The following is a 56006-nucleotide window of genomic DNA, read 5'->3' on the forward strand; positions in this document are numbered from 1 at the left end:
TGGCCGCGACCGCCCCGCACCGCTCGTGCCCGAGCAGTCGTACCAAGAGTGCCTTTCATGGAGCTTCTGTTCACGACAAGCATGGGAGTCATTACACTCCGTCGCTCCACCAGGCCGGCCGTCTACTGCACCAGTCCGTGCTGCTTGGCGTAGGCGTTCGCCACGTCCTCGGGGTCCTTCTTGTCCTTGTCGACCTGCCGGTTCAGCTCGGTGAGCTGGGCGGTGGTCAGCAGATTGCCCAGCCTGGCGAGGGCCTTGCGGACGGTGTCATCGGCCTTGCGGTCGGCGATGAGCGGGACGATGTGCTGGCTGGGGATCAGGTACGCGGGGTCGGTGAGCACCACCCAGTCGTTGGCCTTGATGTCGGTGTCGGTGGTGAACAGGTTCGCCACGTCCACGTCGCCCTTCTTCAACGCGCCCTTGACCAGTGGCCCGTCGGAGTCGAGCGACTTGAACTCCTTGAACTCCACGCCGTACACGTCCTTCAGGCCGACCGCGCCGACCTGGCGCTTCTTCACCTCGGGCGCGGCGCCGATGACCAGCTTGCCGTTCTGCTTCTTCAGGTCGGCGAGGGACGCCAGCCCGTACTTCTTCGCCGTCTCCCGTGTGACGACGAAGGCGTCCGAGTCCTCCGCCATGCCGTACGGCAGCACCTGCAGGCCGGACGGCATGGCGAGGGTGAGGGCGTTCTGCATCTCGCCCGACTCGGCGGCGGTGGCCTTCGGGGCGAGGTAGTTGAGGAGGGCGCCCTGGTACTCGGGCAGCAGGTCGATGTCGCCGCCCCTGAGGGCCGGGATGACGATCTCGCGGGTGCCGAGGTTGGGGCGGACGGTCACCTTCACCCCGGCGCCCTTCAGAGCGGCGGCGTAGAGGTAGCCGAGCACCTGGTTCTCGGTGAAGTTGGCCGTGCCGATGGTGACTCCGCCCTTGCTGGAGCCACCACCGCCGGCGTTCGAGCCCTGGCCGTTGAGGGAGGTGATGCCGCCCGCGCAGGCGGAGAGGGCGGGGACGGAGGCGACCGCGAGCAGGCCGCCGAGGGCAGTACGTCGGTTCATGTCAGGGGGTTCCCTACGCGGTGCGGTGGCGGAAGAGGAAGCGCTGGAGGGTGGCCAGGGCCACGTCCAGGACGACGGCGACGACGGCGACCAGCACCGCGCCGCCGAGCACCTGGACCAGGTCGCGCTGGGCGAGGCCGTCGAAGACGTAGCGGCCCAGGCCGCCGAAGGAGACGTACGCGGCGATGGTCGCGGTGGCGACGACCTGGATCAGGGCAAGGCGCAGGCCCGTCATGATCAGTGGCAGCGCGAGCGGCAGCTCGACCTGGAACAGGACCTGGTGGCCGCGCATGCCCTGGCCGCGCGCCGCGTCCTTCACGTCCGGGTCGACGGCCGTCATGCCGGCGTAGGTGTTGGTGACGATCGCAGGGACGGCGAGGGCGACCAGGGCGACGTAGACGGGCAGCATCGACAGGCCGCCGGCCAGGAAGACCAGCACGACCAGGCCGACGGTCGGCAGCGCGCGGCCGAAGGAGGCGAGGTTGATCGCGAGGAACGCGCCCTTGCCGGTGTGGCCGATCAGCAGCCCGAGCGGGAGGCCGATGGCGGCGGCGATGAGGGTGGCCAGCAGGGAGTACTGGAGGTGTTCGGCGAGGCGGTGCGCGATGCCGTCGGGGCCGGTCCACTGGGAGCCGCTGACCAGCCACGTCCCGAGGTTCTTGAGCAGTTCGTACATCAGGATCGCCTCCTGGCCCAGGGGGTGAGGGCGTACTGGACGGCGACCAGCACCGCGTCCGCGACGACGGCGAGGAGCAGGGTGAGGACCACTCCGGCGATCACCGGGGTCGGGAAGTTGCGCTGGAAGCCGTCGGTGAAGAGCTGGCCGAGGCCGCCGTCGCCGATGTAGGTGGCGACGGAGACGAGGGAGATCGACATGACGGTGGCGATGCGGACGCCGGCGAAGATCACGGGGAGCGCGAGGGGGAACTCGACGGTGAGGAGCGTGCGCAGCGGGCGCGTGCCCATCGCCTTCGCGGCCTCCTTCACCTTCACGGGGACCGAGTCCAGGCCCTCGACGGTGTTCCGCACCAGGACGACCAGGGTGTAGACGGTCAGGCCGGTCACGGTGGTGGTACGGGTGAGGCCGCTGACCGGCAGCAGCAGGACGAAGATCGCGATCGACGGGATCGTGAACAGGACGTTGGAGATGCCGAGCAGCACGCCGCGCAGCCGGGGGAGGCGGTGGGCGACCACGGCCAGCGGGAGCGAGATCAGCAGGCCGAGGGCGACGGCCGTGAGGGCGGCCTGGAGGTGGGAGAGCGTCAGGGTGGTGAGGTCGTCGGTGTGCGCGGATATCCAGGACCAGTCGATCGTCATGCGGCCACCCGCACTTCCGCGTGGGCGCGCCCGGCGTGTTCGTGGATGTCGTTGCGGGAGGAGACACCGGTGAGGACGCCGTCGGCGTCGACGCGGGCGATCAGGCCGGTGGGGGAGGCGACCGACTCGTTGAGGGCGGACAGGAGGGAGTCGGTGTCCGTCAGCGGGCGTACGGGGATCTCGGCGTCCTCGGCAGCCCAGTGGAGGGGCTTGCGCTGTGCGTCGAGGACGAGGGTCCAGGTGCCGCCCTCGGGGGCCGGTCCCTGCGGGACGTCGGCGAGGGTCTTCAGGGACAGCAGCTTCAGGCCGCGCTCGGCGCCGAGGAAGCCGGCCACGAACTCGTCGGCCGGGCGGGCCAGGAGTTCGGCGGGCGGGGCGCACTGGATGAGATGGCCGCCCGTGCGGAACACCGCGATCTGGTCGCCGAGCCGCACCGCCTCGTCGATGTCGTGCGTGACGAACACGATGGTCTTGCTCAACTCGGCTTGGAGCCTGAGCAGTTCGTCCTGGAGCTGGGTGCGGACGACCGGGTCGACCGCGCCGAACGGCTCGTCCATGAGCAGCACGGGCGGGTCGGCGGCGAGCGCGCGGGCGACGCCGACGCGCTGTTGCTGGCCGCCGGAGAGCTGGTGCGGGTAACGCTTGCCGGTCTCGGGGGCCAGCCCGACGGTCTCCAGCAGTTCGGCTGCGCGGGCGCGGGCCTTCCTGCGGTTCCAGCCGAGCAGGAGCGGGACGGTGGCGATGTTGTCGAGCACCGTGCGGTGCGGGAAGAGGCCGGCCTGCTGGATGACGTAGCCGATGGAGCGGCGCAGTTCGGCCGCGGCCTGCCGGGTGACGTCCTTGCCGCCGACGCGGATGGTGCCCGAGGTCGGTTCGACCATCCGGTTGATCATCCGAAGAGTGGTGGTCTTGCCACAACCGGAGGATCCGACCAGGACGGTGATACCGCCTTCCGGCATCTCCAGGTTGAGGTCGTGGACAGCTGTGGTGCCGTTGGGAAAGCGCTTGTGGACCGCGTCGAACTGGATCATGAGATGTCCCTTGCCCGGCTGTATAACGTCATGCAGAGTTCTTGGTGTGTGAATAGCTTGTCAACGGGTCGGCGTTAATCCCGTGTAACGGATGACCGAAAGGCAAGATCCGATGTCCGGGTTGAGGGGAGTTTGGGTGTGATGTCGTCTCGCATCGTGGACGGGTCGCAGTCCGTGCCGACCGTGGTGCCGTCCGCGCGATCCGCGAGCGTGGTCCTCGACGGGTCCGGCCTCGGCGTCGAGGACGTCGTACGGCTCGCAGACGGCGCCGCGCACCCGGTCCCCGAGGCCGACGCGATGCGGCGCGCGGAGCACACCTGGAACGCCGCCCGGCAGATCGCCGCCACCGGACGGGTCTACGGCCGCTCCACCGGCGTCGGCGCCAACCGGAACGAGGACGTGCCCACCGAGGCCGCCGCCGATCACGGTCTGCGCCTGCTGCGCAGCCACGCCGGCGCCATCGGCGCGGAACTGCCCGCCCGGCAGGTGCGCGCCGCCCTCGCCATCCGTGCCAACCAACTGCTGGCCGGCGGCGCCGGGTTGCGGCCGAGCGTGATCACCGCCCTGTGCGAGGCGCTGGAGACCGGCGCCCATCCGGTCGTCAACGAGTTCGGCTCCGTCGGCACCGGCGACATAGCCTCCCTCGCCCAGGTCGGCCTCGCGCTCGCCGGCGAGCACCCGTGGCGCGGCACCGGCGCCCCCGAGCCGCAGCCCCTCGACAACAACGACGCCCTCGCCCTGATCAGCAGCAACGCCCTCACCCTCGGCCAGTCCGCACTCGCGCTGCACGAACTGCGCGGGCTGATCGGCGCCACCCAGGTCGTCGCGGCGCTGTCCCTGCTCGCCGTCGACGGCTCCCACGAGGCGTACGCCGCCCCCGTGCACGCCGCCCGCCCGCACCGGGGCAGCGCCGAGGTGGCCCGGCGGATGCGGGAGCTGATCGGCGCCGCCGACCGGCCCACCCCGCCGCTCGGCCGGATCCAGGACCCGTACGGCTTCCGGTGCCTGCCCCAGATCCACGGCCCCGCGCACGACGCGGCCGACGCCCTGGAGCAGATCCTGGCGGTGGAGATGAACGCGGCCGCCGAGAACCCGCTCATCGCCCCCGAGGACCTCGCCGCCTACCACCACGGCGGCTTCTACGCCGCCCAGCTCGCCCTGGCCCTCGACCACTTCAGGCTCGCCCTCATGCAGGTGGCCCGGCTGTCGACGTCCCGTCTGTCCACGCTCAACGAGCCCGCCTTCACCCGGCTGCGGCCCTTCCTCGCCGACCACGAGCCGGCCTCCTCCGGCGTGATGATCCTGGAGTACGCGGCCGGCGCCGCCCTCGGCGAGCTGCGGGCCTTCTCCGCGCCCGCCTCGCTCGGCCACGCTGTACTCTCCCGGGGCGTCGAGGAACAGGCGAGCTTCGCCTCGCTCGCCGCGCGGCAGACCCTGCGCGCGTGCGGTGCGTACCGCCTGGTGGCCGGCTGCGAACTCGTCGCCGCCGTCCGCGCGCTGCGCCAGCGCGACCTGCGGCCCGACCCGGGGCTGCCGGCCGGCCGGGCCTTCGCGCTCGCCGAGTCGGTCCTCGACCCCGACCCGGCCGACCGGCCGCTCACGGACGACGTGACCGAGGCGGCCGCACTGCTCGACCGGTTCACGGACATCTGGAGGGGGAGCGCGTCATGAGTGTGGACAGGGTTACCGGTGTGGACGCCGCGGAAGGCGCCGCGTCCGGTGGTGTGACCGACAGCCCCGCGGGCCGCTTGCAGGCGCTCTTCGAGGGGCACCGGCTCACGCCGACCCAGCGCCGGATCGCGCACAGCATGGTCCGGCGGGCCGCCGACGTGCCCTTCCTGTCCAGCGTGGAGCTGGCCGAGCTGGCCGGGGTCAGCCAGCCGTCCGTCACCCGCTTCGCCGTCGCCCTCGGCTTCGACGGCTATCCGGCGCTGCGCAGGCATCTGCGCGAGGTCGTCCCCGTCGAACCGGCCGCAGAGGCGGGCGCCTTCAACGAGTACCAGCAGGCCGTCGAGGCCGAGATCGAGAACCTGAGGCACCTCGCCGCACTCCTCGCCGACCCGCGCCCGGTGCAGCGGGCCGGCCGGATCCTGGCCGCCTCCCGCCCGCTGCCGGTGCTCGGCCTGAGGGCCGCCGCCTCCCAGGCGTACGGCTTCTCGTACTTCGCCGCCAAGGTCCACCCGGACGTCCGGCTGCTCAACGAGGGCGGCACGATGATCCAGGACCGCATCGACGCGGCCGTCCGCGCGGGCGCCTCGGCCCTGCTGTGCTTCGCGCTGCCCCGGCACCCCCGCGAGGTCGTGGACACCCTCGCCTACGCCAAGGACGTCGGCCTGACGACGGTCACGGTCGCCGACTCGGCGTTCGCACCGGTCGCCAAGCACTCCGACCTGCTGCTGCCCGCCGCCGTCGGCACCGGCCTCGCCTTCGACACCGCCTGCGCCCCGATGCTGCTCGGCCGGGTCCTGCTGGAGGCCCTCTGCGACGACCTGCCCGACGCCCAGGCCCGCCTGGAGGAGTTCGACACGAAGGCGGCGGCGCGCGGGCTGTTCGTGGATTGACCTGCTTGCGGGGACGCTCTCAGACGCGTCTCACGTTCGGCCACTAACGTCCCCACGAGGTGTTGTGGACACGTGACACGGGAGGCTGGCGTGGCGCGCGGAGGGCAGGGGCTGGCGCGGGTGGCCGTCGTCGTACGGGCCGGGGCCGCACCGCTGTGGTGGTCCGGGGTGGTCGCGGCCGGGATCGGGGTGCTGCCGCCCGGGGTGACCGGCCGCCGGATCGGGGTGCCGGCCGGTGCCGCGCTGTTCCTCGTCGCCGCGGCCGTCGTACCGCTGGCGCGGCGCAAGCGGTACGACGCCCTCGTCCGCGGGGCGGCCCGCGCGGGCAAGTACGACGTGCTGCAGGACCGGGCGGTGACCGTGCGCAACTGGCGCCGGGGCCACCGCTGGTGGCTGCTCCTGGGCTTCGCCGTGGCCCTCGGCTCCGCCTTCGCCGTACCCGCCGCCGGCGGCCTGCTGCTCGCCGGGCTCGGCACCGGGCTGCGGCTGAAGGCGGCCTGGATCGGACGGCGCGAGCGGGCGGAGCAGACGCTGCTGTGGGTGCGCGTCGACCGGCTCGGCCGGCGCGGCGGCCGCCCCGTGGGCAAGGCCGTGAAGAGCCTGCGCGGTACGGGCATCGCGGCCGGCGACGCGGCCCCGGGCGGGTCCCGCCGCCGCACCGCGGCACTGGTGTAGGCCGACTTTCTAGAGGCCGGTGAGCGCGTCCGTGTGCGCTCCGCCGGACTCCGCCACCACCTCCGCGACGGTCTGCGGCTCCCGTACGACCGCGAAGGCGATGCCTCCCGCACCGTCCGGCGCGAAGCCGTAGATGCCCGGCCGGGCGAGGGAGTTGTAGGCGTAGTGGTGGGCGAAGTAGTACGCGCCCGTGTCCAGCGCCGCCGCGTAGTCGCCCTGCTCCAGCGCGGGCAGTGTGCGCCCCTCGGCGAGCAGGTCGCCCGAGAAGCAGGCCGGACCGGCCACGTCCTGCACCACCTCCGGCCCCTGCTTGGGGCGCCCCTTGGCGTCGTACGCGGCGATCCGCAGCGGCCAGGACTCGGGCACGTACACCGTGCGCGTCGCCACCTGCACGCCCGCGTGCGTCACCGCGATCCGCCGCCCACCCGCGCTCTTGGCGTACTCCACCCGCGCCACCACCGTTCCGTGCCGGGCCATGAGCGAGCGCCCGAACTCGGTCACCAGCCCGTACCGCCCGTCGAACAGCCCGGGCACCTGCGCGGCCAGCACGCGCGCGTACTGCGTGTACGTCGGCGCCGCCACCTCCGAGGCGAAGTCCACCGACAGCCCGCCGCCGATGTCGAGCGTGTCGATCTGCCGCCGCCCGGCACGCGCGTTGATCTCCTCCGCGAGCGCGTACGTCTCCGCCACGCCCCGCGCCAGCAGCGGCAGCGGAATGCCCTGCGAGCCGGTGTGCGCGTGCAGCCGGGTCAGCCACGGCCGCTCCAGGAACGCCTGTACGACCCACTCGCGCGCCCCCTCGTCGCGCAGCGCCACCCCGAACTTCGAGGTCGCCGTCGCTGTGGAGGTGGCCCCGATCGCCCCGCCGCCGATCTGCGGGTTGACCCTGAGGCCCAGCGGGGAGCGGGTGGCTGCCCGGCTGACCAGGGCGTCCAGCCGGTCCAGCTCCTGGGGGTTGTCGGCGTTCACGGCGATGCCCAGCGCCAGCGCCTCGCGCAGCTCGGCCGGGGTCTTCGCGGGCGCGTCCAGCACCGTCCGCTCCACCGGCACTCCGGCCGCCCGCGCCAGCGCCAGCTCGCCCGGGCTCGCCACCTCCGCGCCGAGGCCCGCCTCGTGCAGCAGCCGCAGCACCGGCACCAGCGGGGTGGCCTTCACCGCGAAGGCGTGCAGCACCGGCGTGCCGTGCGGTACGACCGCGTCGAACGCCGCCCGCAGGGCCGCCGCCGACCGCCGGATCCCGGTCACGTCCAGCAGCCCCACCACGGCCGCGTCCGGCCCGAGCAGCCCCTGCTCCACGGCGGCACGCACCGCCTCGTCCCGCCGGGCGGCGCGCTCCTGGGCCTCGGTCCGGATGTCCCGCTCCACTGCGTCTCCCCTCGTGTCCGCCTCCCGTCCCCATCCAGCCAAACACCGGCGGCGCGCGAACGGGGTCGCCCAGATGTATTGACTAGTTCTATTCAGAACGACAGGATGTGAATAGAGGTAGCAACAGGAGGAGGCAGACGATGTCGGGACCCCGCCCCGTACGAGCACCGCGCGGCACGGAACTGAGTGCCCTGGGATGGCAGCAGGAAGCCGCCCTGCGGATGCTCCAGAACAACCTCGACCCCGAGGTCGCCGAGCACCCCGACAAGCTCGTCGTCTACGGCGGCACCGGCAAGGCCGCCCGTGACTGGCGCTCCTTCGACGCCATGGTCCGCACGCTGAAGACCCTCAAGCAGGACGAGACCATGCTGGTCCAGTCCGGCCGCCCGGTCGGCGTCATGCAGACCCACGAGTGGGCCCCGCGTGTCCTCATCGCCAACTCCAACCTGGTCGGCGACTGGGCCAACTGGGAGGAGTTCCGCCGTCTGGAGGCCCTCGGCCTGACCATGTACGGCCAGATGACTGCCGGCTCCTGGATCTACATCGGCACCCAGGGCATCCTCCAGGGCACCTACGAGACCTTCGCCGCCGTCGCCGCGAAGAAGTTCAACGGCACCCTGGCCGGCACCATCACCCTCACCGCCGGCCTCGGCGGCATGGGCGGCGCCCAGCCGCTCGCCGTGACGATGAACGACGGCGTCGCGATCTGTATCGACTGCGACCCGCGCGCCATCGAGCGCCGCATCGAGCACCGGTACCTCGACGTGAAGGCCGACAGCCTGGACCACGCGCTCCAGCTGGCCGTCGAGGCCCGTGACCAGCGCAAGCCGCTCTCCATCGGTGTCCTCGGCAACGCGGCCGAGCTGGTCCCGCAGCTGCTCGCGATGAACGCCCCCATCGACATCGTCACCGACCAGACCTCCGCCCACGACCCGCTGTCGTACCTGCCGGTCGGCGTGGCCTTCGAGGACATGGCCGACGCCGCCGCCAAGGACCCGGCCGGCTTCACCACGCGTGCGCGTGAGTCCATGGCGCAGCACGTCGAGGCCATGGTCGGCTTCATGGACGCCGGCGCCGAGGTCTTCGACTACGGCAACTCCATCCGCGGCGAGGCCCAACTGACGGGCTACGACCGGGCGTTCGCCTTTCCGGGCTTCGTCCCCGCGTACATCCGCCCGCTCTTCTGCGAGGGCAAGGGCCCGTTCCGCTGGGCCGCCCTGTCCGGTGACCCCGCCGACATCGCCAAGACCGACAAGGCGATCCTGGAGCTGTTCCCCGAGAACGAGTCCCTGGCTCGCTGGATGAAGATGGCCGGTGAGCGCGTCCACTTCCAGGGCCTGCCCGCGCGTATCTGCTGGCTCGGCTACGGCGAGCGCGACAAGGCAGGCGAGCGCTTCAACGACATGGTCGCCTCCGGTGAGCTGGCCGCTCCGCTGGCGATCGGCCGTGACCACCTCGACTGCGGCTCCGTCGCCTCCCCGTACCGCGAGACCGAGGCCATGCTCGACGGCTCCGACGCGATCGCCGACTGGCCGCTGCTGAACGCCATGGTCAACGTGGCTTCCGGTGCCTCGTGGGTGTCCATCCACCACGGTGGCGGTGTGGGCATGGGGCGGTCCATCCACGCCGGGCAGGTGACGGTGGCCGACGGCACGAAGCTGGGTGGCGAGAAGATCCGGCGCGTTCTCACCAACGACCCCGGTATGGGCGTCATCCGGCACGTGGACGCCGGGTACGACATCGCGGAGTCCGTCGCTCAGGAGCGCGGGGTGCGGGTGCCGATGCGTGAGGGTGACGAGGCGTGACCGTCGGTGCCCCACAGCCTGGAGCGACTTCCGCCACCGGCTCACCCTCCTTCCAGGAGATGTGGCGAGAGCTGCTCCCCATCGGGCGGCACGCCGACTCCAAGGGGTACCGGCGTTACGCCTGGACCGGGGCCGATGTCGAGTGCCGGGCCTGGTTCAGGGAGCAGGCCGAGGGGCGCGGGCTGTCGTACGAGGTGGACCGGAACGGGAACCAGTGGGCCTGGCTCGGGGATCCGGCCGCCGGGGACGCCGTCGTCACCGGGTCGCATCTGGACTCGGTGCCGGACGGCGGGGCCTTCGACGGGCCCCTCGGGGTCGTGTCCTCCTTCGCCGCTCTCGATGAACTGCGCGGCAGGGGCGTGCGGTTCGGCAGGCCCCTGGCCATCGTCAACTTCGGTGACGAGGAAGGGGCCCGCTTCGGGCTCGCCTGTGTCGGGTCCCGGCTCACCGCCGGGCAGCTGACCGTCGAGCAGGCCCACAAGCTGACCGACGGGGAGGGCGTCACGCTCCCGCGGGCCATGGAGGCCGCCGGGTACGACCCCGAGGCCATCGGGGCCGACCCCGAGCGGCTGGCCCGGATCGGTGCCTTCGTGGAGCTGCACGTCGAGCAGGGCCGCGCGCTGGACCTGTCCGGCGACCGGGTCGGCATCGCCAGCGCCATCTGGCCGCACGGGCGCTGGCGGTTCGACTTCCGGGGCGAGGCGAACCACGCCGGCACCACCCGGCTGGTGGACCGGCGCGACCCGATGCTGTCGTACGCCGAGACCGTGCTCGCCGCCCGCCGTGAGGCACAACTCGCCGGTGCCGTCGCCACGTTCGGTAAGATCTCCGTCGAGCCCAACGGGGTCAACGCGATCCCCTCCCTCGTGCGCGGCTGGCTGGACTCCCGCGCCGCCGACCAGGACACCCTGGACACGGTGGTCGGCGGCATCGAGAAGGCCGCCCGGGAGTACGCGGACGCCCACGGCATCGACCTGGACGTCGTACGGGAGTCCTTCACCCCCGTCGTCGAGTTCGACCACGCCCTGCGCGACGAACTCGGCCGCATCCTGGGCAAGGACACCGGCCTGACCGTGCCCGTCCTCGGGACCGGGGCCGGACACGACGCCGGAATCCTCTCCGGGAGCATCCCGACCGCCATGCTGTTCGTACGCAACCCCACCGGTGTCTCGCACTCCCCGGCCGAGTTCGCCGCCGAGGACGACTGCCTGGCCGGGGTGCGCGCGCTCGCCGACGTACTGGAAGGGCTGGCCTGCAGGTGACCAAGGCGACCTACTGGTTGGAACACGCCTGGCTCGGCACCACCGTCGAGCCGGGCGTGGCCCTGGACGTGCGGGGCGGGCGGATCAGCGCCGTCCGCACCGGCGTCCCCACCCCGCCGCCCGGCGCCGAGGTGCTGCGCGGGCTCACCCTCCCGGGCCTGGCGAACGCCCACAGCCACGCCTTCCACCGGGCGCTGCGCGGCACGGTCCAGGTCGGCAGCGGCACCTTCTGGACCTGGCGCGAGGTGATGTACTCCGTCGCCGACCAGCTGACCCCGGAGACCTACCACGCCCTGGCCCGCGCGGTGTACGCCGAGATGGCCCTCGCCGGCATCACGGCCGTCGGCGAGTTCCACTACGTGCACCACGCGCCCGGCGGCACCCCCTACGCCGACCCCAACGCCATGGGCGAGGCGCTGATCGACGCGGCCGCCGAAGCCGGTATCCGCATCACCCTCCTCGACACCTGTTACCTGTCCTCCGCCATCTTGAACAAGCACAGTGGCGAGGCCCCCAACGCTCACCAGCTGCGGTTCTCCGATGGCAGCGCGGAGGCGTGGGCCGCACGCTGTGCAGTTCTCAAGGAGCGGGATCACGCGCGGATCGGGGCGGCGATTCACTCCGTACGGGCCGTGCCCGCCGGTCAGTTGGCGACCGTGGCGCAGTGGGCCGAGGAGCGGCGGGCCCCGCTGCATGTGCACCTGTCGGAGCAGACCGCCGAGAACGACGCCTGCCAGGCCGCCCACGGCTGCACGCCCACCCGGCTGCTCGCCGACCACGGTGTCCTAGGGCCGCGCACCACCGGGGTGCACAACACCCATCTCACCGACGAGGACATCGCCCTGCTCGGCGGCTCGGGCACCGGCACCTGCATGTGCCCGACGACCGAGCGGGACCTGGCCGACGGCATCGGTCCCGCCGTCGCCCTCCAGCAGCAGGGCTCCCCGCTCTCCCTGGGCTCCGACAGCCACGCCGTCATCGACCTGCTCGAAGAGGCGCGCGCGATGGAGCTGAACGAGCGGCTGCGCACCCGCACCCGGGGCCACTGGACGGCGAACGCCCTGCTGCGGGCCGCGACCGCCGACGGCCACGCCGCGCTCGGCTGGGACGAGGCCGGCACCCTCGAGGCGGGCGCCCTCGCCGACTTCACGACGATCGCCCTCGACTCGGTCAGGACAGCGGGCCCGCTGCCCCGGCTGGGCGCCGAGACGGCCGTATTCGCGGCGAGCGCGGCGGACGTACGGCATACGGTCGTGGGCGGCCGGCACGTCGTACGCGACGGGGCGCACACCCTCGTACCGGACGTGCCGCAAGCCCTCGCGCGGGCGGTCGAAGCCCTCCGCGCCTGACGACCACCCACAAGGACACCATGAGCAGCAGCACCGTCATCACCAACATCGCCACGCTGGTCACCAACGATCCCTCCCTCGGCGACGGCTCCCCTCTCGGTCTGATCCAGGACGCGGCCGTCGTCATCGACGGCGACCGTGTCGTATGGACCGGTGAGTCAAGCAAAGCACCCACCACTGACAATCGGGTCGACGCGGGCGGCCGGGCGGTGCTGCCGGGCTTCGTGGACTCGCACTCGCACCTGGTCTTCGCGGGCGACCGCACACAGGAGTTCAACGCCCGCATGTCCGGCCGCTCCTACACGGCGGGCGGCATCCGCACCACGGTCGCGGCCACCCGGGCGGCCACCGACGCGGAACTGGAGCGGAACCTCACCCACTACCTGGCCGAGGCCCTGCGCCAGGGCACCACCACCTTCGAGACGAAGTCGGGCTACGGCCTCACGGTCGAGGACGAGTCCCGCGCCCTGCGCATCGCCGCACGGCACACCGACGAGGTGACGTACCTCGGCGCGCACATCGTCTCCCCCGACTACGCCGACGACCCGGCGGCCTATGTCGCCCTGGTCACCGGCGAGATGCTGGACGCCTGCGCGCCGCACGCCCGCTGGATCGACGTGTTCTGCGAGAAGGGCGCCTTCGACGGCGACCAGGCGAGGGCGATCCTCACGGCGGGCAGGGCGAAGGGACTGCACCCCCGCATCCACGCCAACCAGCTCTCCTACGGCCCAGGCGTCCAGCTCGCCGTAGAACTCGACGCGGCCAGCGCCGACCACTGCACCCATCTCACGGACGCGGACGTGGACGCCCTCGCGCACAGCGACACGGTGGCCACGCTCCTCCCCGGCGCGGAATTCTCCACGCGCGCGGAATGGCCCGACGCCCGCCGGCTGCTGGACGCGGGCGTGACGGTCGCCCTGTCCACGGACTGCAACCCCGGCTCGTCCTTCACCTCTTCCGTCCCCTTCTGTATCGCCCTGGCCGTCCGCGACATGCGGATGACCCCCGACGAGGCGGTCTGGTCGGCCACGGCCGGCGGCGCCGCCGCCCTCCGCCGCACCGACATCGGCCACCTCACCCCGGGCGCCTACGCCGACCTGACCCTCCTCGACGCCCCCAGCCACGTCCACCTCGCCTACCGGCCGGGGGTACCGCTGGTGAGCGGGGTGTGGCGGCGGGGGGTGCGGGTGGTCTGACCAGAGTCCCCGGCGGCTCGACCGGCCACGGGGACACGCTGTCTGCGCGGCCGCGGCGGAGGGGCAGGTGCTGACCTCGACACCCGAGGCCTGTGACGGTACGGGTGTCTGGGCCGTGGACGTGGGCAAGCCCTGACGATTCGGCGGTCAGTTCGCTCCCGCCCGCCACCGCTGCTCCCGGCCGCTGTCCAGGGGCTCCAGGGACACGCCGTATCTGCCGGCCGGGGTCACCGCGGTCTCGATGGCGATGTTCGGGCGGATCGTGCCGTCGGGGTCGACGGTGAAGCGGAGGTTCTCGCCGTTGTCGCCGTAGACCGAGCCGCAGCCCCAGATGCCCACGCCCCGGTAGGTCGAGCCCCGGCTGTCCAGGCAGAAGGAGTCGTCGGCCGCCGAGCGGATGACGCCCAGGAAGGTGTCCACGCGCCAGCGCTGGGTCGGGGAGTCGGAGCAGGGGGCCGTGACGACGTCGTTGCCCTGTGACAGATCGCCGTCGCGGATGTCCAGGCAGCGGCCCGTGGCCACGTTCACCACCTGGGCGAAGGACGCTCCCGGGGGTGTCGGCGAGGGCGACGGCGACGGCGTGGGCGTGGTGGTGGGTCCGGGGCGGGGCGGCGCGGGGTGCGGTGGGCTCGGGCGGGGTGAAGTCCGGGTGGGAGTCGGGGAGTCGGGGGAGGGCGACGGAGTCGGGGTCACCGAGATCGTTGCCGTCACCGTCACCGGGGGTGGCGCCGGTGTCGCTGCCGTCGGTTCCTCGTGTCTCGTGTGGTCCGGGGCGAGGAGGAAGAGCAGGAGCGGGGTCAGGGCCACGCCCAGGGCCGCCGATGCCAGCAGGATGCGGCGGCTCGGTGGCCGGGTCGCAGGTGTGGCAGGGGGGTTGGGGGTGGGGGCCTCGGTGTGCAGGTACGCCGGGCCGTTCCACGGCAGCAGGCCCTCGGCCAGAGTCTGCCGGGGTGCGTCCCGCAGGGCGCGCAGGTCCTCGAACGCGGCCGTGCAGTGCGGGCAGTGCGCCATGTGGGCGTCCAGGTCGACGCTGTGGCGCGGGCCGTCCGGTCGTACCGCCTCCTCGATCAGCCGGCGGAAGTCGGCGCAGCGCGGGTCGTCGGAGGCGGCCAGGCGGTGGCGCAGGCAGGCCTGGGACAGGGCCGTGAGGGCCTGTGGGGTGCCGTACGCCACGTCGGTGCGGGTCAGGCCGAGGAAGGCGGCGGTGCGTTCCTGCGGCTCCTGCTCCAGCACGCCGTACCAGATCAGGCCCTGGGTGCGGGAGGGCAGGGAGCGGAACGCCGGGAGGAGGGGCGGGGTGGGGCCTTCGGGCCGACCCGACGTGTTCAGGACGAGGAGCAGGCCGGGGTCGACGCCCGCGGAGCGCTCGTCGCGGGCCCAGGACGTGGCCAGGGCGGCGGTCAGCAGCAGGAGGCGGTGGCGCAGCGGCACCGCCGGGTCGACACCGCGGGCCGTCTCGCGGGCAGCCGTGGTGAAGGTCTCGACGGCCAGCCGCCGGGCGGCGGACTCGCCGGCGGCGCACAGCCGGGCGTAGGCCAGGACTGCCGGGTGGTGCCGCCGGCGCAGCTCCTGGAGCGCCGGGTACGCCGTGAGGGTGGGGGAGCGGAGGAGTTCCGTGAGGCGGGAGTCCGGGGCGTCCTCGTGCACCCCGGCGACCTCATCCGCCTCGGCATCGCGTGTCCCGGCCTCGTCCGCTCCGGCTCCGTCCACGCCGTCCCCCTGAGCCATCGCCCAGCCCCCTCCTCTGACATACCAGCCGGTTTGGTGGGGGCCATGGTGGTGGAGGGGGACGCGCGGGAAAAGAGGTTTCCGCGGGTAACCAGATAACGGTTGGGGCCCGGCGTCGTGGGCGTCACTCCTCCAGCATCAGCCCCCTGCGCAAGCGCATCAGCGTCCGCGACAGCAACCGGGACACGTGCATCTGGGAGATGCCGAGTTCGTCGCCGATCTCCGACTGGGTCATGTTGGCCACGAACCGCAGGGAGAGGATCTTGCGGTCCCGGGGCGTGAGGTCGGCGATCAGCGGCTTGAGGGACTCCACGTACTCGATGCCCTCCAGCCCGTGGTCCTCGTACCCGATCCGGTCGGCCAGCGCGCCCTCGGTCTCGTCCTCCTCGGGCTGGGCGTCCAGCGAGGAGGCGGTGTAGGCGTTCGAGGCGGCCATGCCCTCGACGACCTCGTCCTCGCTCAGGCCGAGCCGCTCGGCCAGTTCCCCGACCGTGGGGGAGCGGTCCAGCTGCTGGGCCAGGTCGTCCCCGGCCTTGGCCAGGTCCAGCCGCAGTTCCTGCAGCCTGCGCGGTACCCGTACGGACCAGGACGTGTCGCGGAAGAACCGCTTGATCTCGCCGATGATCGTCGGCATCGCGAAGGTGGGGAACTCCACCCCGCGCGCGAGCTCGAAGCGGTCGATCGCCTTGATCAGGCCGATCGTGCCGACCTGGATGATGTCCTCCATCGGCTCGCTGCGGGAGCGGAAGCGCGAGGCGGAGAACTTGACGAGCGCGAGGTTCAGCTCGACGAGGGTGTTGCGGACGTACGAGTACTCGTACGTCCCTTCCTCCAGCGTCGCGAGGCGCTCGAAGAGGGTCTTGGACAGGGCCCGCGCGTCCACCGGGCCGATCTGGTCGTACGGGGGGATCTCCGGGAGTCCCTCGAAGGCGTCGAGGGGTTCGATGGCATGATCCAGCTGTTCCGGTGGGGGTGTCGACGTCGCGTTCTGGGTATGCGATGCGTCGAGCCGGGGTGACATGGGTGTCCTCCATCGTTCTCGGCATATGGCTGCCGAAGCCGGTGCGTGCACTGCGGTGTGCGGCGCCTCCAAAGCCGACGTGGGCCCGTCGTGGCCCGGGTGGGGTTTGTGTCCTTACTAGCCCTACCGGCTTTCCGTGACCGATCGCAAGTGCGTTCTGTGCAGGTATGTCAGATTATGTGAGGTTGTTCGGGTGTCGGAGTGTGCATGGAAGGCGTAATGTTCGAGGGCATCAGCAGCCACGACCTCGGGAGAGAGATCGGCATGGACCACGGGACGGTCGGCAGCGCACAGTCGGGCCGGCTTCTGGTGGAGGTGCGGGAAGAGGGCTCCAGCGCCGTCGTACAGCCGGCGGGTGAGCTCGATCACCACACCGCCGATCTGCTGCGCGAGCCCCTCGACGACCTTCTGGCCAAGGGCTTCTCGCGTCTCGTCGTGGACTGCACGCGCCTGGAGTTCTGCGACTCCACGGGTCTGAACGTCCTGCTCGGCGCCCGGCTGAAGGCGGAGGCCGCCGGTGGCGGGGTCCATCTGGCGGGGATGAGGCCGGTGGTGGCCCGGGTGTTCGAGATCACGGGGGCCGAGGCGGTCTTCACCGTGCACGACTCCGTGGCGGCGGCCCTGGCGCCCGGCGCCGACTGAGCCCGCCGCCCTCACTCTCCCGCCTCCCTTCCATCCCGTCCTTTCTGCCCTCCTCGCGTGCCGTACCGCCGGGGGTGCCCGCTTCCGGTATGCCGGGACCGGGGCCGAAATCCGGGGGTGTCCCGCCGGATCGGCAGGGGCAGGAGAGGGCTGGGGGAAGGCGGCAGGAGGCGCAGGAAGGGGCAGAAGACAGCAGGAGTAGGCAGGTGGAGACCGGTCGGTGCCGACCGGTGCCGGCCTTTGGAACGTGAACTGGTGGATCGGTGAGGTGAAGCGCTGATGAGCACCACCCGGCCTTGCTCGCCGGGCGACCGCGGCCCGGAGTCCAGCGGCGCTTCCGGGGCGTCCGAGGAGGATGCGCCGACCGCGGGCGTACCCACGGGAGCAGCCACGCCGGCCGTGTCCGCGGGGGCGGACGGTACGCAGGACACCGGCGGACGGCGAATGCGCAGGCTCCGTCTGGAAGGGGAGAGCGGGGTCGTCCCGCTCGCCCGCGACTTCACGCGCCAGGCGCTGTACGCATGGGGCTGGATGCCCGCCGCCACCGCCGACCAGCGGGCGGCCGCCGAGGACGTGCTGCTCGTCGTCTCCGAACTGGTCACCAACGCCTGCCTGCACGCCGAGGGCCCCGAGGAACTCGTCCTCGCCTGCGACGACAAGGTGATCCGGCTCGAGGTCTCCGACCGCGGCACCGGTCAGCCGGCCCCGCGCACCCCGCACCGCGCGGGCCGCCCCGGCGGACACGGCATGTTCATCGTGCAGCGGCTGTGCCTGGACTGGGGCGTCGTCCGGAGTCCGGGGCGGCCGGGCAAGACGGTGTGGGCGGAGCTCAGCGCTCCGCTGTAGGGGCCGGTTTCGAGCGCCGTAGGGCTCCCGTGGTGCGTCAGGCGCGCCCGTTCGGGGTGCCGCCATCGTCACAGATCCTCCGCGTACCTTGTCTTCCCTCCTTACGACCCCAGGCGTACCTTGACGGCCAAATCTGATGTTCCGTCAGGAATGGATGGGGTGGACCGACCGTGTCGTACCCGAAACGAACCGCCGCGCTCGCGTCCGCCGCCGCCCTGGCCGGCTCCGCGGTGCTGCTGGCGGCGCCGGCGGCCCATGCCGATGTCGTCGACGTCAACTACCGCTGTCAGACGCCGATCGGGGTCAAGAGCGCCGTCTCGCCCATCGACATCAAGGGCGTCAGGAGCGGCAGCGGCTACAAGATCACCATGTCCTGGCAGAAGGGCGTCTCCTCCAGCCCGGTCGAGCTGGGCAAGGGGGCGATGAGCCCGAGCGCCACCATCGCACTGGGCGGCGCGGACAGCGGCACGCTCCCGGTCAGCGGTCCCCCCAACGCGGCCGCGATCCCCGCCAACACCCCCATCAAGATCAGTGACCTGAGCGGGACGTACACACCGAAGAAGACCGGCAAGGTCACCTTCACGCCGGGCACGCTCATCATCAAGGCGCTCGGTACGACGACGACGTGCACGCCGGCCAACTCGCCCCAGCCGGCGCTGACCCTGGACGTGACGGCGGCCGGCGGTTCGACCTCGTCCTCCGGAGGTTCGTCGTCCTCGTCCGGCGGCACCTCCTCCGGGACGCTCCCGCAGACCGGCCCCGAGGACTCCGCGGTCGCCCTCGGCACGCTCGGCGCCACGGTGTTCCTCGCCGGCGCGGCGGGCACCCTGTGGCTGACCCGGCGTGGCCAGTCCGTACGCCGCTGACCCCTGGCCACCGCTGGAGCCGCCCATGCAGCCCATGCCGTCCGCCGTCCTGTGCCTGCTGTCCGCCGTGCTGTCCGTCGCCCTGGGCACCGCGCCCCGCGCCGCCGCGGCGGACACCGGCTGGTCCGTCGCGCCCGCGGGCGGCGGCCGGCCGTCCTTCTACGCCGAGGGCCCGCCCGGTACGGTCCTGCAGGACACGCTGGCCGTCACCAACTCCGGCCGCGCGCCGCTCGTCGTACGGCTGTCCGGCGCCACCGGCCTGCGGACCGTCTTCGCCGCACCCTCACTCCGCGTCCCCGCCCGCACCCGAGCCGAAGTGCCCTTCACGGTCACCGTGCCGGCCGGGGCCGCGCCCGGCGTCCGCTCCGGCGCCGTCGTCGTACGGGACGCCAAGGGGCGTACGGCGACCGTGCCGGTCCGGGTCCGCGTAGGCGGTCCGGCGCTGGCCGCGCTGACCGTCGAGCACCTCGCCGTACATGCCGACAGCATCACGTACGACCTGGTCAACCGCGGTACCACCGTCCTCGTACCGCGCCTCGCGGTGCGCGCGGACGGAGTGCTCGGCCGGGTCCTGGACCGCGCCCCGCGCACCCTCCCGGTCCAGCTGCGCCCCGGCGCGCGCGTGCGGCTCACCGAGCCCTGGCGCGACCGGCCCGCTCTGGACGCCGTCGACGTACGCCTGACGGTCACGGCATCCGGTGGAGCGCACGACACGGCGACCGCGTCGGCCCGGTTCGTGCCGTGGGTGTCGGTGGCGGAGGCGGGCGGCGCGGCGCTGGCGGCGGCGGGCGCGGTGCTCGCCGTACGCCGCCGACGGGGTCGTACCCCAGTCGACGCGCCCGCCGAACTCCCCTGTATCGGCGCCGAGTTGACGGAAGGCGCGGTGAAGTGAGCGGAAACGTGAGGCTTCTGCGGCTGTCCGTCTGCGCGACCGTGCTCGCGCTGCTCCTGCTCCCCCTCGCCCTCCCCGCGCCGGCGAACGCGGCGGACGGCCCCTCGGTGAAACTGTCCGCGGCCCAGGCCGGCACCGGCGGCTCGATCACCGTCAGCGGGACCGGCTGGCGGCCGCGCACGCTGCTGATGCTGCTGGTGTGTGGTCGGGCCACACCCTCCCGGGGTGTGATCGGCGGCACCAACTCCTGTGCCAACGGCGACGGCCGGGCCGTGACCACCGACGCCCAGGGCGGCTTCAGCAGGAAACTCCCGGTCGCCGAACCGCCCGTGCCCTGCCCCTGCGTGGTGCACGTGGCCACCGTCACCGGGGCCCAGGCGGAGGCGGACGCGGTCCTGGAAGTCGCCGGGCATCCGGTCGCCCCGCTGCCCGCCGAGCAGTCCGGCGGGCGCCTCGCGATCCTGTCCGACACCCGGCTGACCGGGTCGAGCGGGCTGCTGACCTGGTTCGGGGCGCCGCCGAGCCGCAGCCTGGCCTTCACGATCGGCAACGCCGGCACGAGCACGATCAAGGACCCGGTGTTCCAGGTCGGCTCCGCGCACGGCGTCTTCGCCCCGCAGTGGGACGACCGGCAGTGGCACGGCACCCTGGCGCCCGGCGGGAAGGCGCAGGTCGAGCTGCCTGTCGAGCTGTCGGCCGGGGCCCACGGGGACTACACCGTGTCCCTGAAGTACGACGGCAGGGTGCTCGCCGAGCAGCCGTGGGGCGTGGGCCGGCCCTGGGGCGTCACCCTGTTCTGGGTCCTGCTCTGCCTGGTGGTCCCGGCCGCACTGTTCCGCATCGGCATGGCCGCGGTGGACCGGGTCCGCCCGCGCCGCCCGGGTGGCGCCCACCGCACCCGCACTGTGCCCCGGCTGCCCCGCCCCCGCAGCCGCACCCCGGAACCGCCCCCCTCGACCCCGACCCTGCCGTGGTTCTCCCCGGACTCCGTCCCGGGCGACCCGGCCGGCCGGCTCTCCGCACCGCACACCGACAGCCCGACGAGTCCCACGACTCCCACCACGAAAGGACCGACGTGAGCATCCGAAGGAGAGGTACGGCCGCGGGCGCCGCGCTGGCGCTGAGCGGTGCGGGCGTCCTGCTGGGCCTCGCCGCGACCCCCGCGCAGGCGGCCGAGGTGTCGTACGCCACCCACTGTGTGCCGCCCGCGGGGATCAGCCCCGTCGACGGCACCACGAAGGTCGAGATCACCGCGCCGGCCACGGCGAAGGTCGGCGACACGGTGGACGTCGTGTGGAAGTTCGTCCAGGCCGCGTCCAAGAATCCGAACATCATCGACCTGCCCGCGAACTCGGTCCAGCCGTCCGGGGTGCTGAAGGCGGCCGGCGCGCAGACCGCCGACATCGCGGTGCAGGGGGCCCGGCAGAACCCGGCGATCCCCAAGGGCGGCGACATGGTGCTGTCCGACATGAAGGGCAGCCTGAAGCTGACGACGGCCGGCGAGGTGACGCTGACGCCGGACGCGTACACGGTCAACGCGATGTCGACCGACACCAAGTGCACACCGAAGGAGACCGTCCAGAAGGCGGCGACGATCCAGGTGACGGGCGGTGGCGGGACGCCCAGCACGCCTCCCACCCGGTCGACGACCCCGACGCAGTCGAGCACGCCCACCGCCACGTCCAGCGGCGGCAGTGGCCAGACCGACTTCACCGGCAAGGAGGTGCAGATCCCGTACGCCTGCAAGACCCCGATCGGCGACAAGAACGCGACCTCGCCGGTGCAGATCAACGCCAAGAAGAACGGCGGGAACTTCGATCTCACCGTGCAGTTCAAGAAGTCCGTGATGGACAGCCCCGCCGACATCCCGGCGAACTCCGTGAAGCCGTCCATGGAGGTGGTGCTGGGCGGCGCCGACAAGGGCACGGTGCATGTGGAGGGGCCGACCAACGCCCAGCCCATCAAGTCCGGCGACCCGATCACCATCCCGGACCTCACCGGCACCTACAAGCCCGGCGCGAGCGGCTCCTCGACGCTGTCCCCGGGCGTCCTGACGGTCAAGGCGCTCGGTACGACCACGACGTGCACGCCGACCAGGACCGAGGTCTCGCTCACCCTGGACACCAGCAAGCAGGAGGGCGGCGCGTCCGGTGGTACGTCGACGTCCGGAGGCACCTCGTCGACCGGCGGCGGCAGCACCGGCAGCGGCTCCGGCGGCCTCGCCGAGACCGGCGCGGGCGACCACGGCGCCCTGAAGGCCCTGGGCCTGGTGGCGGGCACGGCGATCCTGCTGGGCGGGGCCGTGTTCACGTTCCTGCCGGGACGTAGGACGCGCTGACGCGCCGCAACGCGAAGAGGGCCGCCGCACCCCAGGGATGCAGCGGCCCTCTCTCGGCCGATTCCGAACGACTAGTGCACGTCGCCCATCAGCTTGTTGACCTTCTTGCGGTACATCCACACCGCCAGACCGGCGACCACGGCGAGGACGGCCTCCAGGGCGACGAAGCCCTGCTTGTCGAGGTTGACGCCGCCGATGGCCGGGTTGGAGACCAGCGCGGTGACCGAGTCGCCCGCGGTGACCGCGAGGAACCAGACGCCCATCATCTGGGAGGCGTACTTCTTCGGCGCCATCTTCGTCGTCACGGACAGACCCACCGGAGACAGCGTCAGCTCACCGATGGTCTGCACGAAGTAGATCGCGACCAGCCACATCGCCGCGGCCTTGTGACCACCGTCGGCGATCGACAGCGGGGCGAGGAAGAGGAAGAAGGACGCGCCGATCAGCACCAGGCCGGAGGCGAACTTCACGATCGTGCTCGGCTCCTTGCCGCGCCGGTTCAGCCACAGCCAGGCCCAGGCGAAGACCGGAGCCAGCGCCATGATCATGACCGGGTTGACCGACTGGTACCAGGAGACCGGGAACGTCCAGCCGGCGATCGAGTTCTTGGCCGAGCTGTCCGCGAACAGCGACAGGGTCGAACCACCCTGGTCGTAGATCATCCAGAAGACGGCGGCGGCGACGAAGAACCAGACGTACGCCGACACCTTCGACTTCTCGGCCGTGTCCAGGTCCTTGTCCCGGCGGATGCGGGCGATGACCAGGATCGGCACGATCAGACCGACGAGGGTGAGCGGGATCAGCGCCCAGTTCAGGGTGAAGTGGCCGGTGCCGCCGACGACGCCGTAGAAGACCGCGGCGATGGCGAGCCAGATCAGGCCCTTGCGCAGGGTGGCGGACTTCTCCGCGGGGGTCAGCGGGGTCGGGACCTCGCTGCTCTTGGCGCTCAGGTGGCGGCCGCCGAGCAGGTACTGGGCCAGACCCAGCGCCATGCCGAGCGCGGCCAGCGCGAAGCCCAGGTGCCAGTTGACGTTCTCGCCGATGGTGCCGATGACCAGCGGGGCGGCGAAGGCGCCGAGGTTGATGCCGATGTAGAAGAGGGTGAAGCCACCGTCCCGGCGCGCGTCGTCCGGGCCCTTGTACAGGTGGCCGACCATCGTGGAGATGTTGGCCTTCAGCAGACCCGAGCCGATGGCGACCAGACCCAGGCCGACGAAGAAGCTCGCGGAGACGGGCAGGGCCAGGCACAGGTGGCCGAGCATGATGATGATGCCCGAGACGGCGACCGTCTTGCGGGGGCCGAGCACGCGGTCGGCGAACCAGCCGCCGGGCAGGGCGAGCAGGTACACGAGCGACACGTACACCGAGTAGATGGCGGTCGCCGTGCCCGCGCTCAGGTGGAGGCCACCCGGGGCCACCAGGTACAGCGGGAGCAGGGCCCTCATGCCGTAGTAGGAGAACCGCTCCCACATCTCGGTCATGAAGAGAGTGGCCAGGCCGCGGGGGTGGCCGAAGAAGGTCTTCTCGGAGCCGGGGGTGCCCGGACGGACCGAGTCCTTCGTCAGGCTGGACGCCATGGTCGTTCCTTGCTGGTCGGGACGCGATGTTGGAGCGCTGCGCGCCCGGTGGGGGTGCGGCCGGCACCGGCAGGGTCGGTCGTCCACCCCCACGCCCAGGGGGAGTCCGTCTCCGGATCACGGAAGCGGCGGACGGCGACCACCGGGATCCACGCCCCGACGCGACGATGCGTCCGGAGCCCGGCCAGAGGTCATTCCTTTCAAAGGCTGATCTTGATCAACCCGTACACAAAAGAGACCTTCAGCGTCAGATGACCGCCAAAGGTCCCCGGGTGTACTACAGGCGTTCACGTCACTGTACGGCAGGACACTGCCGGATATGGAAGGACTTGAGACGCGGATCACAGGTGTCGAGGGAACCGCGGGAGCGGAATCGAAGGTCTCCCCTACGATCGCATCCCCAGACCCATGGTTCGTACCAGAGGTGAACGAAGGTAAGAGCCCCTCGAAGCGATCACACCCCAGCAGGTCGCGCGGGCGGTCTACCATCACCTCTATGACCCGTGTACTGCTCGCCGAGGACGACGCGTCCATCTCGGAGCCGCTGGCCCGCGCCCTGCGCCGGGAAGGTTACGAGGTCGAGGTGCGCGAGGACGGACCCACCGCGCTCGACGCCGGAATGCAGGGCGGCGTCGATCTGGTCGTACTGGACCTGGGACTGCCCGGCATGGACGGTCTGGAGGTCGCCCGCCGACTGCGGGCCGACGGCCACACCGTGCCGATCCTCATCCTGACCGCGCGGGCCGACGAGGTGGACACCGTCGTCGGTCTGGACGCGGGCGCCGACGACTACGTCACCAAGCCCTTCCGGCTCGCCGAACTGCTCGCCCGGGTACGGGCCCTGCTGCGGCGCGGCGCCGCCGAACCCCAGCAGCCGCCGGCCACCCACGGCGTGCGGATCGACGTCGAGTCGCACCGCGCGTGGATGGGCGACGAGGAACTCCAGCTCACCGCCAAGGAGTTCGACCTGCTGCGGGTCCTGGTGCGGGACGCGGGCCGGGTCGTGACGCGCGACCAGCTGATGCGCGAGGTCTGGGACACCACGTGGTGGTCGTCCACCAAGACCCTCGACATGCACATCTCCTGGCTGCGCAAGAAGCTCGGCGACGACGCGGCGAACCCGCGCTACATCGCCACCGTACGAGGCGTGGGCTTCCGCTTCGAGAAGAGCTGAGCCCCTGCCCGGGGCCCTTCCCGGGGCCAGCGATCACCTCAGGTAACGGAACATGCGCCGACGTCTCATCCAGTCCACCCTCGCCGTCGTCCTCGTGGTGATCGCCGTCTTCGGCGTCTCCCTGGTGATCGTCGAGAGCCGGACGATCAGCAACAGCGCGCAGGAGCGGGTGGACTCCGAGGCGCTGCGGCTCGCCAGCATCGTGGACAGCCGGATCCTCGCCGCGGAGAACGTCAACGCGGACGCGTTGCGCAACCCGGTCAGCAAGGACCAGTACGCGGTCATCCGGCTGCCCGGACAGGCGCCGATCGAGATCGGCACCAAGCCGCAGGGTGATGTGATCCACGCCACACAGCAGGGCGAGGAGGGTGAGACGGTCACCGTGCAGGAGCCGCGCTCCGCGGTGACCCGCGAGGTCGGCCGGACCCTGCTGATCATCGGGCTGGTGGCGCTGCTCGCGGTGGTCGCCGCCGTCCTGCTCGCCATCCGGCAGGCCAACAAGCTCTCCAGCCCGCTGACCGACCTCGCCGAGACCGCCGAGCGCCTCGGCTCCGGCGACCCGCGCCCGCGGCACAAGCGGTACGGCGTCCCCGAGCTGGACCGGGTCGCCGATGTGCTGGACTCCTCCGCCGAGCGGATCGCGCGCATGCTGACGGCCGAGCGGCGCCTGGCCGCCGACGCCTCCCACCAGCTGCGCACCCCGCTCACCGCGCTGTCGATGCGCCTGGAGGAAATCACCCTCACGGATGACCCGGACATCGTGAAGGAAGAGGCGAACGTCGCGCTCACCCAGGTCGAGCGGCTCACGGACGTGGTCGAGCGGCTGCTGACGAACTCCCGCGACCCGCGCACCGGCTCGGCCGTCACCTTCGACCTGGACGAGGTCATCCAGCAGCAGCTCGCCGAGTGGCGGCCCGCCTACCGCAGCGCCGGCCGGGCCATCGTCAGCTCCGGCAAGCGGCATCTGCAGGCCGTCGGCACGCCGGGCGCGGTCGCGCAGGTGCTGGCCGCGCTGATCGAGAACTCACTCATGCACGGTGGCGGCACGGTCGCGCTGCGTACCCGGGTCACCGGCAACCAGGCCGTGGTCGAGGTCACCGACGAGGGCCCGGGTGTCCCGGCCGACCTCGGCGCGCGCATCTTCGAGCGCACGATCAGCGGCCGCAACTCCACGGGCATCGGCCTGGCCGTCGCCCGCGACCTCGCGGAGGCCGACGGCGGCCGCCTGGAACTCCTCCAGACAGCCCCTCCGGTCTTCGGCCTGTTCCTCTCCCGCACCCCGCCGGCCCGGAAGACGGACGAGGGCCGGCCGATGGTCCGCTGACCCCGGATACGGAACTGGCCGGATACAAGACTGGTGGGCCCCGTCGCCGGGACCCACCAGTTTTCTGCTCTGACCGTGCTGCTGGCGTTACGGAACGCGCTGTGTCTTCGGCTCGGACCCGGTCCTGGGCTTCTGCGACTCCGCCGCCAGGATCGACTCCGCCTCCTGCGCCGGCTGCACCCGGAAGACCCAGGTGCGGTACGACCAGAAGCGGAACAGGGTGGCGACGCCGATGCCCACGAACTTGGAGACGTTGCTCTGCAGCGAGCTGTCCCAGCCGAAGCCGTAGGTCGCCAGGTAGAGCACGCCGTTCTCGATCACGAGGCCGATGGCGCTGAAGAACAGGAAGAGCGTCAGTTCCTTGGTGCGCCCGCTCTTCTCACGGTCCCGGTACGTCCAGTAACGGAAACCGATGTAGTTGAAGGCGATGGCGACCACGGTGGCGATGATGCTCGCACGCACCACCTGCAGGTGGGAGGCGTTGCGCACCAGGTTGAAGACGCCGAGATTGACAAAGATGCCCGCGACGCCGACGGTGCCGAACTTGGCCACCTCGCGCACGAGTCGTTGCAGCCCCGAGGAACGAGGTTCCATGGCTGGGCAGCTCCCGTCGGTAGGTTTCGTCAGCCCCGCCATGCTATACACCCGGATGGGCCGACGCCCGTGGGGATGGGCACAGCTCGGGAACAGTCCGGAAAGAGGTCGGGAAGCACGCGGTAAGACCTCGTGAGAGGGACGCGATCCGGCCGCACCGGCGTGGCCGATACGCTAGGGGTGTGACGTTCCCGGTAGTCGGCATGGTCGGCGGGGGGCAGCTCGCGCGTATGACGCACGAGGCGGGCATCCCGTTGGGCATCAGGTTCAAGCTTCTCAGTGACACCCCTCAAGATTCCGCGGCGCAGGTCGTGAGCGATGTCGTCATCGGCGACTACCGCGATCTGGACACGCTGCGTGACTTCGCGCGCGGGTGCGATGTGATCACCTTCGATCACGAACATGTACCCACCGAGCACCTCAGGGCCCTCGAGGCGGACGGTATCCCCGTGCGCCCGGGGCCCGACGCGCTGGTGCACGCCCAGGACAAGGGTGTGATGCGCGCGAAGCTCGATGAGATCGGCATCCCGTGCCCGCGCCACCGCATCGTGGCCGACCCCGAGGACGTCGTCCGCTTCGCGGCCGAGGGGGACGGTTTCCCGGTCGTCCTGAAGACCGTCCGCGGCGGCTACGACGGCAAGGGCGTGTGGGTCGTGGAGACCCCGGAGGAGGCCGCGGAGCCGTTCCGGGCCGGTGTGCCCGTCCTCGCCGAGGAGAAGGTCGACTACGTCCGCGAGCTGGCCGCCAACGTCGTACGGTCCCCGCACGGCCAGGCCGTCGCCTACCCGGTGGTCGAGTCGCGGCAGGTGAACGGCGTCTGCGACACCGTGATCGCGCCCGCCCCCCGCCTGGCCGAGGCGCTGGCCCTCCGGGCCGAGGAGATGGCGCTGCGGATCGCCAAGGAACTCGGTGTCGTCGGGCATCTCGCCGTCGAGCTGTTCGAGACCGGCGACGGCCGTGTCCTCGTCAACGAGCTGGCGATGCGCCCGCACAACTCGGGCCACTGGTCCCAGGACGGCGCGATCACCAGCCAGTTCGCCAACCACGTCCGCGCGGTCCTCGACCTCCCGCTCGGCGACCCGCGCCCGCGCGCGAAGTGGACGGTGATGGTCAACGTCCTGGGCGGTGACTACCCGGACATGTACTCCGCGTACTTGCACTGCATGGCCCGCGACCCCAAGCTCAAGATCCACATGTATGGCAAGGACGTGAAGCCCGGCCGCAAGGTCGGACACGTCAACACCTACGGCGACGACCTGGACGACGTGCTGGAGCGCGCCCGTCACGCAGCCGGCTATCTGAGAGGCACCATCACCGAATGAGCACCGCTGCCGGCCCTGTCGTGGGCATCGTCATGGGGTCGGACTCCGACTGGCCCGTCATGGAGGCCGCCGCCAAGGCGCTGGACGAGTTCGAGATCGCGTACGAGGTCGACGTCGTCTCCGCGCACCGCATGCCCCGCGAGATGATCACGTACGGCGAGCAGGCCGCCGACCGCGGACTGAAGGTGATCATCGCCGGTGCGGGCGGCGCCGCCCACCTCCCGGGCATGCTCGCCTCGGTCACGCCCCTGCCGGTCATCGGGGTGCCGGTGCCGCTGAAGTACCTGGACGGCATGGACTCGCTGCTGTCCATCGTGCAGATGCCGGCCGGTGTCCCGGTCGCCACCGTCTCCGTCGCCGGTGCCCGCAACGCCGGTCTCCTCGCGGCCCGGATCCTCGCCGCGCACGACGAGGACCTGCTGCACAAGATGCGCGACTTCCAGCAGGACCTGAACGACCAGGCCACCGAGAAGGGCAAGCGGCTGCGCGCCAAGGTCGAGGGGTCGAGCGGCTTCGGCTTCGGGAAGTAACAAGCAATGACCTCACTGGACGAAGTACGGTCCCTGCTGCGCGAGTTCCCGGTCGTCGACGGTCACAACGACCTGCCGTGGGCACTGCGCGAACAGGTCCGCTACGACCTCGCCGCCCGCGACATCGCCGTACCCCAGAACGAGCATCTGCACACCGACATCCCGCGGCTGCGCGCGGGCGGCGTCGGGGCGCAGTACTGGTCGGTGTACGTGCGCTCGGACCTGCCCGGGGCGGTGCCCGCGACGCTCGAACAGATCGACTGCGTACGGCAGTTGATCGACCGGCACCCCGCCGATCTGCGGGCCGCGCTGACCGCCGCCGACATGGAGGCGGCGCGCGCGGAGGGCCGTATCGCCTCCCTGATGGGCGCGGAGGGCGGTCACTCGATCGACAACTCCCTCGGCACCCTGCGCGGGCTGTACGAGCTGGGCGTGCGCTACATGACGCTCACCCACAACGACAACAACGACTGGGCGGACTCGGCCACGGACGAGCCCAAGGCCGGCGGTCTGTCCGCGTTCGGCCGCGAGGTGGTCCGGGAGATGAACCGCCTCGGCATGCTCGTCGACCTCTCGCACGTGGCGGCGACGACGATGCGGGCCGCGCTGGACACCTCGTCCGCGCCGGTGATCTTCTCGCACTCCTCCGCGCGGGCCGTGTGCGACCACCCGCGCAACGTCCCCGACGACGTTCTGGAGCGGTTGTCCGCCAACGGCGGTATGGCGATGGTGACGTTCGTGCCGAAGTTCGTGCTCCAGGCGGCCGTCGAGTGGACGCTGGCGGCCGACGAGAACATGCGTGCGCACGGCCTGCACCATCTGGACACCTCGCCCGGGGCGATGGAGATCCACCGCGCCTTCGAGGAGCGCCACCCGCGCCCCGTCGCCACGGTGTCCACGGTGGCGGACCACCTGGACCACATGCGCGAGGTGGCCGGCATCGACCACGTGGGCATCGGCGGCGACTACGACGGCACCGCGTTCACCCCGGAGGGCCTCAGCGACGTCTCGGGTTACCCGAACCTGCTCGCCGAGCTGCTGGACCGCGGCTGGTCCAGGGCCGATCTGGCCAAGCTGACCTGGAAGAACGCGGTACGGGTGCTGAGCGCGGCGGAGGACGTGGCCCGCGAGCTTCAGGCGACCCGCGCCCCGTCCCACGCCACCATCGAGTCGCTGGACGGCTGATCCGTGAGGACGGGGTAGTCGTTGTAGCCCGCTGCCCCGCCCACGTACATGAAGTACCGGTCCCGGACCTGGTTGAGGGGCGCGCCGAGGCGCAGCCGCTCCACCAGGTCCGGGTTGGCGAGGAAGGGCCGGCCGAGCGCGACCAGGTCGGCACCGGCGGCCAGCATCTCGCGGGAGGCCCGGGTGACGGCCTCGGTGGTCAGATCGGTCAGGTCCGGGTTGCCGATCAGGACACCGGGCCAGTCGGCGCGGATCCGCCGGTACCAGCCGGCCTCCGGGTCGGACCGCACCAGGTGCAGATAGGCGAGGTCCAGTCCCTTCAGCCGGGCGAGGAGAGCCGCGTACAGGCCGTCGGTGTCGTCCTCGCGGACGCCGTTGACGGTGGAGGCGGGGGAGATCCGGATGCCCACCCGGTCGGCGCCGATCGCGTCGGCGACCGCCTCGGTCACCTCGGCCGCGAACCGCACCCGCCGCTCGACCGAGCCGCCGTAGCCATCGTCACGGCGGTTGGTGTTGTCCGCGAGGAACTGGTGCAGCAGCATCCCGTTGGCCGAGTGCACCTCCACGCCCTCGAAGCCCGCGGCGACGGCCCGGCGAGCGGCGGCGGCGAAGTCGGCGATGGCGGCGCGGATGTCGTCCGCCGTCATCTCCCTCGGCACGGCGGCCGGCCGGTGGCCCCGCGGAGTGAAGATCGTCTCCGGCAGCGGGATCGGAGAGGGCGCCACCGGTGTCAGCCCGCTGGTCGCCGGATGGCCGACCCGGCCGCCGTGCTGCAGCTGGAGGAACATCCGCCCGCCGGCCGCCCGCACCGCGTCGGTGACCCTGCGCCAGCCGGTCACGTGCCGGTCGGTGTGGATCGCGGTGATGTCCGGGTACGTCTGACCGACCGGGTTGGGCGTCGAGCCCTCGGCGATGATCAGACCGGCCGAGGCGCGCTGGGTGTAGTGCGTGACCATGAGGTCGGTCGGGGTGCCGTCGGCCTCCGCGCGGTTGCGGGTGAGCGGGGCCATCACGAGGTGGTGGGGGAGGGTCAGCCGCCCGAGCCGGGCGGGGGCCAGGAAGTCCGTGGAGTCCGTGGAGCCCGTTGTCTGCGTCATGGCCGTACGGTAGAACCTGACACTGATGTCAGATTCAAGCCCGGAGATCCCGTCGGAGGCTCGGTATGCGGATCGGTGAACTGGCCCGGCGCACCGCCGTGAGCGAGCGGTCGCTGCGCTACTACGAGACCCAGGGGCTGCTCGTCGCCGAGCGCACCCCCGGCGGCCACCGCGAGTACCCCGAGGCGGCCGTCGACCGGGTCGTACGGATCCAGGAACTGTACGCGGCCGGGCTGCACAGCGAGAAGATCCGGCAGCTGCTGCCCTGCATGCGCGACCAGGACGGCGGGCCCTCCGCGATCGCCACGCCGAGGCTGGTCGCCGACCTGAGCGCCGAGCGGGACCGCATCGACCGCACGATTGCCGACCTGGTGCGCTCCCGGGAGACGCTGGACGAGGTGATCCGGGCGGCCCAGGACACCTGATCGGCCGTACCCCCGAACGCCCCACTCACCAGGAAGCCTCCCTCCCCTCCGTGCGACCGTGGCGACTACGCCCCACCACGACGTAGCTCACGACGACGTACGGAGCCCGCCATGGCCGACCTCCAGCACGACATCTCCACGACCAGCGAGGTCAGCGCGGACGGCGGCCTGCCGGACGACCCCTTCCCGCAGGAGGCGCCCGACGCCGCCCTGGCGCGCGCCCACGCCCTGCTCGCCGCGCACCCCGTCGCCGACGGCTACAGCGGGCTGCCGTGGGCGCTGCGCCATCTGCCCTGGTACGACCTCGAGCTGGGCGAGGCCGCAGTGGACACCGATGTGCCCCGGATGCGCGAGGGCCATGTGGGCGTGCTGTTCTGGTCGCTGCACCTGCCCGAGGGCCCCGGCGGCCGGCGGGCCACGGCGGCGACCCTGGAGCAGCTGGACCAGGTGCGCTCGGTGATCGAGTCGCATCCGGAGGGGCTGCGACTGGTGCGCACCGCCGGGCAGATCATCGACGCCCGCAACTGCGGCCGGGTCGCCGTGGTGCCCGGTCCCGCGCACGCGGCCGCGCTCGACGACTCCCTCGGCATCCTGCGCATCCTGCACGCCCTCGGCCTGCGCGTCCTCACCCTCACGGGCACGGCGTGGGCGGGCGCGCAGGGGCTGTCGCGCTTCGGCGAGGAGGTGGTCCGCGAGATGAACCGGCTCGGCGTCCTGGCCGACGTCTCCGGCGCCTCCCCCGCCACCGCCGGACGCGCCCTGGCCCTGTCCAAGACCCCGGTGCTGTGCACCCGCTCCGCCGCCCGCGCGCTGCGCCCGCACCCGGACAACCTGCCCGACGAGCTGCTCGCGGCGCTGGGCGAGGCGAAGGGGCTGTGCATGGTGCCGCTGACCGCCGAGCAGACCGGGCCGACGGTCCGGGACGTCGCCGACCACCTCGACCACGTCCGCGACGTGGCCGGCCCGGAGTGCGTCGGCCTGTCCGGCACCTACGACTCCGGCGCCGTCCACCCCCACGACCTCGCCGACGCCTCCCGCTACCCCCACCTGATCGCCGAGCTCCTGCGCCGCGGCTGGTCCGAGACCGAGCTGTCCCTGCTGACCTGGGGCAACGTCCAACGGGTGCTGCGCAGCGCGGACTTCACGGCCCGCGCCGCCCAGCACCGCCGGGAGGCCCCGCACGCGAGGATCACGGAGCTCGACGCATAGGCGACAGGGCCTAGGGGTGGTCGATCCGGCACAGGCAGAACGGATGCCCGGCCGGGTCGGCGTACACCTGGAAGTCCTTCTTCTCCCGGTCCTCCAGGTCCAGCGGCCGCGCGCCCAGCGCCAGCACCCGCTCATGGGCCACGTCGACCTCGGCCCAGGTCCGGCCCGCGTCGAAGTCGAGGTGGAACTGCTGGCCGTTGCGGTCCGCGCGCGGCCACTCCGGCGGGGTGTACCCCTCGGCCCGCTGGAAGCCCAGCCGCGGCCCGTCCGGCACCTGCAGGACGACCCAGTCGTCGTCCTCGGGGTCCGGGGCCTCCGGGGTGCCCCCGGCCACCGCCGCGTAGAAGGCGGCCAGCGCGTGCGGATCGGGACAGTCGAGCACGACGTTACGGAAACGGGCGACGGACGCCATGGAATCCTCCTTCAGGACGCTCAGCAGGCGCACAGACAGAACGGGTGCCCCGCCGGGTCGGCGTACACACGGAAGGTCCGCTGGCGGTCCTCGGCGTCCAGCGGCCGCGCCCCCAGCTCCAGCACCCCCTTCTCCGCCGCGTCCAGGTCGTCCACGACCAGGTCCAGATGGAACTGCTGCGAGTCGTCCGGCGCGGGCCACTTCGGCGGCACGAACCCCGGTGCCTGCTGGAAGGCCAGCGCCGGTCCGCCGGGCACCTTCAGATCCACCCACGCGCTGTCTTCGGAGTCCCCCTCCACCGTGCCGCCCAGCACTCCGGCGTAGAAGCCGGCCAGCGCACGGGGATCGGGACAGTCCAGCACCACGACACCGAGCTTGGCGAGAGCCATGACTACCTCCTTGCGTCACGGACCGTGTTACCTATAGAGGCGGGTAACCGGTAACGGTTACTGCATGCTCCCGCACTGGAGGTAACGTCGCAAGCATGAATGAGAGATCGGCCGCCCCCGGAGCCCTGGCGCTGGTCGAGTCCCTGGTCAACACGCTGGACATCGAGACCGGCGCCGACACGCTGGACACCGAGGAGGGCCGGGGGCGCTTCGGGATCGCCGAGGACGGGCTGGAGGAGGCGCGGGAGCTGCGGGAGTCGCTGCGGGCCGTGCTGCTCGCGCACGCCGGGCACCGGCCGCACCGCGAGGTGACCCCGCTCGGCACGCTGCTGTCCCGCGCACCGTTGTACGTCGCCGTCGACGAGCGGGACGGCTCCGCGGCCCTCGCCCCTGCCCCGGATGCCCCGCTGCTCTCCCGCGTCGCCGCCGCCGTCGCCGAGGGACTGGCGGAGGACACCTGGATGCGGCTGAAGGCCTGCGAGGCCGAGACCTGTCACTGGGCGTACTACGACCGCAGCCCGGCCGGACGCGGCCGCTGGTGCTCGATGCAGGTGTGCGGGGCACGGGCGAAGATGCGCCGGTACCGGGCCAAGGAGGGGTAAGACACAGGGAGTTCACCGGCCACGTATGTGTCCGATGGTGCAGAATGCGGAAAGACGCCGGTTCGGCCGACTGAGCCTCGGCCGAACCGGCGTCACCTTTGTCACTACGCGGTCGGGCGGCCCATCGCCCGGTACGTCCAGCCCGCCCGGCGCCACAGGTCCGGGTCGAGGGCGTTGCGGCCGTCCAGGATCAGCCGGGACGAGGCGACCTCGCCGAGCGTCGCCGGGTCCAGCTCGCGGAACTCGCGCCACTCGGTGAGGTGCAGCACGGCGTCGGCGCCCCGGACGGCCTCCCGTGCCGTACCGGCGTAGCCGAGGGTCGGGAAGACCTTGCGGGCGTTGGCCATGCCCTTCGGGTCGTACACGGTGACCTGGCCGCCCTGGAGATGGATCTGGCCGGCCACGTTCAGCGCGGGCGAGTCGCGCACGTCGTCCGAGTCGGGCTTGAAGGTGGCGCCGAGCACCGCGACCCGCTTGCCGAGGAAGGAGCCGCCCCCGAGCGCCTCGCGGGCCATCTCGACCATCTGGCCGCGCCGGCGCATGTTGATGGAGTCGATCTCGCGCAGGAAGGTCAGCGCCTGGTCCGCGCCCAGCTCACCCGCCCGCGCCATGAACGCCCGGATGTCCTTCGGCAGACACCCGCCACCGAACCCGATCCCGGCGCGCAGGAACTTGCTGCCGATCCGGTCGTCGTACCCGATGGCCTCGGCGAGCCTGGCCACGTCACCGCCGCCGGCCTCGCACACCTCGGCCATCGCGTTGATGAAGGAGATCTTGGTCGCGAGGAAGGAGTTCGCGGCCGTCTTCACCAGCTCGGCGGTCGGGAAGTCGGTCACGACGAACGGCGTGCCCTCGCCGATCGGGGTCGCGTACACCTCGCGCAGCAGCTTCTCGGCGCGCTCGCCGCGCACGCCCACCACGATCCGGTCCGGGTGCAGGGTGTCCTCGACGGCGAAGCCCTCGCGCAGGAACTCCGGGTTCCAGGCCAGCTCCGCCTCCGCACCCGCCGGGGCGTTCTCGGCCAGGTAGGCCGCCAGCCGCTCGGCGGAGCCCACGGGCACGGTCGACTTGCCGACGACCAGAGCCGGGCGGTGCAGATGCGGGGCGAGGGAGGCGATCGCGGAGTCGACGTACGACATGTCGCAGGCGTACTCGCCATGCTTCTGCGGCGTGTTGACGCACACGAAGTGGACGTCACCGAAATCGCCGACCTCGGCCCAGTCGGTGGTGAACCGCAGCCGCCCGGTGGCCCCCTCGATGCCCGCCACATGCTTCCTCAGCAGCTCCTCGAGCCCCGGCTCGTACATCGGAGTCTCGCCGCGCTCCAGCATGGCGATCTTCTCGGGGACGACGTCGAGCCCGAGCACCTCGAAGCCGAGTTCGGCCATGGCCGCGGCGTGTGTGGCGCCGAGGTAGCCGGTGCCGATCACGGTGATCTTCAAGCTCATGGGGTGCGCTCCAGCTCCGCTCGGTACGTCGGTGATGCGGGGCTGAGCATAGTCGGGCCCCTCGCCGGGCAATTTCCCTGCTGTCGTGTAGCTCACGTAGGCGTCATGCAGACGGCCCTCTAAAATTTGAGTTACTTAACGGTAATTAGCGTCAGTATCACTGCGTCTTTGGAGCGTGAGAGACCGTGGCCGGATCGGCTGACTTCGACCTGTACCGCCCGTCCGAGGAGCACGACATGCTCCGCGACGTCGTTCGTTCCCTGGTCGAGGCGAAGATCGCGCCGTACGCCGCGGCGGTGGACGAGGAGGCCCGCTTCCCGCAGGAGGCCCTCGACGCCCTCGTCGCCAACGACCTGCACGCCGTGCACGTCCCCGAGGAGTACGGCGGTGCCGGCGCCGACGCGCTCGCCACGGTCATCGTGATCGAGGAGGTGGCCCGCGCCTGCGTCTCCTCCTCCCTGATCCCGGCGGTGAACAAGCTCGGCTCGCTCCCGGTGATCATCTCCGGCGGCGAGGAGCTGAAGAAGAAGTACCTGACCCCGCTGGCCAAGGGCGACGCGATGTTCTCGTACTGCCTCTCCGAGCCGGAGGCGGGCTCGGACGCGGGCGGCATGAAGACCAAGGCGGTCCGCGACGGCGACCACTGGGTGCTCAACGGCGTCAAGCGCTGGATCACGAACGCGGGCGTGTCGGAGTACTACACGGTCATGGCGGTGACGGACCCGGAGAAGCGCACCAAGGGCATCTCCGCCTTCGTCGTCGAGAAGTCCGATCCGGGTGTCTCCTTCGGCGCCCCGGAGAAGAAGCTCGGCATCAAGGGCTCCCCGACCCGCGAGGTCTACTTCGACAACGTCCGCATCCCCGCCGACCGCATGATCGGCGAGGAGGGCACCGGCTTCGCCACCGCGATGAAGACCCTCGACCACACCCGCATCACCATCGCCGCCCAGGCGCTCGGTGTCGCCCAGGGCGCCTTCGACTACGCCAAGGGCTACGTCCAGGAGCGCAAGCAGTTCGGCAAGGCGATCGCGGACTTCCAGGGCATCCAGTTCATGCTCGCCGACATGTCCATGAAGATATCGGCCGCCCGCGCCCTCACCTACCAGGCCGCCGCCGCCTCCGAACGCGGCGACGCCGACCTCACCTACCTGGGCGCCGCCGCCAAGTGCTTCGCCTCCGACGTGGCCATGGAGGTCACGACGGACGCGGTCCAGCTGCTGGGCGGGTACGGGTACACCCGTGACTACCCGGTGGAGCGCATGATGCGCGACGCCAAGATCACGCAGATATACGAAGGGACGAACCAGGTCCAGCGGATCGTCATGGCCCGCAACCTGCCGTAGCGGTACGGGAGTTCACGGATCTTGGAAAGGCGCCCTGCGGGGCGCCTTTTCGCTGCGGTCTTACTGCTCCGTCATCGCTTCAGTCCTTCGACGAATGCCGCGAAGGCGGTGCGCGGTACGGAGAGGGTGCCTCGCGTGGGGGCTTTCGAGTCGCGGACGGCAGTGGTGATGCCCTGGATCGCCACCTCGACGCACTCGTTGCCCTCCCCTCCGCTGTAGCTGCTCTTGGTCCAGGTCGGGGAGGTGACTATGTGAGTCACGAGTTCAACTCCTGTCGTGCCGTGGCGATGAGCTGTGCTGAGGTGGCCGGGTCGGCGGCCTGGGAACGAAGGTAGTCGAAAGTGAGTTTGTAGGCGCCCACGTCCTCCGCGTCATCGAGGTACAGGCCGCGTCGGCGCATTTCTATGTAGACGACAGCCATCGAGTTCAGGGGTTCCCGCTCGTCGTCCCGTCCGAGGAGTACGAAGTGTCCGGCTCCGGCGGCGTGTGCTCCAGCGCTGAACGGGAGGACCTGGATGTCGATGTGAGGGCTGGCGGCCAGCTCCTGAATGTGGGAGAACTGCTGTCGCATGACGTCGCCGTCCCCGACGGTCCGGTGCAGGACTGCCTCGTCGAGGACCACCCACAGATGCAGTGCCGGGTCCCGGCTCAGGATGGTCTGGCGCTGGATGCGGGCCTCTACCATCCGCTCGATCTCCTCGTTCGAGCTGCGCACCTCACGGGCTTGATGGATGGCGAGGGCGTATTCCTTCGTCTGCAGCAGGCCGGGAATGACGGAGTTCGCGAACACATGCTCGTATGCGGCTGCGTACTCGAACGATACGAGCGGGTCCATCCAGTCCGGTACGGCATGGTTGCCCACCCACCAGCCGTCGGCCTGCGACTTGGCCAGGACCACGAGGGCCTCGCGTTCCTGAAGCGTCGCATCACAGGCGTCGGCCAGGGCCTTGACCGTTGCCCACCTGATACGGGCTCGATCCTGCCAGGTCTCGTACCTGCTGACGGTCGTGGTGCTGACACCCGCTTTCTCCGCGACCTGTGTCTGGGTGAGTCCGCATCGCTCGCGCAGCGCGATCAGCCCTCGCGCGATCTGCATGCGGCCGGCCGGTCCCGTCTGCGTGGCGGTCATGTCGCCGACTCCCTCCCGGAGCCGGTCCTTTCGGCCCCTTCTGCGCGCCAACGGCGCTGACTTTATGGGCTGCTTCGCCGAATCGGACGTGGATCCGAAGCCCCTCACCCACATTGATGAACTCCCTCCATGGCGGAAACAGCCATGGGATTCCCATGGAAGGCTTCCCGCAGTCACTTTCGCTCGTTCTTCGAGGAGTTGAGAGCGTGATCAGTTACCTGAAGCGTGCAGCTGGTCGACTGCTACGACTCGCCAGGGCATCGGACCGGCACCGCGCGGACCGGCGGTCTGCGGTGCAGTCCCCGTTCGTCCCGCCATGCCGGCGACCCGCGCCGATCCCTCCCCTCCCCACATCTGCCGTCCACGTTTGGGACACCCCCCTCGTCCGCCCCTACCTCGCCGCGTACGAACGCGAAGAGAAGGCCCGCATCCAGCGGCTTCGCCGCGACATCCTCTGGTGCGCGACGTACGGCGTCGACCTCGACACCCGTGACATCCACGCCCGCCTCGGAGCGGCCTCATGAGTGACATGAACCGTGTAGGGCTTCTGCCCTGGACCGGCGCGTACGGCCAGCCTTGCCTGCTCGTCACGGCTGGCGATGTTGGCATCTCCCGGCTTGCCGACCGGATCGAGAACGCGCAACTCGGCCTCGCCGACCGGCTTCTGGCTCGTACACACGACGTGCTGGCGGCGGGCGGTCCGAACGCGGCCGAAGTCGCCTCGCTGGCTTCCCAGTTGGGCGACGCTCTCGCCGACGCGTTGCTCATCGCGAGATCCCGAGGCGCTCGCCTCGGTGGAGCGGCGCAAGCACTCCCCGGCGGAGCCCCGGACGACACCCCGGCCGAGCCCCGGGCGTACGGCTGGCAGTCCTTTCCGGGGGGTGACCTCGCCTCCGCACCTGCTGCCCGGAGGTATGTACGCGACACGGCCCGGTTGTGGGCCTTGCCCACCGGCGTCACGGACGACCTGGAGACGATCGCCGGAGAGCTGGTCGCCAACGCCCTGGAACACAGCGACAGCCGCACTGTCACGGTCGCCTGTGTCCTCATGCGCTGGTCGGTCACGATCAGCGTGACCGACCAGGGCGGTGGGCGGACGCCGGGGACCACTGCCACACCGGTCGGACCGCCGGGTGCGGACCAGGAACAGGGCCGCGGACTACTGATCACCCAAGCCCTTTCCCATCGCTGGGGAACCTGGCCGACGGGCGGCGGCCTGACGGTCTGGGCCGAGGTACCTGTCGGGGCTGGCATCCAGTGAAGTGCCCCGGTGCGGGAGGGGCTGATCAACTGGTCAGCAGGGGTTGAGTCCTCGTTCGCTCGGCGAGGTTCCCGACCCTCCCGCGCGGCGAGCTCCCCTCCTCCGGTATAGGAAGTCGGCGCTCGCACCGGCCTGACAGGCCACGGCGATGGAGCTGACACGTAGCGCGAGAGTTCTGCCGGGGTGGACTGTGGTTCGGGTTGCTCGGGCTCGACAGGCAGCGCTTCCCGGTGGAGTGGTAGACGCCCTGCGTCCAGCGACGCTCCACGACCTGGATCGGCTGGGCGAACTGCCCCGGCTTCAGGTTGGTCGTGAAGGTGTACGAGGGGGTGGACCCGCTGCGGTTGTACGAGGGGGTGAGAGCGGCGAGCTCGCTCCAGGCCTTGCTGAGGCCGCTCGGGAGCTTCAGGTTGAGGCCGGCCTGCCACTGCCAGCCCGACGTCTTCGACTGCTGCCAGGCGTAGGAGCAGCTGGGCACGTTCCAGGGGCACTGCCTGCTGCACGCCCACCGACTGCGTCTTGTTCGGGGTCGACCAGTTGCCGGCGATGTCGCTCTGCGAACCATCCGAGTTCTCCAGGCACACCGTGCTGCTCGCCGCGGCGACGCTCGGGGATGCCATCACCACCATCGGGGCCAGCGCGAACGCCAGCAGCCCCGTCCACTTGCTCCCCACGGGGCGCTTGATCTTCACCCTTGTCTCCTCCGCGTTGTCGGCGTCATTCGGCCGGACCGAGCGCGCCGGCAGCGTGCGCCCCGGCGTCCGACACCGAGACTCACCGCCGAGGAGTTGTTCGGACACCCGTCCCCCGGGGCCGATCAATGACCGGCGCCATCCGACCGGTCGGTCACATGCGGGACCCCACCGCCTGACATAGGACGGAAGCACGCGGGGACCCGTGGAGGGTCCCCTCTTCCCCCAGGAGGAGCCATGGCCCAGCCCACGATGACCCCCATGACCCAGCAGATGCAGGACTGCGTCAACGCCTGCATGAACGCGCACAGCATGTGCGAGGAGACCATGAGTTCCTGCATGCAGATGGGCGGTCAGGCCCAGATGCAGATCATGCGCGCGCTCATGGACTGCTCCGAGACCACCCGTATGTGCGCTGACATGATGATGCGCCGCTCGCCGATGTCGGGCGAGATGTGCACGATGTGCGCCATGGCGTGCGACATGTGCGTCGAGGCGTGTATGAGGATGCCGGACGACCCGCAGATGATGCGGTGCGCCGACGCGTGTCGCCGCGCGTCGGAAATGTGCCGCGCCATGGCGGGCGCCGGCATGTGAACGTTCTGGCCGAGAACGGGAGAGGGCGCCCACAGGGGCGCCCTCGACCGGTGAGTGCGGCAGCCGTCAGTTACCGGAGACGGTGACCTTCTGGTCGTTGTTCAGCTCGTCCACCAGGGTCTTGACCTTCGCCTTGTCCCAGACGAGGTTGCCGCCGACAGAGCCGGAGATCGGCATGTTCAGCGACGTGCCGCCGCCGCCCTGGACGCCCTTCATCGCCCAGAACATCGAGGCCAGGTCCCACAGGGACATGTCCTTGTCGACGATCAGGGAGTCCAGACCCGCGCCCATCACCGGATAGAACGTGAAGGGGTTCAGGATCGTCGACGGGGTCGCCACCTGGTGGGCCAGTGCCGACAGGAACTTCTGCTGGTTCTTGGTGCGCTGCAGGTCGCTGGCCGCGAACGCGTGCCGGGTGCGGACGAAGGCGAGGGCCTGCGTGCCGTTCAGCGTCTGCTTGCCCGCCTTGAAGTCGGCGCCGGACCACTTGTCCTTGAAGGCCTGGTCGATGGTGATCTCGACTCCGCCGACCGCGTCCACGATGTTGGCGAAGCCCTGGAAGCCGATCTCCACGTAGTGGTCGATGTGCAGACCGGTGTTGGCCTCGATCGTGCGCACCAGCAGCGTCGGCCCGTCCTCGGCGTAGGTCGCGTTCAGCTTCTCCTGCCAGCCCCGCGCCGGGTAGACCTTCCCGGACGTCGACCCCTTGTACGACGGCACCGTCACGTTCGAGTCGCGCGGCAGCGAGACCAGCGTGTCGCCGTTGTCGCCGACGTGCAGGATCATCATCGAGTCCGTGCGCTTGCCCTCGGCGGAGCCGGTGTGCAGCTTCTTCTCGTCCGCCTTGGTCATGCCCTCGCGGCTGTCCGAGCCGACGATCAGGTAGTTGGTGCCCGAGCCCGACGCCGGCCGGTCGATGACCTGGGACAGGTCGACCTCGCGGCGCAGTTTGGAGTCGGCCCAGAAGTAGGTGGCGACCGAGGTGACGATCAGCACGGTCGCCAGCGTGATCGCGCTCCACTTGATCCGCCGCCGCCAGTTCGGCGCGGGCCGCGGACCCTGGTCCGGCGCACCCGCCGTACCGCCCGGACCGCGCCCGCCGGGGCTGCCGTAGACCTGCCCGGTGTTGTAGTCGCTGTCGTACGCGCCGTAGCCGGCGCCCTCGTCGTGTCCCTGGCCGTCGACGTACGACGGCTGCTGCGGGACACCGGCCCCGTACGGCGGCGCCGCCGGGCCGGGGTTGCCGTACGCCGAGCGCTGCCCGGGCGGTACCGCCGGGCCGCGCCGTACCTGACGCATCACCTGGGCGCCTTCCGGCTGCGCGCCGGCACTGCCGCGTCCGTAGCGGGGGCCACGGTTGTCGTCGGACCATCCCTCGGGCCAGTCATTCATGCGCCCCAGTGTGCAGGTCGCCGGTGTGTGCCGGGCAAGGGGCAGCCGAAAACAGTCGGAAAATCAGGGCGGGCCTGTTGCGAAGCTGACACAAATTCCGCGAAAGTCACCTCGGCATAAGGTGGAGGGCATGACAGACCAGGCCACGGGCGCGGAACCGGACATGGAATCGGACATTCCGGGTAAGCCGACGTCCGCCTCGCGCACCACCCTCAGCCACATCATGACCCACAACGACACCAACCTGCTGGGGACGGTGCACGGCGGGGTGATCATGAAACTGGTCGACGACGCGGCGGGCGCGGTGGCCGGCCGGCACTCCGGCGGTCCCGCCGTCACCGCGTCCATGGACGAGATGGCCTTCCTGGAGCCGGTCCGCGTCGGCGACCTGGTCCATGTGAAGGCCCAGGTCAACTGGACCGGCCGCACCTCCATGGAGGTCGGCGTCCGCGTCCTCGCCGAACGCTGGAACGAGTCCGCCCCGCCCACCCAGGTCGGCTCGGCCTACCTGGTCTTCGCGGCGGTCGACGCCGACGGCAAGCCGCGTCGCGTCCCGCCGGTCATACCGGAGACCGACCGCGACCGGCGCCGGTGCCAGGAGGCGCAGATTCGGCGTACGCACCGGTTGGCGCGGCGCAGGGAGATTCGTGAGCTGCGGGAGCAGCGGGCGGCGGAGGGGTTCGAGGACTAGTTCGAGGACCGGGTGGTCAACACACCACCTCGTTGCCACGCACCGGGGCCGGCTGCGGCTGGCCCGGGTCCTCGAACCGCACCCTGTGTACGTCCTTGAAATCCGCCCCGGCCGTCACCTTCAACAGCGGCCCCTGCCCCGGCACGGCCCGCAGCTCGGCCCCCTGCAAGGCCGCCGCCAGCGCGCGAGCCGACCGGTCCCACCGGGGGTCGTAGGAGATCACGGTGTGCGGCACATGAGAAGGGGCCGTCGCCGGCTGGTGCGTCGTGGCGAAGCCGGTGGCCGCCAGCGCCGCGTCCACCCGCTTGGCCAGCCCGGACGTGGCCGTGCCGTTCGCCACCTGGACCCGGACCGTCCGCGGATCCACCTCCACCGGGGTCGCCGGGGCCGGTGCCGGGCCGTGCGGCTTCGGCTGGTCCACGGTGAGCGGCTTGTCGTCGCGCAGGGACGAAAACAGCTGCTCCGCCTTCGGCTGGTCCCACTTCAGGGTCGAGCCGATGCCCTTGGCGTCGTAGTTCATCTGGGCGATCGGCACGGTGGTGAACTCGGAGGAGGACGGGGAGAAGTTCCGCATGGCCCGGCCGAGGTCGAGCAGCTCGTCGGCGCCGAAGCCCTCGTCGGCGCGGACCGAGCCCAGCACCGCCCGGGTCACGTCACGGAACTTCAACGGGTTCAGCAGCACCCCCGAGGTCGCGGTCCGGTCGATCAGCGCGGCCAGGAACTTCTGCTGCCGCTTCATCCGGCCCAGGTCGCTCGTGCCGTCGACGTGCCGGGCCCGCACGTACTCCAGCGCCTGCCCGCCCATGAGGGTGTGCGTGCCGGGCGTGAGGTCGAGGCCGCTGTAGGCGTCCTTCAGGGGGTTCGGCGTACAGATCTTGACCCCGCCGAGGACGTCCACGGTCTTCATGAAGCTGGTGAAGTCGACCTCCAGATAGTGGTCGATCTTCACACCGGTCATGTTCTCGACCGTGCGGACGGTCAGCTGGGGCCCGCCCTCGGAGTACGCGGCGTTCAGCCGGACCGGGTGCGCCGGGCGCTGCTGCCCGGTCGCGGGGTCGGTCCGCGCGGGGGCCTCGGCGTAGGAGTCGCGCGGCAGGCTCACCACGGTGGCCCGCTCCCGGCTGTCCGAGATGTGCACGATCATCATCGTGTCCGTGCAGTGGCAGGGCGCCCCGCCCAGCCGGTACGCCCGCCGCTCCTGCTCGGTGATCTTGTCGCGGCCGTCGGTGCCGACCAGCAGCACGTTCATGCCGTGGCCCGCCCGGGGCCGGTTCTTCATGTCCTTGAACGCGTCGACCCGGGCGATGCCCGCGTCCAGGCTGCTGATCACCGCGTGCCCGATCCCGGCCGAGGCGAGCACCACGACGGAGAGCGTGGACACCGCCCGCATGGCCCAGCGCGGCCGGCGGGGTCGGCGGACGGACCGCACGGGCCGCTCGGGCGGGCGCGGCACACGGCGGGGCGGCTGCGGTCGGCGCTGTGGGCGCGCGGGGGACCGGGGCGGGCTGGCCAAGGGGGACACCTCCGGACGAGGCCGTACGTGGGATCCGTGAGCACGGTAGGCCGATACGATCTCCAGCCCGGTGCTACGCCCCGGCGGCGCGCACCGGTGTCCCCCGTTCGCGGTAACGTGAGGCCCCTATGAACGCCAAGCCCGACGTGCGGCTCCCCGCTGTTTCCGTGATCATGCCCGTCCTCAACGAGGAGCGGCATCTGCGCGGGGCCGTCCAAGCGATCCTCGCGCAGGAGTACGCCGGCGAGATGGAGGTCGTGATCGCCCTCGGTCCGTCCACGGACCGCACGGACGAGATCGCCGCCGAGCTGGTCGCCGAAGACCCCCGCGTGCACACCGTCCCGAACCCCACCGGCCGTACGCCCGCGGCGCTGAACGCGGCGATCAAGGCCTCCCGGCACCCGATCGTGGTCCGCGTCGACGGCCACGGCATGCTCTCGCCGAACTACATCGCGACCGCCGTCCGCCTCCTGGAGGAGACCGGCGCGCAGAACGTCGGCGGCATCATGCACGCCGAGGGCGAGAACGACTGGGAGCACGCGGTCGCGGCCGCCATGACCTCGAAGATCGGGGTCGGCAACGCCGCCTTCCACACGGGAGGCCAGGCGGGGCCCGCCGAGACCGTCTACCTCGGGGTCTTCCGGCGCGAGGCCCTGGAACAACAGGGCGGCTACAACGAGGAGTTCATCCGCGCCCAGGACTGGGAGCTGAACTTCCGCATCCGTGAGGCGGGCGGGCTGATCTGGTTCTCACCCGAGCTGAGGGTGTCGTACCGGCCCCGGCCGAGCGTGCAGGCGCTGGCCAAGCAGTACAAGGACTACGGCCGCTGGCGGCACGTCGTCGCCCGCTACCACTCCGGCTCCATCAACCTGCGCTACCTCGCCCCTCCGGCGGCGGTGTGCGCGATAGCGGCCGGGATCGTCGTCGGCGCCCTGGTGAGCCCCGTGGGCTTCGTGATCCCCGCCGGCTACCTCGCGGCGATCGCCGCGGGCTCCGTCCCGGCGGGCAAGGGCCTGCCCCCCAAGGCCCGGCTGCAGATCCCCGTGGCCCTGGCCACCATGCACATGTCGTGGGGCTGGGGCTTCCTGACCAGCCCGAAGTCGCTGGCGAAGAGGGTCATCGCGTCCCGCCGGCCGGCGGTCCTCAGCTCGCACTCGAGCACGCACTGAACCAGGTCCGAAGGCCTCTCCCCGTACGAGGGAGAGGCCTTTCGGCTACCACTGGTAGGGCGGGTACACGTCCATGCACTTCGACGTGTCCGAGCCGTTGACGGCGTCGGTGCCGTCGGGAATGTCCCCGGCCTTCGGCTTCGACTCCTTGGGATACGACGTGCCGGTGCGCCAGTCCGCGCCGACGACGACCGTGACGCCGGAGACGTCGGTCGACTGCTTCACCGAACTCGTCGGGATCCCGAGGGCCTTGGCCACGGCCTCGGCGTCCCCCTGCAGGTCCGCGCTCGGGTACTGCACGACCGTCTTGTCCTCGGACCGGGTGCCGGAGGTGTCGGCCTCCGCCCTGGCGTAGCCGGCCTGGACGAGCGCCTCGCTGATCGTCGAGGCCCGGTGCTGCACGGCGGCCTCGGTCGAGGTCTGCGTGGCGTTCTGCACCAGCACCCCGAGCCGGGCCGGGTCCGTCGAGGGCGTCTTGGCCGGGGCGGGCTTGCTGGACACCTGCTTGGTACCGCCCGAGTCCTTGCCGTTCTTGTCCAGCGGCACGTCGTCGCGGAGCATCTGCCACAGCTTGTCGGCGTTCGCCTTGTCCGGCACGACGTGGTTCTTGGGGTCCTGCGGGTCCGGGAGGTTGGGCATCGTCACCGACGTGATGCGGTCGGACGGCACCGCCTTCATCTCCATGCCCAGGTCGTACAGCTTCTTGACCGTGCCGATCTCCTCGGACACCTTCAGGGACTTGGTGGCCGCCTCGGCCAGGCCCATCAGGCGCCCGGTGTCGGTGAAGATGTTCTGCTGCCGCAGCGTGCGCATCATCGAGTTCAGGTACATGTGCTGGGCGCGGGCCCGCAGCAGGTCGCTGCCCCAGGCGTGCCGGGTGCGCAGCCACTGCAGCGCCTGCACGTCCCTGACCTTGTGCGTGCCGGCCGTCATCTTCAGTCCGGAGCCGCCGGGCTGGGCCGGGGTCGGGTGGTCCCACACGTTCTGCTTCACACAGACGTCGACTCCGCCGATGGCGTCTGCCATCCGCACCACACCGGAGAAGTCGATCGTCATCCAGTGGTCGATGTAGACCCCGGTGAGGTTCTCCCAGGTGGACAGCGTGCAGCCGGCCCCGCCGCGGCCCAGGGTGGTGTTGATGATGTCGTTCGTCTCCGGGTAGGCCTTGCCGGTGTCGGGGTCCTTGCACGGAGGGATGGAGACGCGGGTGTCCCGGGGGATGCTCACCATGGCGGCGCTCTTGCGGTCCGCGGACAGGTGGATCAGCATCTGCACGTCCCCGTTCGGCGGGCCCCCGACGCTGTCCCTGCTGCCGCCGAGCTTCAGGTTCTCGGCCGAGTTACGGCTGTCCGAGCCGATCAGCAGGATGTTCAGCGGGGTCTGCCCGGCGGCGTTCGGCGCGGTCTTCTGCGCCTTGCCGTCGCCGCTGCTGCGCGCGCCCTTCTGGATGTTGCCGTTGAGATGCTCGTAGTAGAGGTAGCCGGCGGTCGCCGTCCCGAGTATGACCACCGCGAGCACGGTCGCCGACCAGCGCAGGGCGCGCCGTCTGCGCCGCCGCCGGTCGGTCTTCGCGCCGCCGCCCCGCCGCCCGTCACCGTGCCGGCCGGAGCCCTCCGCCGCGTCCGCGGACCGCGGCGTGAGCGACATCGTGTCGTCCCCCGCGGGACCCTCTGCCCGCACCTCTCCCCGCACATCACTCTGCGCCAAAGCTTCCTGCCCTCCCCACCCTTGCGCCATGAAACGGGCCCGTCCCGCGTCGGGTTAGACGCACGACGGGCCCGAAGGGTTACCTATGAGGCGCACTTGACCTCGTTGGCCGTGGACGCCCCGTCGACCTTCGGTGCCTTCGCCGGAGCGGTGAGCGAGACACCCGCACCCTTGAAGTCCTTGCCCAGGGTCAGGGTCATCGCCGGCAGCCCCTGGGAGTTGGTCACGCTCTTGCCGGGCTTGAGGGCCGAGCCGGGCAGCCCCATCAGCGCGGCCAGTTCCCGCGCCTGGGCGGCCTGGTCGGGGGCGTACTCCAGCGTGGTGTTCTTCAGTTCCGCCGGTGCGTTGCCCGCGTTCTCCGACTTCAGCACACCCTTGGAGGTCTGCAGCCAGGACAGGGTCTCCTGCGCGCTGCCCCCCTCGGCACCGCCGTTGAGGATCCGCACCCGCACGTCGGAGGGCGCGGACCGGGTGCCCTTGAGCTGGGCGGCCGCCGCGTCCTTCGCCTCCTTCTGCTTCTTCTTCACCTCGGTGAAGGAGACGTCGCTCTTGACCGCGTCGAAGACCTCCGGGGCGGTGCTCGGGTTGACGATGACCGTCTTGTGGACGCGACCGTCGGCCGGGTTGTCGAGCACGGGCACGGTCACGAAGGAGATGTTCTTCGTCGGGACCTTCTTGATCTCCAGCGCCACGTCCTTGAGCGTGCTGATGCTCTTGATGCCGGTGTCGACGGTCAGCGCCTTGGTCGCCGCCTCCGCCAGGTCCAGCAGCTTCGAGGGGTTGGTGAGGGTGTCGCTGGAGGACATGTCGCGCATCAGCGAGCCCAGGAACTGCTGCTGGACCTTGATGCGGTCCAGGTCCCCGTGGTTGCCGAAGCTGTGCCGGGTGCGTACGAAGGCCAGGGCCTGCTCGCCCGACACCCGCGACTTGCCCGCGGGCAGCTTCAGATGGGACTCCTTGTCGTTCACCGGATGCGTGACGCACACCTCGACGCCGCCGACCGCGCTCGACAGGGTCTTCACCGCGTTGAAGTCCGCCATCATGAAGTGGTCCACGTGGATGCCGGTGACCTCCTCCACGGTGCGCATGGTGCAGCCCGGGTCGCGATCGTCCTGGCCGAGGCTGGTGTTGAAGCGCACGTTCTCCGTGCCGGGGACCACCTTGGTGCTGCCGTCCGGCTGCTTCGTCGGACAGTCCGGGACGTTGACGATGAGGTCGCGCGGGATGCTCATCGCGGTGGCGTTGGTCCGGTCCTTCGACACGTGCAGCAGGATGTTGGTGTCCGCGTGCCCGACGCTGCCCTTGTCGCCGTAGCCCTCGTTGCCCTTCCCGGTGCGCTTGTCGGTGCCGATGATGAGCAGGTTGAAGGCCTCGTGCTTGCTGAAGCCCTTGGAGCCCGCGTCACCGACGTCGGTCGAGCTGATGTTGCCCTCGAGGTGCTTGAGGTACAGATAACCGGCGGTGCCGATGGCGACCAGCGTGAACGCCGTGCCGCCGGCCGTCCACGCCAGTATCTTCTTCGCCTTCGACTTCTTCTTCACCGGCCGCCGTGTCGCGCGCCGCCCCTGCGGGGCCTCCGGCTCGCCGCCCCGGCGCCGGGACGAGCGCGGCGGCGGTACGTCCCCGGCGCGCACCGTGCCCATCTCACGGGTCTCGCCGGGCTTGGAGTCGTTACGACGACGCGGTGCGCCGGCGCCGTCCCGGGAGGACGGTCTGCGGGGGCCCGGGACCGACGACTGCGGTGCGGAAGGACTCAGTCGCAGTTCGTATTCGCCGGTGTTCGGATTGAGTACCCACTGGTCGGCGGGGTCGATGTTATCCGCCCGCCCACGGCCTTGCGCGTCCACGGTTGTCCGAATCCTCCGTCGGGGCCACGCGGCGCCTTCCCCCTCAAAGGCGCTCGGGTCTCGGTGAATCGGTGCACGACCCCCGCAGGGATCTCGCGGCGAGGTGCACCGGGTCGCTCACACTATCCGCCCAGTTCAGCGTCAAGCGACGCCGGTGACAAATTCCGCCTGCCTACAACTGGGCAATCCCCCTCATATTCCGAACGGATTTTCAGCGCGCCGGTGTGCGCCTCACACGCAGTCGTGCTCGGCGGCGGTGGTGCCGGAGAAGGTGGGTGTGGGAGAAGGGGCCCCTCCCGCCCCTTTTGTCACCGCCACGGGCTGATCGGCACGCAGCCGCGCGAACAGCTTCTCGGCCTCCGGCTCCACGAGTTGGTCACGATTGGTGTCGTACACGTACGACTCCCTGGGTACCGTCAGAAACTGCACCTGTTCGATGGGGATGGTGCGCAGCCCGCGCACCAACTGGTACAAGCCGCGCAAACTGGCCAGTTCCGGATCGGTGGTCAGCGAGGAGGTCGCCGCGTCCAGCACCGGATACAGCTTCCCCGGGTTCAGCAGGACGTCGCCGCTCTGCATCTTGTTGACGAGCGCGCCGAGGAACCGCTGCTGGCGCTCCATCCGCTCGGTGTCGCTGCCGTCGCCGAGCGACTTGCGGGCCCGTACGTAGCCGAGCGCCTGCTCCCCGTTCAGCATGACCTTCCCCGCGGGCAGCTTCAGCCTGGCGGCCTTGTCGTCGATGGGCTCCTTCAGACAGACCTGCACCCCGTCGACGGCGTCCACCATCTCCTTGAACCCGCTGAAGTCCACGACCACGTGATGATCGATCCGGATGCCGGTCAGTTTCTCGACGGTACGGATCGAACAGGCCGAACCGCCCACCGAGAACGCGCTGTTGAACATCGCGAACACCGGCTCGCTCCGGCTCCCGTCCGCCCGCAGACAGGCGGGGATGTCCACCATCAGATCCCTGGGCAACGACACGGCCGTGGCGCTGCGCCGGTTCGCGGCCAGGTGCAGCAGGATCGTCGTGTCGGACCGCTCACTGCCCAGATCCCGCCCGTACTCCGCGTTCCCGTCCCCGGCCCGGCTGTCGGACCCGATCAGCAGGATGTTCTGTGCGCCCCGCACCAGCGCGGTGGGCCGCTCGGCCTCGTACCGGGCGAGTTCCCGGGCGGCCGGGTCGTCCGCGGTGATGTTCGAGCTGAGCTTGGCGTAGAGCGCCCAGCCGGTCCCCCCGGCCGCCACGACGACCAGGGCCAGCCCGAGCGCCGCCCGCTCCGTCCACTGCCGCCGACGCCGCCGCACCAGCCCGACCCCGGTGGCCGAGGCCCCGAGGCCGGGACCGAGGGCCCTGCCTGCGGTGTCGGTCACGGGCGGGGCACCCCCTCATCGACGTACGGGCGGAACGTGCTGCTCCTACGACGATGGCGGGGACGGGACCCGGAGGCGCCCTCAGCTACTCCAAGTGGGTTACTCCGGCGCTCGCCGCCGTACCGACGTCACCCGCTCACTCTCGATCCGCTTGGCGAGAGCCTCTTCCTCCAGCCGGTCCAGATTCCGGCAGAGCACCACGGAACCGCCGGAGGCGAGCGGCGCGAACAACCCCGCGCTCAGCCCCTCCCACGTGTCGTACGGCAACCCCGACAGCAGCCTCGACCCGGGCCCCGTCAGCTCCAGCTCCGCCGCGTCGGCGACCGCCTTCTGTACGACCTCCGCCCCGCTGAACTCCGCCCCGGCGACGATCAGCGCGGGCTCCTCCGCGTCCACGGGAGCGAACGGCGCGAACCGGTCCCCCTGCCCGGGCACGTCCACGGCGTAGTCGATGAACCCCTCCGGCGGCTGCGGAAACCGCCCGCCCAGCGGCCGTAGCGCGAGAGCGACCCGCTCTCCCCGGCACGCCCGCGCCGCGTCCAGCGCGTCCGGCCCGCTGACCGCGACGTCGGCCACGGAGGGATCCCCGCCCACATCGGCGATGGCCCCCACCGACGAACACGCCAGCAGCCACACCGCCGTCTGCCAGTGCGCCGGCAGCAGCAGCGTGACCCGGTCGCCCGGCCCGGCGGCGAGGTCGCCCTGAAGGAGGTTCGCCGTCTTGGCCACCCAGTTGGCGAAGGTGGCCACGGACAGTTCGACGCGTTCGCCGGTGGCGTCGTCGTAGAAGGTCACCAGAGGGCGGCCGGGGTCCGCGGCGAGCGCGGAAGCCAGCAGGTCGGCAGGGGTGCGATCGGTGGCGTTCACCCGGAAAAGGGTACGCGCGGGCGGGCCCGCGCAGCGCGCGGCCGGGCCACCGGTTCGGCCGAACGCTTCCGACGCCCCGTCAGCTCCTCATTGGACAGATTTATATGACTATGTCCAAGATCATGAGCATGCGTGGACTCCTGACTTCCTCGATCGGCGTCACCTGCGCCGCGGCGCTCGTCCTTCCGCCGCCGACCGCGACCGCGGCGACCGCTGAACCGGTGAGCACCGGCAGTACCCGCTCCCTCCCCCTCGCCCCCCTCTCCCGCGAGCGTGCGCTCGGCGCCGCCCCGGAGCAGGGCCTGTACCGGGCGGGCGGCGAGCACTTCTCGCTGGTCGGGGTGGCGTGGCACGACCCCCGCGCCGAACTGCGCGGCCGGGTCCAGGTGCGCACACGGTCGGCCGGCACGGGGATCTGGTCCGGCTGGCAGGACGTCGAGACGCACAACGCCGACCACGGCGCCGACCCGGGCACCGCGGAGGGTGCCTCGCACCGGGTGCGCGGGGCGACCGCGCCGCTGTGGGTGGGTCCCTCGGACGGCGTGGACGTACGGGTCCGCGCGGAGTCCACGGGCCCCCGGGGCGGCCGTACCCGCGCAGTGCCGCCCCCGCTGCCGCCCGGTCTGAGCCTGGAGTTGGTCGACCCGGGGGAGGAGGCGCTGCCCGAGGGCGCGCCTGCCGACGTGCCCGCCGACGCGCCCCGCACCGATCTGCACACGGACGCGGCCCGCGCGGCCTCGGCCGGCCAACACCGACATCGCCGGCTTCGCCGCCCTGGAGATCCCGGCGCTCGACCGGCAGGCCACCGAGCGGGAACTCGCCCGCCTCCAGGGCCCGGTGCGGGCGACGCCGTACATCGGGCCGCGCCCCCGGATCGTCACCCGCCGGGGCTGGGGCGCGGACGAGTCACTGCGCGAACCCGGGTTCGGCTACACGAAGACGGTCAAGGCGGCCTTCGTGCACCACACGGCCTCGGGCGACAACTACAGCTGCTCCCAGGCCCCCTCCGTCATCCGCAGTATCTACCGCTACCACGTGGCGAGCATGGGCTGGCTGGACATCGGCTACAACTTCCTCGTCGACAAGTGCGGAAACGTCTACGAGGGCCGGGCCGGGGGCGTGGCGAAGCCGGTCCTCGGCGCGCACACCCTCGGGTTCAACGGCGACAGCATGGGCATCGCCGTGATCGGCACATACGACGCGGCGAAGCCGCCCGGCGCGGCGGTCACGGCCGTCGCCCGGCTCACCGCGTGGAAGCTCGGGATCCACGGCGCCGATCCGCGTGGCAGGACGTATCTCACGTCGGACGGTGGCAACCTCTACGCGAAGGGTAAGAACGTACGACTGAACGTGATCTCAGGTCATCGGGACGGATTCCCGACTGAGTGCCCCGGTGCGTCGCTTTACACGCAGCTCGGTACGGCTCGTTCCATCGCGGCGCGCTACCAGGGCCGCTGATGACAGGGGTTCGCGTTCACCGCTGTCGGCGGGGCACGCCGGTCTCACACCATACTCTTACCGATCTCGCGGATAACCGGGGGGTCGTCAAGGGCGCCGTCGCTACGGTCTGCATACACTGACCGGCCGAAAACGAAACGAGTGGAACGACAGGTTCGACCGGTCCCGGCAGGAAGAAAGCAGAGACGACAGGTGACAGAAGCGATCCTCCTGGTCGGTGGCAAAGGCACCCGGCTGCGTCCGCTCACGGTGCACACGCCCAAGCCCATGGTTCCGGCTGCCGGCGTACCGTTCCTCACGCACCAGCTGGCGCGGGCCAAGGCGGCGGGCGTGGACCACATCGTCCTCGCCACCAGCTATCTGGCCGAGGTCTTCGAGCCGTACTTCGGCGACGGCTCCTCCCTCGGCCTGAGCATCGAGTACGTGACGGAGGAGGAGCCCCTCGGCACCGGCGGCGCGATCCGCAACGTCGCCTCGCGGCTCCACTCCGACCCGGACGAGCCGGTCCTGATCTTCAACGGCGACATCCTGACCGGCCTGGACATCCGGGCGCTGGTCGACACGCACCAGGCGACGGGCGCGGACGTGTCCCTGCACCTGACGAAGGTGTCGGACCCGCGCGCCTTCGGCCTGGTCCCGACCGACGAGTCGGGCAAGGTGCTGGCCTTCCTGGAGAAGCCCCAGACGCCCGAGGAGATCGTCACCGACCAGATCAACGCGGGGGCGTACGTCTTCCGCCGCTCGGTCATCGACACGATCCCGCTGGGCCGCCCGGTGTCGGTGGAGCGGGAGACGTTCCCGGACCTGCTGGCCGCGGGCGCGCACCTGCAGGGCATGGTCGACTCGACGTACTGGCTGGACCTGGGCACCCCGGCGGCGTTCGTCCGAGGCTCGGCGGACCTGGTCATGGGCCGCGCCCCGTCCCCGGCGGTCCCCGGCCGCTGCGGCGACCGCCTCGTCCTCCCCACGGCCACGGTGGCGCCCGACGCCAAGCTGACCGGCGGCACGGTGGTGGGCGAGGGCGCGGTCGTGGCCGAGGGCGCGAGGATCTCCGGCTCGACCATCCTCCCCGGCGCCGTCATCGAACCGGGCGCGGTCATCACCGACTCCCTGATCGGCGCGAGGGCCCGCGTCGGCGAACGCTCCGTCCTCACCGGCACGGTCGTCGGCGACGGCGCGATCGTCGGCCCCGACAACGAACTCCGCGAAGGCGTACGGGTGTGGTGCGACGCCCACATCCCGGCGAAGGCGCTCCGCTTCTCTTCGGACCAGTAGCGGTCGGGTTGGTCTGGGGCGCCGCCCGTGGGGGCTGCGCCCCAGACCCCCGCTTCCTTCGGAGCCCACGGGTGCGTCGTCGCCTGCGGCGCGCGGGGGGTTGCTCGCGCAGTTCCCCGCGCTCCCGGGGAACTGCGGCGCCCGCGGCTGAGTGGCGCCGCCGTAGCTGCGGGCAGTCGTGCCGCTGGGGCGGCACGGGTGGGCGGTGGGCGAGGCACCCTGTACGCGCCGACAAGCGACCCGACCCCCGCCCAGCCGCAGCACAAAGCACGTTCAGAGCAACCCGATGTCCACCCGAGGCATCTTCGGTGCCCGGCGGGCCGGCACATGGCCGCTGAGCAGGATCAGCCGGGCCGCCCGATGCCGCTGCCCGGCGTACGGCTCGAGCAGGCGCAGCATCTCCGCGTCGTCGGCGTGCCGATCCCCGGCCAACGCCCACCCCACGATCCCCGGCAGATGCAGATCCCCGACGGTCACCGCATCCGCCGCCCCATGACTGCGCTGCACGACCTCCGCAGACGTCCACGGCCCCACCCCCGGCACGACCTCCAACCGCGCCTGCGCCTCGGCCGCCGGCATCCCCACCGCCTGCTCCAGCCGCGCAGCGACCCGTACGGCCCGCAGAATCGTGGACGCCCGCTTGTCGTCGACCCCGGCCCGGTGCCACTCCCAGGAGGGAATCAGCGCCCAGGTCCGCGGCGCCGGCATCACCCACATCGGCCGTTCCCCGACTCCCGCGGGCCCCGGCGCCGGCTCCCCGAACTTCCGTACGAGCAACCGCCACGCCCGATACGCCTCGTCGGTCGTGACCTTCTGCTCCAGCACCGACGGAATCAACGACTCCAGCACCAGCCCGGTCCGCGTCAGCCTGAGCCCCGGCCGCCGATGCCGCGCCAGCGCCACCACCCGGTGCCGGGGCACGAAAGCATCCGGATCGTCGGCCGCGCCGAGCAACTCGGGCAACCGCTCCAGCAGCCACTCCGCCCCCGGCCCCCACGCCTCACCGCGCACCTCACCGCCGTACGCGCGCACGCGCAGCGTCCCCGGCCCGACGGGCGTACGGCCGGCCCGCCACACGGATCCGTCCGGCGTGGCCCGGAACGTGGGGTCGGCCGGCCCGCGCCGCAGCGGCCCGAGCACCAGCCCGAGATCGAGCGGCCCGTCCGGCACCCACCGCCGTACCCGCGCCGGCGCCGCCGCCTGCCGCGGTATCCCGGCATGGCCCGCGCGTGTGGTCGTACGCGCGGGCCGCTGAGCGAAACGTCCTGCCACGAGAGGTCCAAGGAGAGAAGGGAGACGTCCCTACGAGACTAGGGGGTGTACGAGGGCTACGGCGGCGTACGCCGAACTCACCGCACCTCGACGAACGCCCCCGCGTCCCGCTCCGGCCGAGGACCCGGCTCCTGAGCCGGATGCCCGACGGCCACCGCACCCATCGGCTCCCACTCCGCCGGCAGCTCCAGCACCTCGCGCACCACATCCCGGCAGAACATCGTGGACGACACCCATGCCGAACCCAGCCGCTCCCCGGCCAGCGCGACGAGGAGGTTCTGCACGCCCGCGCCCATGGCGACGACGAACATCTCCCGCTCGGCGCCGTCCCGCCGCGCGTCCCCGTAGTGGTGCGAGCCGTCCATGACCAGGCACGGCACGACCAGGTACGGCGCGTTGCGGAGCACGTCCCCGCGCCGCACCCGCTTCGCGATGGACTCCTCGCTCTTGCCGTCCCGGCGCAGATCGGCGATCCAGGCGTCCCGCATCGCGTCCAGCAGCCGGGTCCGGGACTCCGCCGACTCCAGCAGCACGAACCGCCACGGCGTGGTGTGGTGCGGGGCGGGTGCGGTGACCGCCGCCGCCACCGCGCGCCGTACCGCACCGGGGTCCACCGGCTGGTCGGTGAAGGCCCGGACCGTGCGCCGCTGGGTGACCGCCTCGCGGACCGCCTCGGAGGTGCCGAGCCGGAACATGTCGCTGTGCGGGTCGCGCACCAGCGCCCGCGCGCCCTCGCCGTCCTCCGGGTCCAGGACGTGGGGCAGACCGCGTACGACGGCCACCGGCCGGCCCGCCGCCTTGCCCTTGACCAGGTCTCCCGCGGCGGCCAGTTCGTCCGCCGTGGCCACGATCGTCGCGCTGAGCGGATTGCCGTACGCGTCCGTGCCCCCGCGCAGATCGTCCAGCACGCGCACCCCGGCGGCGCCGATCGCCACGTCCGTGAGCCCCGAGCGCCAGGGCCGCCCGAACGTGTCGGTGACGATCACGCCCACGTCGACACCGAGCGTGGCGCGCAGGCCGTCGCGGATCGCGCGCGCGGACGCGTCCGGGTCCTCGGGCAGCAACAGCACCGTGCCCGCGGGGGTGTTGGAGGCGTCGACCCCGGCGGCGGCCATGACCAGGCCCTGCCGGTTCTCGACGATCCGGAGGGTGCCGCGGCGGGCGACGACGCGGACCGCCTCG

52 protein-coding genes and 1 pseudogene (2 of these 53 running past the window's edge) are annotated in these 56006 nt (G+C 71.4%); 29 read left to right on the top strand and 24 right to left on the bottom strand.

The genetic code is table 11. The annotated features are described in order from the left end of the window. The 5 genes from ACH47Z_RS27695 to ACH47Z_RS27715 all read right to left on the bottom strand — a co-directional run. Positions 1 to 46, bottom strand: partial view of a hypothetical protein gene (locus ACH47Z_RS27695; RefSeq protein WP_399078227.1) — the 5' portion only. It extends 239 nt beyond the left edge of the window; 46 of the gene's 285 nt are visible here — the first part of the coding sequence; the start codon lies at positions 44 to 46; its stop codon lies beyond the left edge, outside the window. A gap of 76 nt (positions 47 to 122) precedes the next feature. Further along, a complete protein-coding gene (locus ACH47Z_RS27700) occupies positions 123 to 1055 on the bottom strand; it encodes an ABC transporter substrate-binding protein (protein ID WP_399078229.1) in 933 nt (310 codons plus the stop codon). 13 nt (positions 1056 to 1068) lie between these two features. Beyond that, entirely contained in the window at positions 1069 to 1731 is a 663-nt protein-coding gene (locus ACH47Z_RS27705; protein WP_399078231.1) for an ABC transporter permease, read from the bottom strand. Beyond that, positions 1731 to 2372, bottom strand: coding sequence for an ABC transporter permease (locus ACH47Z_RS27710; protein WP_399078233.1), 642 nt, complete (start codon positions 2370 to 2372; stop codon positions 1731 to 1733). The genes ACH47Z_RS27705 and ACH47Z_RS27710 overlap by 1 nt, the downstream gene beginning before the upstream one ends. Then, on the bottom strand, positions 2369 to 3403 hold the full coding sequence (locus ACH47Z_RS27715; RefSeq protein ID WP_399078235.1) for an ABC transporter ATP-binding protein: 1035 nt from the start codon (positions 3401 to 3403) through the stop codon (positions 2369 to 2371). Before ACH47Z_RS27715 ends, ACH47Z_RS27710 begins: the two co-directional genes overlap by 4 nt. A gap of 141 nt (positions 3404 to 3544) precedes the next feature. On the opposite strand from ACH47Z_RS27715, the gene ACH47Z_RS27720 reads away from it, so the two are divergent. The 3 genes from ACH47Z_RS27720 to ACH47Z_RS27730 all read left to right on the top strand — a co-directional run bounded on the left by ACH47Z_RS27720 (position 3545) and on the right by ACH47Z_RS27730 (position 6639). Next, on the top strand, positions 3545 to 5074 hold the full coding sequence (locus tag ACH47Z_RS27720; RefSeq protein ID WP_399078237.1) for an aromatic amino acid ammonia-lyase: 1530 nt from the start codon (positions 3545 to 3547) through the stop codon (positions 5072 to 5074). Further along, entirely contained in the window at positions 5071 to 5964 is an 894-nt protein-coding gene (locus ACH47Z_RS27725; RefSeq protein WP_399078239.1) for a MurR/RpiR family transcriptional regulator, read from the top strand. Before ACH47Z_RS27720 ends, ACH47Z_RS27725 begins: the two co-directional genes overlap by 4 nt. Positions 5965 to 6054: 90 nt before the next feature. Then, positions 6055 to 6639, top strand: coding sequence for a hypothetical protein (locus ACH47Z_RS27730; RefSeq protein ID WP_399078384.1), 585 nt, complete (start codon positions 6055 to 6057; stop codon positions 6637 to 6639). A 9-nt stretch (positions 6640 to 6648) separates the two neighbouring features. Here the strand turns inward: ACH47Z_RS27730 and ACH47Z_RS27735 are convergent, their stop codons facing one another. After that, on the bottom strand, positions 6649 to 8004 hold the full coding sequence (locus ACH47Z_RS27735; protein ID WP_399078242.1) for a diaminopimelate decarboxylase: 1356 nt from the start codon (positions 8002 to 8004) through the stop codon (positions 6649 to 6651). A 140-nt stretch (positions 8005 to 8144) separates the two neighbouring features. Here ACH47Z_RS27735 and hutU point away from each other — a divergent pair, with 140 nt between their 5' ends. From hutU to hutI, 4 genes are read left to right on the top strand one after another with little or no spacing between them, the layout of a single operon-like run. Next, entirely contained in the window at positions 8145 to 9809 is a 1665-nt protein-coding gene (gene hutU / locus ACH47Z_RS27740; RefSeq protein ID WP_399078244.1) for a urocanate hydratase, read from the top strand. Positions 9810 to 9868: 59 nt separating this feature from the next. Continuing rightward, entirely contained in the window at positions 9869 to 11071 is a 1203-nt protein-coding gene (locus tag ACH47Z_RS27745) for an allantoate amidohydrolase (protein ID WP_399078386.1), read from the top strand. After that, positions 11068 to 12420, top strand: coding sequence for a formimidoylglutamate deiminase (locus ACH47Z_RS27750; protein ID WP_399078246.1), 1353 nt, complete (start codon positions 11068 to 11070; stop codon positions 12418 to 12420). Before ACH47Z_RS27745 ends, ACH47Z_RS27750 begins: the two co-directional genes overlap by 4 nt. Positions 12421 to 12440: 20 nt before the next feature. After that, complete coding sequence (gene hutI, locus ACH47Z_RS27755) at positions 12441 to 13616, top strand: imidazolonepropionase (RefSeq protein WP_399078248.1); 1176 nt, start codon at positions 12441 to 12443, stop codon at positions 13614 to 13616. A 147-nt stretch (positions 13617 to 13763) separates the two neighbouring features. Here the strand turns inward: hutI and ACH47Z_RS27760 are convergent, their stop codons facing one another. Together ACH47Z_RS27760 and ACH47Z_RS27765 are read right to left on the bottom strand one after the other, a co-directional pair. Continuing rightward, on the bottom strand, positions 13764 to 15344 hold the full coding sequence (locus ACH47Z_RS27760) for a ricin-type beta-trefoil lectin domain protein (protein ID WP_399078250.1): 1581 nt from the start codon (positions 15342 to 15344) through the stop codon (positions 13764 to 13766). A 124-nt stretch (positions 15345 to 15468) separates the two neighbouring features. Further along, positions 15469 to 16365 (bottom strand): RNA polymerase sigma factor SigF, encoded by an 897-nt coding sequence (locus tag ACH47Z_RS27765; protein ID WP_399078252.1) that lies wholly within the window; start codon positions 16363 to 16365, stop codon positions 15469 to 15471. Positions 16366 to 16629: 264 nt separating this feature from the next. Between ACH47Z_RS27765 and ACH47Z_RS27770 the strand changes: the two genes are divergently transcribed. From ACH47Z_RS27770 to ACH47Z_RS27795, 6 genes are all read left to right on the top strand, one after another. Continuing rightward, a complete protein-coding gene (locus ACH47Z_RS27770; protein WP_399078388.1) occupies positions 16630 to 17007 on the top strand; it encodes an STAS domain-containing protein in 378 nt (125 codons plus the stop codon). 279 nt (positions 17008 to 17286) lie between these two features. Then, complete coding sequence (locus tag ACH47Z_RS27775) at positions 17287 to 17853, top strand: ATP-binding protein (RefSeq protein ID WP_399078255.1); 567 nt, start codon at positions 17287 to 17289, stop codon at positions 17851 to 17853. 170 nt (positions 17854 to 18023) lie between these two features. Continuing rightward, positions 18024 to 18719, top strand: coding sequence for an LPXTG cell wall anchor domain-containing protein (locus ACH47Z_RS27780; protein WP_399078257.1), 696 nt, complete (start codon positions 18024 to 18026; stop codon positions 18717 to 18719). A gap of 34 nt (positions 18720 to 18753) precedes the next feature. After that, on the top strand, positions 18754 to 19611 hold the full coding sequence (locus ACH47Z_RS27785) for a hypothetical protein (protein ID WP_399078390.1): 858 nt from the start codon (positions 18754 to 18756) through the stop codon (positions 19609 to 19611). After that, positions 19608 to 20690, top strand: coding sequence for a hypothetical protein (locus ACH47Z_RS27790; protein ID WP_399078259.1), 1083 nt, complete (start codon positions 19608 to 19610; stop codon positions 20688 to 20690). Before ACH47Z_RS27785 ends, ACH47Z_RS27790 begins: the two co-directional genes overlap by 4 nt. Further along, a complete protein-coding gene (locus ACH47Z_RS27795) occupies positions 20687 to 21949 on the top strand; it encodes a hypothetical protein (RefSeq protein ID WP_399078261.1) in 1263 nt (420 codons plus the stop codon). Before ACH47Z_RS27790 ends, ACH47Z_RS27795 begins: the two co-directional genes overlap by 4 nt. A 71-nt stretch (positions 21950 to 22020) precedes the next feature. On the opposite strand, the gene ACH47Z_RS27800 is transcribed toward ACH47Z_RS27795, so the two are convergent. Then, on the bottom strand, positions 22021 to 23526 hold the full coding sequence (locus tag ACH47Z_RS27800; RefSeq protein ID WP_399078263.1) for an oligopeptide:H+ symporter: 1506 nt from the start codon (positions 23524 to 23526) through the stop codon (positions 22021 to 22023). Between the two features lie 496 nt (positions 23527 to 24022). On the opposite strand from ACH47Z_RS27800, the gene ACH47Z_RS27805 reads away from it, so the two are divergent. Both ACH47Z_RS27805 and ACH47Z_RS27810 read left to right on the top strand, forming a co-directional pair. Continuing rightward, positions 24023 to 24700, top strand: a complete 678-nt coding sequence (locus ACH47Z_RS27805) for a response regulator transcription factor (protein WP_020940464.1) — start codon at positions 24023 to 24025, stop codon at positions 24698 to 24700. Between the two features lie 52 nt (positions 24701 to 24752). After that, positions 24753 to 26024, top strand: coding sequence for an ATP-binding protein (locus ACH47Z_RS27810; protein WP_399078265.1), 1272 nt, complete (start codon positions 24753 to 24755; stop codon positions 26022 to 26024). Positions 26025 to 26111: 87 nt separating this feature from the next. Here the strand turns inward: ACH47Z_RS27810 and ACH47Z_RS27815 are convergent, their stop codons facing one another. Next, positions 26112 to 26618 carry a GtrA family protein gene (locus tag ACH47Z_RS27815; RefSeq protein ID WP_399078267.1) on the bottom strand — a complete coding sequence of 169 codons (507 nt, stop codon included), beginning with the start codon at positions 26616 to 26618 and terminating at the stop codon, positions 26112 to 26114. 182 nt (positions 26619 to 26800) lie between these two features. Between ACH47Z_RS27815 and ACH47Z_RS27820 the strand changes: the two genes are divergently transcribed. The 3 genes from ACH47Z_RS27820 to ACH47Z_RS27830 are packed head-to-tail and all read left to right on the top strand — an operon-like array spanning position 26801 to position 29655. Then, positions 26801 to 27940: a 5-(carboxyamino)imidazole ribonucleotide synthase gene (locus ACH47Z_RS27820; RefSeq protein ID WP_399078269.1), complete on the top strand. Its 1140-nt coding sequence runs from the start codon at positions 26801 to 26803 to the stop codon at positions 27938 to 27940. Then, positions 27937 to 28470: a 5-(carboxyamino)imidazole ribonucleotide mutase gene (purE, locus tag ACH47Z_RS27825; RefSeq protein ID WP_399078271.1), complete on the top strand. Its 534-nt coding sequence runs from the start codon at positions 27937 to 27939 to the stop codon at positions 28468 to 28470. Before ACH47Z_RS27820 ends, purE begins: the two co-directional genes overlap by 4 nt. Before the next feature lie 6 nt (positions 28471 to 28476). Further along, entirely contained in the window at positions 28477 to 29655 is a 1179-nt protein-coding gene (locus tag ACH47Z_RS27830) for a dipeptidase (protein ID WP_399078273.1), read from the top strand. Here the strand turns inward: ACH47Z_RS27830 and ACH47Z_RS27835 are convergent. Next, on the bottom strand, positions 29604 to 30752 hold the full coding sequence (locus ACH47Z_RS27835; RefSeq protein ID WP_399078275.1) for an alkene reductase: 1149 nt from the start codon (positions 30750 to 30752) through the stop codon (positions 29604 to 29606). The genes ACH47Z_RS27830 and ACH47Z_RS27835 overlap by 52 nt on opposite strands. 65 nt (positions 30753 to 30817) lie before the next feature. On the opposite strand from ACH47Z_RS27835, the gene ACH47Z_RS27840 reads away from it, so the two are divergent. Together ACH47Z_RS27840 and ACH47Z_RS27845 are read left to right on the top strand one after the other, a co-directional pair. Next, a complete protein-coding gene (locus tag ACH47Z_RS27840; protein ID WP_399078277.1) occupies positions 30818 to 31177 on the top strand; it encodes a MerR family transcriptional regulator in 360 nt (119 codons plus the stop codon). 111 nt (positions 31178 to 31288) lie between these two features. Beyond that, positions 31289 to 32386 (top strand): dipeptidase, encoded by a 1098-nt coding sequence (locus ACH47Z_RS27845; protein WP_399078279.1) that lies wholly within the window; start codon positions 31289 to 31291, stop codon positions 32384 to 32386. Between the two features lie 10 nt (positions 32387 to 32396). Here ACH47Z_RS27845 and ACH47Z_RS27850 read toward each other — a convergent pair whose 3' ends face one another. Together ACH47Z_RS27850 and ACH47Z_RS27855 are read right to left on the bottom strand one after the other, a co-directional pair. Next, on the bottom strand, positions 32397 to 32798 hold the full coding sequence (locus tag ACH47Z_RS27850; RefSeq protein WP_399078281.1) for a VOC family protein: 402 nt from the start codon (positions 32796 to 32798) through the stop codon (positions 32397 to 32399). 20 nt (positions 32799 to 32818) lie between these two features. Then, positions 32819 to 33187: a VOC family protein gene (locus ACH47Z_RS27855; RefSeq protein ID WP_399078283.1), complete on the bottom strand. Its 369-nt coding sequence runs from the start codon at positions 33185 to 33187 to the stop codon at positions 32819 to 32821. Between the two features lie 95 nt (positions 33188 to 33282). Between ACH47Z_RS27855 and ACH47Z_RS27860 the strand changes: the two genes are divergently transcribed. Further along, positions 33283 to 33789, top strand: coding sequence for a CGNR zinc finger domain-containing protein (locus tag ACH47Z_RS27860; RefSeq protein WP_399078285.1), 507 nt, complete (start codon positions 33283 to 33285; stop codon positions 33787 to 33789). A gap of 104 nt (positions 33790 to 33893) precedes the next feature. On the opposite strand, the gene ACH47Z_RS27865 is transcribed toward ACH47Z_RS27860, so the two are convergent. Beyond that, complete coding sequence (locus tag ACH47Z_RS27865; protein ID WP_399078287.1) at positions 33894 to 35237, bottom strand: UDP-glucose dehydrogenase family protein; 1344 nt, start codon at positions 35235 to 35237, stop codon at positions 33894 to 33896. A gap of 185 nt (positions 35238 to 35422) precedes the next feature. Between ACH47Z_RS27865 and ACH47Z_RS27870 the strand changes: the two genes are divergently transcribed. Further along, on the top strand, positions 35423 to 36580 hold the full coding sequence (locus ACH47Z_RS27870) for an acyl-CoA dehydrogenase (RefSeq protein ID WP_399078289.1): 1158 nt from the start codon (positions 35423 to 35425) through the stop codon (positions 36578 to 36580). A gap of 71 nt (positions 36581 to 36651) precedes the next feature. Here ACH47Z_RS27870 and ACH47Z_RS27875 read toward each other — a convergent pair whose 3' ends face one another. Together ACH47Z_RS27875 and ACH47Z_RS27880 are read right to left on the bottom strand one after the other, a co-directional pair. After that, positions 36652 to 36840, bottom strand: a complete 189-nt coding sequence (locus ACH47Z_RS27875) for a DUF397 domain-containing protein (protein WP_399078291.1) — start codon at positions 36838 to 36840, stop codon at positions 36652 to 36654. Continuing rightward, a complete protein-coding gene (locus ACH47Z_RS27880; RefSeq protein WP_399078293.1) occupies positions 36837 to 37709 on the bottom strand; it encodes a helix-turn-helix domain-containing protein in 873 nt (290 codons plus the stop codon). The genes ACH47Z_RS27875 and ACH47Z_RS27880 overlap by 4 nt, the downstream gene beginning before the upstream one ends. A gap of 206 nt (positions 37710 to 37915) precedes the next feature. Between ACH47Z_RS27880 and ACH47Z_RS27885 the strand changes: the two genes are divergently transcribed. The 3 genes from ACH47Z_RS27885 to ACH47Z_RS27895 all read left to right on the top strand — a co-directional run bounded on the left by ACH47Z_RS27885 (position 37916) and on the right by ACH47Z_RS27895 (position 40259). Continuing rightward, on the top strand, positions 37916 to 38233 hold the full coding sequence (locus ACH47Z_RS27885; RefSeq protein WP_399078295.1) for a hypothetical protein: 318 nt from the start codon (positions 37916 to 37918) through the stop codon (positions 38231 to 38233). Between the two features lie 5 nt (positions 38234 to 38238). Next, the gene (locus tag ACH47Z_RS27890) at positions 38239 to 38970 is read left to right on the top strand and encodes an ATP-binding protein (protein ID WP_399078297.1); all 732 of its coding nucleotides are present in this window, start codon (positions 38239 to 38241) and stop codon (positions 38968 to 38970) included. Positions 38971 to 39899: 929 nt separating this feature from the next. Then, positions 39900 to 40259: a four-helix bundle copper-binding protein gene (locus ACH47Z_RS27895; RefSeq protein ID WP_399078299.1), complete on the top strand. Its 360-nt coding sequence runs from the start codon at positions 39900 to 39902 to the stop codon at positions 40257 to 40259. A 66-nt stretch (positions 40260 to 40325) separates the two neighbouring features. Here the strand turns inward: ACH47Z_RS27895 and ACH47Z_RS27900 are convergent, their stop codons facing one another. Further along, positions 40326 to 41651 (bottom strand): LCP family protein, encoded by a 1326-nt coding sequence (locus ACH47Z_RS27900; protein WP_399078301.1) that lies wholly within the window; start codon positions 41649 to 41651, stop codon positions 40326 to 40328. A 130-nt stretch (positions 41652 to 41781) separates the two neighbouring features. Here ACH47Z_RS27900 and ACH47Z_RS27905 point away from each other — a divergent pair, with 130 nt between their 5' ends. Next, positions 41782 to 42342, top strand: coding sequence for an acyl-CoA thioesterase (locus ACH47Z_RS27905; RefSeq protein WP_399078303.1), 561 nt, complete (start codon positions 41782 to 41784; stop codon positions 42340 to 42342). Positions 42343 to 42358: 16 nt separating this feature from the next. Here the strand turns inward: ACH47Z_RS27905 and ACH47Z_RS27910 are convergent, their stop codons facing one another. Beyond that, the gene (locus ACH47Z_RS27910) at positions 42359 to 43732 is read right to left on the bottom strand and encodes an LCP family protein (RefSeq protein ID WP_399078392.1); all 1374 of its coding nucleotides are present in this window, start codon (positions 43730 to 43732) and stop codon (positions 42359 to 42361) included. A 251-nt stretch (positions 43733 to 43983) separates the two neighbouring features. Between ACH47Z_RS27910 and ACH47Z_RS27915 the strand changes: the two genes are divergently transcribed. Next, on the top strand, positions 43984 to 45024 hold the full coding sequence (locus tag ACH47Z_RS27915; protein WP_399078306.1) for a glycosyltransferase family 2 protein: 1041 nt from the start codon (positions 43984 to 43986) through the stop codon (positions 45022 to 45024). 45 nt (positions 45025 to 45069) lie between these two features. Here ACH47Z_RS27915 and ACH47Z_RS27920 read toward each other — a convergent pair whose 3' ends face one another. From ACH47Z_RS27920 to ACH47Z_RS27935, 4 genes are all read right to left on the bottom strand, one after another. Continuing rightward, positions 45070 to 46671: an LCP family protein gene (locus tag ACH47Z_RS27920; protein ID WP_399078308.1), complete on the bottom strand. Its 1602-nt coding sequence runs from the start codon at positions 46669 to 46671 to the stop codon at positions 45070 to 45072. Positions 46672 to 46814: 143 nt separating this feature from the next. After that, positions 46815 to 48578, bottom strand: coding sequence for an LCP family protein (locus ACH47Z_RS27925; RefSeq protein ID WP_399078310.1), 1764 nt, complete (start codon positions 48576 to 48578; stop codon positions 46815 to 46817). Positions 48579 to 48809: 231 nt separating this feature from the next. Continuing rightward, positions 48810 to 49952, bottom strand: a complete 1143-nt coding sequence (locus tag ACH47Z_RS27930; protein WP_399078312.1) for an LCP family protein — start codon at positions 49950 to 49952, stop codon at positions 48810 to 48812. Positions 49953 to 50051: 99 nt separating this feature from the next. Beyond that, positions 50052 to 50819, bottom strand: a complete 768-nt coding sequence (locus ACH47Z_RS27935) for a TIGR03089 family protein (RefSeq protein ID WP_399078314.1) — start codon at positions 50817 to 50819, stop codon at positions 50052 to 50054. A 110-nt stretch (positions 50820 to 50929) separates the two neighbouring features. Between ACH47Z_RS27935 and ACH47Z_RS27940 the strand changes: the two are divergent. Continuing rightward, a pseudogene (locus ACH47Z_RS27940) lies at positions 50930 to 52277 on the top strand (peptidoglycan recognition protein). A 192-nt stretch (positions 52278 to 52469) separates the two neighbouring features. Further along, entirely contained in the window at positions 52470 to 53552 is a 1083-nt protein-coding gene (locus tag ACH47Z_RS27945) for a sugar phosphate nucleotidyltransferase (RefSeq protein ID WP_399078316.1), read from the top strand. Between the two features lie 273 nt (positions 53553 to 53825). Here ACH47Z_RS27945 and ACH47Z_RS27950 read toward each other — a convergent pair whose 3' ends face one another. After that, a complete protein-coding gene (locus tag ACH47Z_RS27950) occupies positions 53826 to 54824 on the bottom strand; it encodes a DNA-3-methyladenine glycosylase family protein (RefSeq protein ID WP_399078318.1) in 999 nt (332 codons plus the stop codon). 77 nt (positions 54825 to 54901) lie between these two features. Then, a protein-coding gene (locus ACH47Z_RS27955; protein ID WP_399078320.1) for a coenzyme F420-0:L-glutamate ligase crosses the window boundary here: on the bottom strand, positions 54902 to 56006 show its 3' portion. 221 nt of this gene lie beyond the right edge of the window; only the last 1105 of its 1326 coding nucleotides appear in the window; its start codon lies beyond the right edge, outside the window — the gene reads right to left on this strand; it ends in the stop codon at positions 54902 to 54904.

The sequence above is a fragment of the Streptomyces sp. NPDC020192 genome (assembly GCF_044388685.1).
Classification (GTDB): Bacteria; Actinomycetota; Actinomycetes; order Streptomycetales; family Streptomycetaceae; genus Streptomyces.

Bases quoted from the DNA above. Each gene is read 5' to 3' on its own strand.
- ACH47Z_RS27700 (WP_399078229.1), bottom strand. From the start codon at position 1,055: ATGAACCGACGTACTGCCCTCGGCGGCCTGCTCGCGGTCGCCTCCGTC.
- ACH47Z_RS27705 (WP_399078231.1), bottom strand. From the start codon at position 1,731: ATGTACGAACTGCTCAAGAACCTCGGGACGTGGCTGGTCAGCGGCTCC.
- ACH47Z_RS27710 (WP_399078233.1), bottom strand. From the start codon at position 2,372: ATGACGATCGACTGGTCCTGGATATCCGCGCACACCGACGACCTCACC.
- ACH47Z_RS27715 (WP_399078235.1), bottom strand. From the start codon at position 3,403: ATGATCCAGTTCGACGCGGTCCACAAGCGCTTTCCCAACGGCACCACA.
- ACH47Z_RS27720 (WP_399078237.1), top strand. From the start codon at position 3,545: ATGTCGTCTCGCATCGTGGACGGGTCGCAGTCCGTGCCGACCGTGGTG.
- ACH47Z_RS27725 (WP_399078239.1), top strand. From the start codon at position 5,071: ATGAGTGTGGACAGGGTTACCGGTGTGGACGCCGCGGAAGGCGCCGCG.
- hutU (WP_399078244.1), top strand. From the start codon at position 8,145: ATGTCGGGACCCCGCCCCGTACGAGCACCGCGCGGCACGGAACTGAGT.
- ACH47Z_RS27745 (WP_399078386.1), top strand. From the start codon at position 9,869: ATGTGGCGAGAGCTGCTCCCCATCGGGCGGCACGCCGACTCCAAGGGG.
- hutI (WP_399078248.1), top strand. From the start codon at position 12,441: ATGAGCAGCAGCACCGTCATCACCAACATCGCCACGCTGGTCACCAAC.
- ACH47Z_RS27760 (WP_399078250.1), bottom strand. From the start codon at position 15,344: ATGGCTCAGGGGGACGGCGTGGACGGAGCCGGAGCGGACGAGGCCGGG.
- ACH47Z_RS27765 (WP_399078252.1), bottom strand. From the start codon at position 16,365: ATGTCACCCCGGCTCGACGCATCGCATACCCAGAACGCGACGTCGACA.
- ACH47Z_RS27770 (WP_399078388.1), top strand. From the start codon at position 16,630: ATGGACCACGGGACGGTCGGCAGCGCACAGTCGGGCCGGCTTCTGGTG.
- ACH47Z_RS27775 (WP_399078255.1), top strand. From the start codon at position 17,287: ATGAGCACCACCCGGCCTTGCTCGCCGGGCGACCGCGGCCCGGAGTCC.
- ACH47Z_RS27785 (WP_399078390.1), top strand. From the start codon at position 18,754: ATGCCGTCCGCCGTCCTGTGCCTGCTGTCCGCCGTGCTGTCCGTCGCC.
- ACH47Z_RS27800 (WP_399078263.1), bottom strand. From the start codon at position 23,526: ATGGCGTCCAGCCTGACGAAGGACTCGGTCCGTCCGGGCACCCCCGGC.
- ACH47Z_RS27805 (WP_020940464.1), top strand. From the start codon at position 24,023: ATGACCCGTGTACTGCTCGCCGAGGACGACGCGTCCATCTCGGAGCCG.
- ACH47Z_RS27810 (WP_399078265.1), top strand. From the start codon at position 24,753: ATGCGCCGACGTCTCATCCAGTCCACCCTCGCCGTCGTCCTCGTGGTG.
- ACH47Z_RS27815 (WP_399078267.1), bottom strand. From the start codon at position 26,618: ATGGAACCTCGTTCCTCGGGGCTGCAACGACTCGTGCGCGAGGTGGCC.
- purE (WP_399078271.1), top strand. From the start codon at position 27,937: ATGAGCACCGCTGCCGGCCCTGTCGTGGGCATCGTCATGGGGTCGGAC.
- ACH47Z_RS27830 (WP_399078273.1), top strand. From the start codon at position 28,477: ATGACCTCACTGGACGAAGTACGGTCCCTGCTGCGCGAGTTCCCGGTC.
- ACH47Z_RS27835 (WP_399078275.1), bottom strand. From the start codon at position 30,752: ATGACGCAGACAACGGGCTCCACGGACTCCACGGACTTCCTGGCCCCC.
- ACH47Z_RS27840 (WP_399078277.1), top strand. From the start codon at position 30,818: ATGCGGATCGGTGAACTGGCCCGGCGCACCGCCGTGAGCGAGCGGTCG.
- ACH47Z_RS27845 (WP_399078279.1), top strand. From the start codon at position 31,289: ATGGCCGACCTCCAGCACGACATCTCCACGACCAGCGAGGTCAGCGCG.
- ACH47Z_RS27850 (WP_399078281.1), bottom strand. From the start codon at position 32,798: ATGGCGTCCGTCGCCCGTTTCCGTAACGTCGTGCTCGACTGTCCCGAT.
- ACH47Z_RS27855 (WP_399078283.1), bottom strand. From the start codon at position 33,187: ATGGCTCTCGCCAAGCTCGGTGTCGTGGTGCTGGACTGTCCCGATCCC.
- ACH47Z_RS27860 (WP_399078285.1), top strand. From the start codon at position 33,283: ATGAATGAGAGATCGGCCGCCCCCGGAGCCCTGGCGCTGGTCGAGTCC.
- ACH47Z_RS27865 (WP_399078287.1), bottom strand. From the start codon at position 35,237: ATGAGCTTGAAGATCACCGTGATCGGCACCGGCTACCTCGGCGCCACA.
- ACH47Z_RS27880 (WP_399078293.1), bottom strand. From the start codon at position 37,709: ATGACCGCCACGCAGACGGGACCGGCCGGCCGCATGCAGATCGCGCGA.
- ACH47Z_RS27890 (WP_399078297.1), top strand. From the start codon at position 38,239: ATGAACCGTGTAGGGCTTCTGCCCTGGACCGGCGCGTACGGCCAGCCT.
- ACH47Z_RS27895 (WP_399078299.1), top strand. From the start codon at position 39,900: ATGGCCCAGCCCACGATGACCCCCATGACCCAGCAGATGCAGGACTGC.
- ACH47Z_RS27900 (WP_399078301.1), bottom strand. From the start codon at position 41,651: ATGAATGACTGGCCCGAGGGATGGTCCGACGACAACCGTGGCCCCCGC.
- ACH47Z_RS27905 (WP_399078303.1), top strand. From the start codon at position 41,782: ATGACAGACCAGGCCACGGGCGCGGAACCGGACATGGAATCGGACATT.
- ACH47Z_RS27910 (WP_399078392.1), bottom strand. From the start codon at position 43,732: ATGCGGGCGGTGTCCACGCTCTCCGTCGTGGTGCTCGCCTCGGCCGGG.
- ACH47Z_RS27915 (WP_399078306.1), top strand. From the start codon at position 43,984: ATGAACGCCAAGCCCGACGTGCGGCTCCCCGCTGTTTCCGTGATCATG.
- ACH47Z_RS27920 (WP_399078308.1), bottom strand. From the start codon at position 46,671: ATGTCGCTCACGCCGCGGTCCGCGGACGCGGCGGAGGGCTCCGGCCGG.